This is a genomic window from Cohnella fermenti (assembly GCF_004801405.1).
GTDB classification, from domain to species: domain Bacteria; phylum Bacillota; class Bacilli; order Paenibacillales; family Paenibacillaceae; genus Cohnella; species Cohnella fermenti.
Window position 1 is genome coordinate 1 of sequence record NZ_SSOB01000062.1, and the last position, 45,421, is coordinate 45,421.

A 45,421-nucleotide genomic window follows, 5' to 3' on the forward strand; every position below is an offset into this window, starting at 1 on the left:
TCTTGTTCCTGCTGCTCGGTCAGTTTTTTGGGTCCGCCGGGAGAATGCCCCATATCGAGAGCGGACAACCCGTTTTCTTCGTAGCACTTGCAGTAGCTGCTAATCGATTGGTAGGTTCTTCCGAGAACCTCCGCGATCTCGGTGTAGGTTCGTCCCTCTAAACGAAGTCGAACGGCCAAGTACCGCTCGTACTGACGTTTGTTTTTCGTCTGCTTCATCGCTTCCGTTACTTGCTGAATTTGTTCTGCTGTCGTCATGTGCTTCCCGCCCTTCGGTCGTCTTTCTCTCTTTTACCCGAATTGGGGGGTCAGGCGATTTGTTGGAATCATGAGTTCAATTTATATAACAAGAAAAGGGCAAGCCCTCAAGGAGCTCGCCCTTTTCTGTTTATCAGATGGTTCCAATTAGAAAGTTGCAGTAACTTGACCGTCAGTAGCTGTGTTACCTACAGTGTCAGCGATCGCAGAACCAACAGCCTTAACAACGATCGTTTGGCTAGTAGCGAATACGCTCGAATCGTAGGTAATCGTCAGCGTCTTAGTGCCAGAGCCAGTAACGTTAGCGTTGGTCGATACCAGAGTACCGTTCACGTATACTTCCAGATCTGTGTCACCAGTAGCAGCAGTGACGATTTCGTTGAACGTTACCGTCAGAATCGTGTCGCTCGTTACCTTAGCGGATACAAGCTTCGGACCAGCCGTTTCCGTCAGGTACACGGATACGGACGGGCTGCTAACCAGCGAGTTACCGCTCGTATCAACCAGGTTGGCCAGCGAGATCGTACGAGTACCAGATGCCGTGATTGAACCAGCCGGCAGTTCAGCGATTACCGTCTTCGTGTTGCCGCTGAAGTAGAAGACTGTTCCAGACGGGAATGCGGATCCGTTGATCTTGAAGTTGGCCGCAACCAGTTGAGCTTGAGTAATCGAAGCATTCAGATAGATAGTCAAAACACTACCGCTTTGTACCACTTCAGCACCAGCGTGACCAACTACATCAAAGTTCAACGTGCCGCTCGTAGAACCGGATACCGTGAATGTCAAAGTCGTCTTAGCCGACTTATTCTCGTTAGCGGACGTATCCTGAGCGAAAGCAGTCGGCAGAACTACTCGGTAAGAGCTAGCAGACAGACCGCTCGTGTGCAGAACGATGTACTGATTCTCACCGGAATCATCGGTGTCGTCATCGTTATTTGCATCGTAACCATCGTCAGAGGTTGCAACCGTTACGTCGTTCCATACAATACCGTCGGAATCCGTACGGTAGATAGTAACATCGCTCAGAAGAACTGCAGTATTACGTTCAACAGCTTCGCTGAACTTCAGAACGATGTCATCGCCGTCAATAGTAACACTTTGGTATACCGGCGATGTAGAATCATTCGACAGAGTTACAGTCTTAGAAGTCGTAGAACCTGCATTGTTGCTGGTGTCGTAGTATCCAGAGATCGACAGGGTTTCCGTCAGGAAGCTAGCGCCAGTGGCAACAAGGTCAGCCTTGAGGTTTACAGTTACTTGATTGTTGTCGGAGTCGAAGCTGGTAACAGCAATCGCACCTGCACCACCTGCAGTCGGCGACGTAACCGTTACGTAAGTGCCGCTAACACTCTTCAGCGCTTCGCTGAACGTAATTGTCACGTTAGCGCCATTAACAGATGCAGAAGTAACCGTAGGAGCCGTCGTATCATTAGGAACCGTTACCGTCGTAGTGTAGTCCGGCAGGTAGTTACCCGCCAGGTCCTTCGCGCCGACGATTTCGATCGTGTGCGTGGAGCCCTTCGTCCATTCGGACGAATCAACATCACCTGCGATACTGATCGAAGCAACCGAAGTACCTTCGTCATCTCTATTCAGTTGGTAGTCAACGTCAGAGCTCAGTCCAGCAGAAGCAACCACATCAATCGTAGTTCCGTCAACCGTAACTTGAGCACCTGTGCCAGTTACACCAGTGAATGCAGTGTCATCCAGCGATTCGCTGAAGGAAACCTTAGCTACCGTTCCGCTGAAGCTAACACCAGATACCGACGGAGCCGTCGTGTCGTTGATGTACAGCGGTTCCTTGTAGTAGGCAACAGCCGTTCCGCCAGCAGACAGAAGTCCCGTTTGCACTTCAAATTGTGCATACACGTCAGCACTAATAGCTGGATCATACGTGAGAGTAACAACCGTCGCATCATCGCTGATGTCGATATCAGCAACAGGAACAACAACGCCAGATTTTGTCAACGTATAGTTAGCATCGTCGTTAGCCGTCGCAATGCGAACAGCCTTGCTGAACGTCACTGCAATTTCCTTAGCGTTCTTCAGAACTACGCTCGTCACTTTGAAAGTGTCGATAGTAGCGGACACTTCGGCGGAATCCACCTTAGCTTCGCCAGCGTAAGCCGTAACTGTCAGCGTGTAAGAACCAACAGCTTGCTTAGCCGTCGTGTACGTGAACGTACCGTCTTCCTTCAGCGAAGCGGAAGCAGCTTCAGCCGTGCCGATAGCAACCTTAACGCCATCAACAGAACCAGCCGTTACGCCAGTCACCGTGATCGTGTCGTCAGAGTTTACCGTAGCCTTAACATCAGACAACGGATCTACTTGCAGAGCTTGGAACACGGTGTAAGCCAGTTCTACCGTTTGACCGCGCGTAGCAGCATCCGTGTAGTTCGATGCGATCGGCAGACCAGCATCGATAGCTGCTTGGATGTAAGGACCAGCCCAGTCAGCTGCGCCTTCAACCGTTGCGCCTTCAACCGGAGTCAAGCCAGCGATCGTAACAGCGATCTTGATTACTTCTTGAACCGTTACGTCGGACTTCGGCGTGAACTTGCCGTTGCCAGTTCCGTTAACCAGACCAGCTTGAGCAGCAGCCTCGATCGCGCCGTACCACCATTCAGTGGACTTAACGTCAGAGAAAGAAGAAGTAGTGCCCGTTGCAGGAGTCAAACCAGCGATCGCAACAGCGATCGTAGCGAATTGAGCGCGAGTCAGGTTGTCTTCCAGTTGCGGAAGCCCGCTTGTCGTGCCCTTAAGTACACCAGAGTCGACCAACTGCTGATACTTTTGCTCAGTAGTCAGGTCGGAGTCAGCCGCAGAAGCCATGGAGGCAAACATGCCGAATACCATAGCCAGCGCCAGAAGAAGAGACAAACTTTTCTTCATAACCTTTTTTTCTCCTCCTTGAAAAGGAATCTGTAGTGTTGTTTGTTTAGAAGATTTGTAGCTCGAATCTCTCATCGGCGTTTCACCCCCTTTCCGGAGTTGAGCATTGTCTATAATTGATGTCTACGGTCATGTTCCATGGTAGAAGCATGTCGCAGAAACTAGTAAACGCGCGCAAATAAGCTAGGAAATGAATGCCACTTCACCTATTATACATTGACGATAATCGAGCGTAAAGAGATTTCTTGGCGCCAGAGCTAGAGTTTGAGTCTCAAGTCCCTCTGTTTACGCAGCATGTAATTAGACGCAGGTTCCTGTGAAAAGTTGCGGCTCCCGCCGATTTTTTCACATTTTTTTTCGCACTAACGCTTGCCGTTCCCCTCTTCTGTATATGTATCGTCTAACACTTCATCAGTATAGCCGATGGGACAAACTCCGTCATTGCCAAAGTTCTTCCATACTCTCCATTCTCGTCTAAAAAGAAAAAGACGAGGAGGAGCACCATTCGGCGTCCTCCTGCCTCATCGCAATCCCATTCCATCCTACAACTTCTTCATCTTCACCATGATCCGGTTGGCGATGAGCGCCGCATCGGCCCTGGACAGATTCGAGAGCGGCTCGAACCGATATGTCGCCTTGCTGCCCGCCGTTACCGTATTCGCAATCCCCGTGATATAACCGGCTTTGTTGATCGCGAGGATCGAGCTGATCGCGTAATAATCGACCGAGGAAGCATCCGTGAAGATCTTCTGCAGGGACACCAGATCCTTGTCCGTATCCGCATTGCTGCTCACCAGATTGAGCGCTCTGGCAATGATCACCGCCGCTTCCGCTCTCGTCAACGGATCGTTCGGGAAGAATAACCGTGGCGACTTCCCTCGGATATAGCCAACCTTCACGGCCGTCTCTACATATTTATAGTTCCAATACGGCTGATCCGGGAAGTCGTACGGCAACACATCGTCGAACGTCATGTTATTCGCGTCGTACTGGAGCGGCACCCCCATGATCTTCACAACCATCTGCGCGAATTCGCCTCGAGTGATGTTCTCGTAGACCCCGAATGAGTTTGCATCCTTGTTGTTCATGATGCCATGAGCGAACATCGACTCCAGTGCATTCTTCGCGTATGAGTGACCGATGATATCGCTCATGCTGTAGCGAAGACCCATAACCACGTAGTACCCGAAGCCATCGAACGGAGCCGTGACGGTCTTGCTGCTCGTATTAACGACACCGCCAACGTTTGTCCAGCCGGCATTCGTATATCTCCAGACGCTCAGATTCTTGGCGTAGACATCGGCTATGTTCGAATCGTATTTAATCGTAATCTCCCCGCGTTGCGAGGGCTCCAGCCACTTCTCCGGATAGTAAACGCGCGCATAGAACATGTCCGTACCGCTGGAATACGGCAGCATCGCATTCACCATCGTAAATTCTCCGGTCGTCGCGCTCGTCGTGCTGTCAAAGTAGCCCGCATCGATCCAGTACACACTGGAGGAGTAGCTGAAATTCGTTATCGGAACGAGACGGTCGGTTGCATAGGTGTCCGCCGCGACGTCCTTAATCGTTCCATCAAGATAATTGCCGTTCGAATCCGTCTCTCCAACCTGGTTATACTTCTTCACCGTGCGCCCGTCCGTGCGATCGGCTACACCGAAATACAAGGTCTGGCTGTTGAACAGATCCGTCGTCTTGATATCTTGCCCCGGAGTTCCATTCGCTTGGCGCAGATACGTATTCTTCGGGAACGACAGCGCCAGATCTCCCTTGAAGATCGAGATTTTGCCTGAGCTGGCCAAGGACGACTTATACTGTGCTCCGACAGAATTATCCGCCGCATAAGTCACGTCGAACGAGCCGTTCAGCTTTGTCGTTCCCGTTACGACAGTGAATTTAACCGTGTTCTTTCCCGACTTCAGTCCGCCGAGCTCATACCGAAAAATATCGCCCTCACCCTTCGTCATCGCGACCTTGCCGATCAGAACCTGATCGGCCCCCTCCGCCTTAATGCTCACCTTCAAGAAGTTGGCATTAATAACAGCCTCGTCCGGAAGCTTCGGCGACAAGACGATGTATGGCGAGAGATCGCGAATGACGGTAATCGTCTGGCTTACCGTCGACGTCCCCTTGTGCAGAATAATCGTGTAGGTCGTCGAGCCTGATGTCGGAAGCTCGGAACCTGACAGACGCAACAAATATTCCGTCTCTCCGGCGGCCAGCGTGTAAGTCTTGCCAATCGTGCCTTGGCTTGTATTCTCGATATAGAGATCATTGCTGCCCGTGACATCGAGATAGTTGACAGAAGCATTAGTCTGAATAGTGCCCTTGCCCGCCGAAACTCCGTTCACCTGCACCTCGAGATCGTCGAAGTCCATGACCTTGAACAGCAAGTCAAGCTTCTTCTCGGTTGTCGTATACGTGTTGGTGTCCGTAATCGCGAACTTAACTGCTGAATCCGAGAACTTGCGCTCCGTGCTCGACGGCTCAATGTACGGGACCGGGAATATGCTTGTTATGGCCGGCTGATCGCTCGAGAACAGATAGAGAGTCAATGTCGTCGTGATCGGAATGCCGCTGGCCGTTCCGGAGAACACGATCGTATTCGCGCCCGCGACGAGCGTTAATCCCGTTCCTGTCACGTCGAAGGAGAAGATTCCAGTCTCGCTGTTGATATTGGAAGTAGTCGTACTGCTTCCGGTTTGCTGCAGCGAGACGCTGACTCCATTCAGGCTTACCTTCAGCGAAGCCAACTCCGTAGCGCTCGTCAGATTGAAGTTGAGCAGCTTGCCCATGATGCTCATCGTAGCAAAATCGGAGACACTCGTGAATTGCTGGCCTGAATAGAGATTGTCGATCTGAATAGCCGGGGCCGGGTAATAGGTAATGTTGCGAACGACACTGTTCGAGTTGCCGCTATCGGTAATTGTAAACGTAAGCTTCAACTGCCCCGCAGGCAGATTGCTAATCAGGTAAGCCGGCTTGCCATCCGACGTCTTCGTCGCCGCAACGACAGCGCTGCTTGTCACGTCGGTTCCGTTCTGCATAATCGTCAGGCTGTTCGTACCGCCTGTGCTGAAGTTCTCCGCATCAAGCACGATCCAGATCGGAAGCTTGGTCAGAGTCGTGCCTTCCGCAAAGTTAGCGGATGATGTATAAGTGATATCCGTCGTTCCAGTAACATTATAAGCTTGTTTGACCCCTGTTATGTAAGGGGACCCGTCGGATAAGTAAGTAAAAGGAAGCGTGTCCGCAGACATTACGCTCGCATGCGCGATTCGCACAACGTAATCCCCGTTCGTGCTAACCGTGAACAAATTGCCCGTCGTAAAACTGTATACGCCGTAACTGGCAGCGCTGCTTGCCAACGTACCAGTAACGGTCGTCGTCGCTTCAGGACTTCCGCTGCCGGAGTTCAGTATTTCGCTCTCCCATAATTGAACGGTAAATGTCTCCGTCGAGGCGGGAGAGGCGCCAGGCAGAACGATGGAGCCGGATACGGCTGCGCCGGACAGCACAGCACTAATCGTCGGATCTCCGTCCAGAGAATAACCGCCCAGCTTCACGTCATAGGCTGTCAACGATCCATTGTAATAAATAAGGTAACGGGTCAGCTCATACGTCTTCGTCGCGTTGCGGGCGATGATCGTCAGCTTGTTGAGTCCATGCGACATTGCAATGCCAGACAAGACGAAGGAGGAACCGGAGCCGCCGAACATCTGGGTTCCGTTGATCGTCACCTCGGTGGCATTGGGAGCCTTGAGCGTAAGCGTCTCGGTCGGATTCGCAGTTACGACGGACTCGCCCTCAACCAAGGCCGTACCGTTAATAAGCTTAACCTCGGAGATTACGGGGACGTTGGTGAAATTTACGAATGCCTGAGCATTAACGATATTGCCCGAATTGTTCGTTCCGGAGATCGTGATTCGATTCAGACCGTCATAGATCGTGACGCCGGAGAACATAAATGAACTCGTTCCGGAGATAATAGGCCTAGAGGACCCGACGGTCGATTCCGCAGCTTTGTACTCGGATGTAGCAGAATCGTAGGCCAACTTCTCTATCTTATACGCGATGGAGGACGACGCCACGTTGCTGAACGTGCCCGCAACATCGATTATATTGCTGTTGACCTCGGTGGGAGATGAGATCTCGGTACTGAAGTCGTTAAATTGGAAGTAAGCGCTGGCCGCGGCATTGGATGAAGCCGGGATCTGCGGCAGCAGAGCGACCACGAGTGCGACAATGAGCATCCACGAGATAGAGTGTTGACGGTATCGTCTCAAGGGATAAATCCTCCTTATGCGGGTTCTTATTTATGTGAGGTCGCAGCTCCGGAACCTGAACTGCCGAACGACGAGAGGCATGTGCCGGCATCCGCTCTGAGGGGATAGCTCCCCCCTCCGGATCAATTTGCTCCGGCTCTCCTTTATATCGGATACCCACACGCAAATGTTTAGCCATTTCATGTTAAATCCGCCAGTCCGCCCAAAGTTTTCTCTGCGCTCCGATCGCAATCTCCCCCGCCGCCGCACGAAGAAACCCCGCAGCTTCTCGGTCTGCGGGGTGATGATTTTCCAACAAATTATTTCGATCTTGTGTTCGCCTGCTGCCTCAGAAACATCCCTCTCAGGAAGTTGATGACCGGGCGCCTCGTCTTGTCGACGATGCCGATAACCTCGGCTCCGATCTGCAATAGGAAGATCAGTACGCAGATGACGATAAACGTAACCCAGTTGCCCATTCCCGCACTCGTCGCGATCGAGAGAATGACGGCGCAAGCGCCGAAGAAGGCAGCGATGCCATAGATGATAAGGACAGTCTTGCGATGGCTGAAGCCAAGCTGCTGCAAGCGATGATGCAGATGGCCCTTGTCCGGGGCGAAAATCGGCTTCTTGTTAACGAGGCGACGGATGATGGCGAAGAACGTATCCGAAAGCGGAACTCCGATGATCAGGATCGGAACCACGAAGGAGACGATCGTAATCTGCTTGAATCCGAGCATGGACAGGTTCGCAAGCGCGAAGCCCAGGAACAGCGACCCGGAATCCCCCATGAAGATCTTCGCCGGGTGGAAGTTGTAATGCAGGAAGCCGACAATGCCGCCCAGCAGCACCGCCGAGAGCAGAATAACGGAGCCTTGCCCCATGATCGCGGCCATCACGAGAATCGTTGCGATCGCGATGCCGGACACCCCGGCAGCCAGCCCGTCCAGGCCGTCGATCAGATTGATTGCGTTCGTCACCCCGACGATCCAGAAGATCGTGAGCGGAATGCCGATCCAGTCGGCCATCGGCTGCATCGCCGAGCCGAACGGTATATTTACAAGGTTGATCTTGATGTCATATCCGAAAACAACGATGCAAGCCGCAGCGATCTGAACCAGGAACTTCAGCTTCGCGTTCAGTTGGAAGCGGTCGTCCATCGCCCCGAGGAGCACGATAACCGTTCCGCCGACGAGCATGCCCATGATCAGGTTCTTGTCATAGCTGCTCAGCATGCTGTCCGGAAGCCAGGGCAGGAACAACAGAATCGTCACGGTGAATGCGGCGTAAATCGCGAGCCCGCCCATGCGGGGCATAATTTGCGTGTGAACCTTGCGGTGGTCCGGCACGTCCATGGCGCCAACCTTAACGGCAAACTTCTTGACGAGCGGCGTCAGCGCCAGCGCAATACCCATCGCCAGTGCAAACCCTGCAGCTCCGATTCCAATCAACCAGCCTATCGGCATCTCTATAACTCCCCTTTGTGTGATCACCGGAATGAATTATACTCCGGCGCCACCGGATTCAACAAGGCAGTTTTTCGGCCATATTCCGGCGAATTTCCTCGTATCGTTCATTTTCATGATTTTTTCATCGTGATCATCTTGTTTTGAGAACCTTATCTCCGTCTCTTACGACCTTAAGCGCGAATTGAGGCAATACCAGCATTCTCTTGTAACGCTTCGGCTCCTGAAGCAGCCGGTAGAACCATTCCAGACCGGATTTGCGGAAAAACGCGGGAGCGCGTTTAAGCTTCCCCGAGATGACGTCGAAGCTCCCTCCGACACCCATCATGACCGGCACGCCGAGCTCCTTCTCATACTTCGCGATCCAGGGCTCCTGGTTCGCGACGGAGCGAGCCACGAACAGCAGGTCGGGCTGCGCGGCCCGGATCTGGGCGACTACCTCGGCGTCTTCTTCATCCTTGAAATAACCGTTCCGGGTTCCGACGAAACGAATTCCGGGATACTGACGCGCCAGATTGGCATGAGCCGCATCGAGAATGTCCTGCGACGTTCCGAGCAGGAAGACGCCCCAGCCGCGCTTGTCCCCTTCGCGCATGAGCTCGTGCAGCAGATCGAACCCGGCTACGCGTTCGGCAACCGGCTGCTTCACGTGCCTGGCCGCCCAGACAACGCCCGCGCCGTCGGGAACGACGAGATCCGCCGTCTCGAGAATCCGCTGATACTCTTCGCTCTCGGCGGCCGCCATCAACATAATGGGGTTGCCGGTCACGACTCGATGAGGCTTCCTCTCTTCGACAGCCTTCGTTAAATACTTCACGGTGTCGCCCATATCCATCTTGGAGAACGGCACGCCATATAATGTGACGAATGGATAGGGCCTTAGGTTGCTACTTCCTGTCAATTAACGTCACCTTCTATCTGGTTACTTCCAATTCCTTCGCACTGTCGACTTGAAGCAGAGTTTGGACAATTCGCTGCGCGGGCTTGGCCGCCTGCTCCCGGAGGCGCCAGATCGCGCCGTGCGCCTTCTGGCGCCAGCCCTGCGGGTCATCCAGCATGCGGGCGGCCGCTTCGGCGAACCGCCCGGCATCGAGCGATTCGGTCGTGCCGATCGCCTTCATCCCGAGACGTGCCAGGAACTGGTCGATCTTCGGATCGTAGGAGAGGCCGAGCAGCGGCACCTCCCGGTTCGCGGCATAGATCAGCGAATGCAGCCTCATGCCGACGAGCAGCGAGCAGCGATCCGCCTCACGCAGCATGTCCTGCGGCGCCTCGTGCGCCGGAGCGATCTCCGCCTCCTCCGCGAAGCGCCCGAGCCGTTCCATCACGTACAGCGACGCATCCTCGTCGGAGCCGCGATGGAACGGCAAGAAGCGCAGCCTCACGCTTCGCCGTTCGGCCAGCGCTTGCAGCGCTCCCGCCGCGCGGTCCAGGTCCGCGCGGTCGGAGCGCCAGAACCGCACGGACACGCCGACAACCGGCTTGTCCGCGCCTTCGCCGCCGCCGGCGGCCGCGCTCGCGCCGTTCCCGGCGCGCGAGGCCGCGCCCTCCGGCAGCGGCAACCCCATAACCGGATCGGGCACCACCTCGATCCGGTCCCTGGCGACGCCGAACTCGGCCAGCAAGCCGGCCGATTCGTCGTCGCGAACGCTCACGTACGCCGCCTTGCGGAACGCGCGCGCGATGAAGGGCCGGAACATCGGGCGGTTCACCGGCCCGATGCCTTGCGCGTACACGAATGTCGGCTTGCCGCACATTCGGGCGATCTCCATCACTCCGAGGTAATACGGAATGGAGCCAAGTCCCGTTGCATCCTGCAGCAAGCTGCCGCCGCCGCTGATAAGCCCATCGCTCGTCTTGAGCGCCTTGCGGACCTCTCCGAGCTTCATGCGCGGCACCGCCCGGACGCCGTATTGCTTCTCGGTCCATGCCGGATCGCCGGACAGCACGATCGGCTCGACCTCGACTCCCGCCGCCTTCGCTTCCTTCTCCAGCGCGGTGAGGATGCTCAGCAGCACAGCCTCATCCCCGCTGTTGCGGAATCCGTAGTACCCGGACAGGACGAGGCGGAGCTTGCCGCCATGGTTTGCCTTCATCAGTTCACGCACCGCCTGTTCTTACCTTAAATTTCCTCAACAAGCCCCATCGCAACCCGTTCAAACCAATAAACTCGAAATTTCAAGTTTATTTTCCTCGTTAGCCCCCATTTGGGCCAATGTACTCGAAATTCCGATCCTATTCGCCTCCGAATCGGCAAACTCGGTGAATAAGCTCGAAATTTCATGCTTATTTCGCTTTTTGGCCCGAATGGCCGAAATTCAACACTAAATTTCAAGTTTATTGCCTCAAAGTTACCCAACATCTGGCGGAATACAATACTTTTAAGTGTATTGTGGCGCCTACGCTGTCCCTAGTTCAATGCCGGCACACTCCAAGTTCCCTCATAGCTCACTCATAATTCGCTAATGAGCCATTGTCGAAGGTAGTTGGTCCGTTATCGTTCAAGCGGCGGCAGCAAGATTAGGTTTTCAGGTTTTCAGGTTTTCAGGTTTTCAGGTTTTCAGGTTTTCAGGTTTTCAGGTTTTCAGGTTTTCCGGTTTTCAGGTTTTCCGGTTTTCCGGTTTTCCGGTTTTCCGGTTTTCCGGTTTTCCCGTTTCCGGTTTTCCGGTTTTCCGGTTTCCCAGTATTCCAGTTCGCCGATTCCCTCGAGCCCTCGCCCCCGCATCGCCCTTAAGCCGTGTGCACCGCTACCTTACCCTACCTTCCCCTACCTTACCAGCCGCCCCCGGCTCCGCCACAGCTTCTCGAGCAGCTGCCACACCGCGATGGCGATCAGGCCGAGCACGAGGCCGAGGCCGAGACCGAGCAGATCGCGGGTTGCGGACAGGAAGATCGGCGTGTGCAGATGGGCGAACGTGTCCACCATCGACAATTGGCCGAGCGTCGCGGCGATGAGGAACACGATGCCCCAGCGGTAGCGCAGCGACAGGAACAGGCCGAGAATGAGCAGCGGATGGCCGAGCAGGAACTCCTTGGTCCGCGGACGAACGCCGAAGGTCCCTTCCAGGAAGGAGCGGAATTGCAGCTCCAGCCCCGAGGCTTGGCCGCTGTTGCCGGTCCGCGACAGGTAGTACATCCCCAGCGCCCCGACGATTGCGATCAGCACCACCCACAGCACCGTAATCGGCTGCTTCATTAAATGAAGGAAGTTGCTGCGCACTGTTCCGCCGTAGCCGTACAGCACCGCATAGAGAGCGACGAGCGCAATCGGCGCCAGATGAAGCAGGCTCACTCCGCGGAACTGCTCGAGCACAAGATTGTACGTAATGTTGTTCAGAATCGCGATAACGAACGGAACCGCCACAAGGGACAGCACCGCCGTCCGCACGAACAGCACAAGCGATGCGCCAACCCGGCCCCAAGCCGAGGAAGGCAAACCTCCAGCAAAACCGCTCTCGCTTTTGCTCCCAAGGCCGCTTGTCCGTCCGCTCTCGCCCTTGCCCCCAAGGCCGCTTGTCCGTCCGCTCTCGCTATCGCCTCCGCGGCCGCTTCCGCGACCGGTCTCGCGCCCTTCCTTCCGTTCGCTCGCCTTCCGATCGTGCTTGGCCCGCAGCCACTTGATCAACAGCACAAGCGAAGCCGTCGGCGCCGCAATCGCAGTCACCAGCGCAAGTGCCTGGTTAAGCAGCGACGAGTCCAGCACGAGCACGCCCGCTCCGCCGATCGCCCCGATAACCGTCACCAGCGCCAGCAGCGAAGGCAAGTACAAGCCGATGGCCGCCGCAATCAGCGCAACGGAGCCGAACACCGCGAATGCCTTCCACAGCACCGCCGCCGCCGGACGGTGAATGTCGAACGAATGAGCCTCGCCCACCTCGAAGCCGAAGTCCTCGATCAGCTCGATTGCGCCCTTGACATCCTCTTCTTCGTCCCCGGCGACCGTCTTCACGATCGTCTCAATCGAATTCGTAATCTGTCCCTTGGCCGCTTCCTTCGACGCGCTGGCGTTCAGGAAGATCAGGCGCAGATTGCGGTCCTTGACCGCGAGCAGAATCCGATCCGACAGCGTCTGCGGCTTGCCGACGTTCATCTCCCCTTCGGAGATCGAGTGCACCCGCATCACGTTGTAGTCGAGCAGCTTGGCCAGCGTTCCGAGACCGCTCTGAGGAATCTTGAGATTCTCGATCGCCCCGATGCCGATGCCCGCTTCGTTCAGACGGACCGCAAGCTTGTCCAGGCTCTCCTCGTCCTCTTGGTCGGCGAACCCCGTCACGGCATCCCCGTCGAAAATAATCGAGCTAACGCCCAGAGCCTTGAACTCGTCGATCAAGCCTCCCACATACTCGTCATCGTACGGCAGCCGGTCGGACAGCCGCGGCACGATCAGGAAGCCTTCGTCCTTCAGCTTCTGCAGCGTGATCGGATTCGGAGGCAGCGTGCGCATATATGCATCGTCCGGACCGATGCCGAGCAGCAGGCCTTCGCGCCCTCCCGCCGACCAGGACGACACCGACACGCCGATCTTCGCGAACGCCTGCTCGATGATCGGGCGAAGCACTGCGGCGTGCTCCGGATTCGCGAACAGAAGGTAGGTACGGTTGTCGCCGTATTCCGGCAGCTTGCCTTCGAGCAGCGCGGCATTCTGCGCATTGTAGAGCGTCACGTCCTTCTCCCAGCTAAGCTCCTCCAGACTGCTCTCGTAGACGGCCATCGCGTTCACACCGGCGTCCTTCAGCTCCTGCAGCTTCTCCTCGACGAACCGCTTCGGATCGGCCTGCGTCTGGGATACCTGAACGATGTCCCGGTAATCCATCACGAATTCCACTTTCTTCGAGGACGCTTCCGTCTGAATTCGCGTATAAGCGAACGGCAGCGACCCGAGCAGCCCGATCAGGACCGCCCACCACAACCCTTTCGCCAGGCGGCGATTGCTTTTCTCCAACCATTGGGGCACGTCGTCCACTCCTCTTGTCGATCCAACCCAATATTCGTTAGTGTGCCATTCTCATAAATTCCCATGTACAACACAATCAATCGTCAATTCCCGCGTGGAAAAAGACACGATTCGAGCTCAAACGAACGCGGCAAACCGTCAACCTGTTCGGGATGACGGTTTTGCTGCCGGGCTATAGTCAGCTTAAGGAGTCGACGCGAGCCATCACGGCCGCCGCCAGCTCGGCGATCGCGGCCGAGGCATCCGGCAGGCTGCCCTTCCGCACCGCGAAGTACACCTTGATCTTCGGCTCCGTGCCGGACGGCCGCAAGCAGAACCAGGAGCCGTCCTCCAGCAGGAACTTGAGCACATTCTCGGGAGGGAAGCCGTCCAGGCCGCCCGAATAGTCGAGCACCTTGGATACGCTCACTCCGGCGACCTCGGCCGGAGGATTCTCTCTCCAGTCGCTCATGATCGATACGATTTTCTCCACGCCGTCCTTGCCCTTCAGCGTCCGCGATTCGAGCTTCTCGAGGTAAGTGCCGTACTTCGCGTACAGCTCAAGCAGCACGTCGTACAGCGTCTTGCCCTGCGCCTTGTAGTAGGCGGCCGCCTCGCTGATGAGCAGGGAAGCGACGATTGCGTCCTTGTCCCGGGCGTACGTGCCCGTGAGATAGCCATAGCTCTCCTCGTAGCCGAAGAGGAAGCGGTGGCTGCCCGTCTTCTCGAACTCCGTCATCTTCTCGCCGATATACTTGAAGCCCGTCAGCGTGTTCATGACCTCGCAGCCGTAAGAACGGGCGATGTCCGCCCCCATCTCGCTCGTCACGATCGTCTTGACGACCGCGCCGTTCGCCGGCAGCTTGCCCTTCTCCTTCAAGCTCGACAGCAGGTAGTACACCATGATGGCGCCGGACTGGTTGCCCGACAGCACCACATACTTGCCTTCGTCGTTCTTCACCACGGCGCCCATCCGGTCGGCGTCCGGGTCGGTGCCGACAATAATGTCCGCGCCGACCTTGTCGGCGAGAGCCATCGCCAGCGTGAACGCCTCGTGCTCCTCCGGGTTCGGCGACTTCACCGTCGGGAACATGCCGTCCGGCTTCTCCTGCTCCGGAACGATGTGCACCTGCGTGAAGCCGGCCTTCTCCAGCACCCGGCGAACCGGCAGGTTGCCCGTGCCGTGCAGCGGCGTATAGACGATGCTGATCGCCTCGCCGGCCCCGGCGCGCAGCGCCTCCGGATTCACCGTCTGGGCGGCGACCGCGTCCACGAACTTCTCGTCGGCTTCCTCGTCCAGCCAGACGAGCAGCCCCTTCGCTTCCGCCTCCTCCGGCGTCAAGCGCTTCACGTCATCGAACGACGCCACCGCGCGGATCGACGCGATGACCTTCTCCGCATCGTCCGGAATCAGTTGGCCGCCGTCGGCTCCGTACACCTTGTACCCGTTGTATTCCGGCGGGTTGTGGCTCGCCGTAATGACGATGCCGCCGGCCGCCTTCAGGTCGCGAACGGCGAACGACAACTGCGGCGTCGGGCGCAGCGAACGGAACAGGTACGTCTTGATCCCGTTCGCCGCCAGCACGCAAGCCGACTCCAAGGCGAAGACGTCCGAATTGCGCCGCGAATCGTGCGCGATCACCGCGGCCGGAGCAGCGGAGCCGACGCGAAGCAGGAACTCCGCGAAGCCCTGCGTCGCCTTCCCGATCACGTAACGGTTCATCCGGTTCGTTCCTGCGCCCATAACGCCGCGCAAGCCCCCCGTGCCGAATTCAAGCTCCCGGTAGAAGCGATCCTCGATCTCCTTCGGCTGATCCGCAATTGCGCGAAGCTCGTCCTTCGTTCCTCCGTCAATATTGGGATCGTTCAGCCATGCTTGATACACCTCATAGGAAGTCTCGTTCGCCATTCGCTCTCATCCTCTCTCTTCTTATCCTTGGGTCCTTCCGGACGATATTCCTCAGTCTTTGGACGGGTCTGTCAGGGCGAACATCAACTGTCCTTCGGCCACGACCTTGTCCCCGACCTTCGCCGTGGCTTGTCCCTTGCCGACCGGTCCCTTCAAGCGGACGATCTCGACTTCAAGGGTAAGCGTGTCTCCCGGCACGACTTGTCCGCGCCAGCGGAACTCGTCCACGCCGGCGAACAGGCCGATCTTGCCCTTGTTCGCTTCAACCGCCAGAATGGCGGTCGCCCCGACCTGGGCCAGCGCTTCCAGAATAAGCACGCCCGGCATAACCGGGAAGCCCGGGAAGTGGCCGACGAAGTGCGGCTCGTTCATCGTTACATTCTTGAGGCCGACCGCCCGCTTGCCCGGCTCGAGCTCGAGAATCCGGTCGATCAGCAGGAATGGCGGACGGTGGGGAATAATTTGTTGAATTTGCTCTACGTTCAACATGGAAGATCTCCTCTCCAAATTAGGAAGACGGCGTCCGGATCGCATAATGACGCCGCAACGTGCCCATACTGATAATAGTCCTTAGGCGAAACTGCAGTCGCCGAGGTTAAGATAAGAAGGCCTGTCGCCGCGCCCTCGCCATGGCCGCGGCCGGCGGCGGGCTCTTACCTTCCTTGCCCGCACCCCCGCTCTCCTCAAGCTCCTCCTAGGATGCCCGATTAAGGCGACGGAATGTCATGAAGTACACGCCGGTCGTCACGAACGACAGCGCGACCGCGAGCCAGAGAATCTCGACTCCCCCCTCAATATCCAGGAACAGGAACAAGATAGCGACGTAATAGACGAAGGTCGTCAGCTTGCCGTATACGTTGGCCGGCACCGTCCTCTTGCCGCGGAAGTGGAAGATCGCCGAGCTGACGATCATCCCGACTTCGCGGAACGCCATGGCGGCTGCGGCCAACCAAGGAATCTCTCCGCCAATGAGCAAGGCGGCGATGACCGACATCATCATCAGCTTGTCCGCCAGCGGATCGAGCATCGTTCCCGTCAACGTGATCTGCCCGCTCCGGCGGGCAATATAGCCGTCGAGCAGATCGGTCAACCCCGCAAGCAGAACGACAAGCAAGGCGTACACTGCATGATCGTAGAAGTAAAGCGCCAGGAACAAAGGGATCATCGCGAACCGGGACATGGTCAACATATTAGGTACGTTCATTGCCCGACTCCCCCTCTTTCTCTCCACATCATTATACCGTTCGCGCCCTCCCCCGGCAAAAAGAAAGCTCCCCCATGATGCCGGAGAGCCCGAAGATTGCCAAGCTTAACGGCAACTAGGCGTGTGTGCGCTTCTTAGTTGCCGTCTGTGAAGACAAGGTCGTACATATGCTTCCACGTATTCATATCGAACACGTCGGCGAGTTCCCCGTCCCCGAGCACCACGTAGCCGATCGCAAGTCCGACGACAAGCGCGACGACGCAGAGGACGGGAATAATCAATATTTTAACGGTCGTCCCCACGATCTGTCCGAAGAGGCTCCATACCGATCTCCTCTTCTTGGCTGCGGGACGATTAGACGCCGTCACGGCGCTCCCCCCTGTCATCCGCGCAAGTCGGTCGCCATCTGCATCATCTGGTCGGCCGACGACAAGGCCCGCGCGTTCAATTGGTATGCCCTCTGAACCGTGATAAGGTCCGCCATCTCCTCCGACAGATTTACGTTCGATTGCTCGAGAGAGCCTTGGCGAATCGCAATGCCGTTCGTCTCGTCCGGAGAAGCCGCAACCTCCCGCACGACGTCGTCGACGTTCACGTCGATCGGCACGCCGTACATGTTGTCCGATACCGCCTGCAACAGCTCCGGCTTCAGCACTTCGACCAGCTTCAGAGAACCGAGCTGCTGCTGGTCCATATTGTCCGCGCTGACGGCCGTGATCGTGCCGTCGTCCGCGATCCGAAGGCTGTAGCCTTCCGGCACATTCACGAACGACTCCTCTCCGTCGTTCAGAGCGACGACGGGATAACCGGAATTCGTCACCAGAAGACGGCTGCCGTCTTCCTGCGGCGTCAATTGGAAGGCGCCCTGGCGGGTGAACGCCCGCGAGCTGTCCAGCGTCATGCCGGAACGCACCTCGAAGAGAGCGTTGCCCTCGATCGCCACATCGGTCTCCAGGCCCGTCGCCTTCAGCGGTCCCTGGGACAAGTCGAGCGTCTGGGCGGCGAGGCGCGCGCCCCACCCTTGCGTGAAGCCGAGCGGCGTGCGGCGGCCGTCGAGCTCGAAGCTGTCCTCTTGCGGCTGAATATTGGTCAGAATATCTTCGAAGATCGCGTTCTTGCGCTTATACCCGTCAGTATTGACATTGGCGATATTATCGGCCAGAATATCGAGCTTCTTCTGCATCGCGCCCATGGATGCCGCGGCGCTGATCATGGAGTTGTTCATGCTTCGCACTCCCTATTCGCTAAGATGAGGAACCTTCGCCTATACCTTGCCGACTTCGTTGACCGCCTTCTGCAAGCTGGAGTCGTAGTATTTGACGACCTGCTGGTTGGCCGCATAGGCGCGCAACGCCGCCATCAAGTCGACCGCGGATTGGGCCGAATCGACGTTGGAGCGTTCCAGGAAGCCTTGCTGAATCGACACGCGGTCTCCGGCCTGCACCTGCTCGATGCCGTTCGGCTGTCCTTCGTAACGGAACAAGCCGTCCCCTTCGCGGATGAGCTGGTTCGGATTGGCTACCTTCGTCAGGTAGAGCTGTTGGCCGAGCGGCTCGTTCGTGGAGCTATCGTACAGCGTGCCGTCCGATGCGACCGTCACATTGTCCCAGCTCCCCTGAACGTTGATCGGCTGCCCGTTCGTGCCGAGCACCGCCAGCCCTTCGGAAGAGACAAGCGTGCCGTCCGCCGTCGTCTGGAAGCTGCCGTTGCGGGTATAGCGAAGCTCCCCGTCCGCCGACTGCAGCGTGAAGAACGCCTGCGGCTGATAGGTCACATTGCCCTGAGCGTCGACGTACTTGCCCGAATCGTCGAAGGCGGCGCCGTCGACGAGAATGTCGGAGATCAGCGCCATGTCCTGGGAGCGGTCCGTCTCCATCATATCTCCCTGGAGCAATCCGATCAAACTCTCTTCGGCGAACACGCCCGTGTTCAGCTTGCCGATCGTCCCGGAAGCCGAGGAATCCTGCCCCCCCATTGCGGCGATAAGCATCTCGGGAAAAGCCCGGTTCACGGAGCTCGTCCCCTTGTAGCCCGGGGTATTGAGGTTGGCGATGTTATTCGTCACCGTATCGTGGCGGCGCTGCTGCGCAATCATTCCCGATGTGGCCGTATACAGTCCCCTTAGCATAATTCCCCTCCTAGCTCATTTTCCTCGTCATCTTGTCCAGGTGGTCGAGCATAATCCCGGTTCCCTTCACGACGCAATGCATCGGATCTTCCGCGATCAGCACCGGCACCTTCAGCTCGTCCGCCAGCAGCGCGTCCAGGCCGTCGAGCAGAGCTCCGCCCCCGGTCAAGATAACGCCTCTATCGATAATATCGGCAGAGAGCTCCGGAGGAGTTCGTTCCAACACGGACTTGGCCGAGGACACGATGGAAGACACCGGCTCCCACAACGCCTCCCGAATCTCGTCGGAATAGATCGTTACGGTAAGCGGCAACCCCGACACCATGTCTCGGCCGCGAATGTCCATCTCCTCGCGCCTTCCGCCATTGTAGACGGTTCCGATCTTGATCTTGATGTCCTCGCTCGTTCTCTCGCCGATAAGCAGCTTATACTTGTTCTTTATGTACTTCATGATCGCCGCGTCGAACTTGTCCCCCGCGACCTTAAGAGAAGAGGCGGTTACGACGTCGCCCATCGACAATACGGCAACATCCGTCGTACCTCCGCCAATATCGACAACCATATTCCCGCTGGGCTGGAAGATATCCATGCCCGCTCCGATCGCGGCCGCCTTCGGCTCCTCCTCAAGGAAAACTTCCTTGGCGCCGCTTCTCTCCGCCGCTTCGCGGATCGCCTTCTGCTCGACGGACGTAATATTGGTCGGCGCGCAGATCAGAATGCGCGGACGGCCGTACCACGTCCGGCCGCCAATTCGGCTGATGAACGCCTTAAGCATCATATCCGTCACTTCGAAATCAGCGATGACCCCGTCCCTCAGCGGACGAATCGCAACGATATTGCCCGGGGTACGCCCCACCATGCGGCGAGCTTCCTCGCCAACCGCCAGAACCCGACGAGCGTCGCTCTCGATCGCAACGACGGAAGGCTCGTCAAGCACGACTCCTTTGCCTTTCACATGAATGGACACATTGGCGGTGCCCAGATCGATTCCGATGTCTTTGCTGAACATGTTCGAAGAATCCTCCACGGCGCTGTAATATCGTAATAGTATCAGATTCGCCGCAAGAACAGAAAATCCTCTTTTTGTCGAATAGAAACTTGGGCACCTACGCCTTCCCCGCCGTCAACACTTCGCGTTTCTTGACGGTTGTCTTCTTGTACTTGATTTTGGTCGCTTCTCCTCCCCTCAGATGACGGATCGATTTATGGTACTCGAGAATGTGTTTGACCTGATCCGCCAGATCCGGATTGATCTCCGGCAATCTCTCTGTCAGGTCTTTATGCACCGTGCTCTTGGAGACGCCGAATTCCTTGGCGATCGTCCGAACCGTGTTGCGAGTCTCCACGATGCAACGGCCGATCTTGATGGTGCGTTCTTTGATGTAATCGTGCACGCTCCCGCCTCCCTGCTCGATTAGATTGGTACAGTATATGAGGGGCGCGGTCACTTATTCTTTGTTCCGCAGGCTGACAAGCCCGGAAAGTCCATATCTGTCGCGAACAGTGGGTCTTCCGGCCGGAGGGAGGTGCCGAAGGGCCCATGGCTAACGGCAAAAAGGGCCTTCCTGAAGTCCTCGGACTTCAGGATGGCCCTCTTCTTATTCCAGAACTCAGAGTCCCCGGATCAGGCGGCGAATCACCAATTGGCGGTTCTCGTTCAGGTCGACCGTGTACGTCTTGGCGATCGGTTCCCCGTTCGCCTCCTGGATAATTCGGATGACCGGCCGATGCGCAAGCCGATTGGCAGTCTGCTCGACGATTCCGACCTGCCCATTGCTGAGCTCGACGAGCGAGGACACCGGGTAGACGACGACATGCTTCAGGAACGACTGGACGACGTCCATCCCGAAGTCGTAATTGCCCGCCGCGAACAAGTATTCCATCGCCTCGTTGCTCGGATAAGAATCGCGGTAATGCCGCTGCGAGAGCAACGCGTCATAAATATCCGCGAGGCCGACCAACTGGGCCAGCTCCGGGATGTCCTTGCCCCGGAACGAGAACGGATACCCGTGCCCGTCGAACCTCTCGTGGTGCAGGAGCGCCGCCCGCGCCGCCTGCTGGGGAATCGACTTGATCTCGGACAGCACCTTGTAGCCGATGCGGGTATGCTGCCGAACCGTCTCCCGCTCCTCGTCGGTCAGCTTGCGGTTCGCCTTGACGATGTTCTCGGGAAGACGGGTCATGCCGACATCGAACAGGAGCGAGCCCAGTGTCAGTTCCTCCATTCGGGACTTGTCGAAGCCCCTGACATCGCCGAGCACGTTCGAGAGGAGCGACACGTGGAGCGAATGGCGGAACAGTTGCGGATCGCTCTGCAGCATGACGTTCATCTCGTCGGCGATCGGCTTCTCGGCAAGCGCCGAGAGCACCCGCTCCCGGAAGTCGCGGCGGAACTTGACCGTCTCAAGGAAGGGCAGCGACAGCCGCGAGAACGTATGCTCCGACTCGACGAAGAGGCGGATGCTCTCTTGGGTCTTGGCCAGCGACTCTGCGTTGCTCTTCATCCCCGCGACGGCTTCGGTGATGCCCTCGTCCCGGAACACTTCCGGCCCCCGCTTCTTCGCTTTGGCGGCAGAGTCCGCCATGATCGTCCGTTCGCCCGGTTCCTTCACGCTCACTCGCTTGAAGCCGAGCGTGCGCAGCCGATGGATATAATATTCCGTAAGCACCGTGCCCGCCTCAAGCATGACCATCCCCCCTTTGGAGAGAAGGGTCTTGTTCACGACGTCCCCCGGGCGCAAGTCTTCTACGTGCAGCTCTCTCATGCAAGAATCTCCCCTCTGTCAGACAACCCGCAACCAATCCATTCTAGTGGTTCTATCGTACCATAATCTCACAGATAATGGGTTAATTAAATATCAAACAGTATACCAAAACCCAATTTATTCTAAACCATATATCAACTCGGTAAAATAACGGTAAAATCGAGATTCGAAGCGACGCCCTCTCCCTCCCCTCTCTTCCCCGCTCCCTCTCTCTTCCTCCCAATCTCCTTCCTCTTGATCTCCTTCCTCTTTCCTTCGATCCTTCTCTCTCTTCCTCTCGCCCTCTTGTTCTCTTGAACTCTTGTTCCCTTGCGCTCTCCCTCTCGCTCCTGTCTTCCCGGTGCGCTCCCCCGCAAGCCCCCCACCTTGGTCCCGGACTTTTGCGATTTTATATGATTTTTCACATTCATCGGCTTCGATTCCGGCGGATCGAGGCGTTTTATGTGATTTTTGGCATACATCCAGCATTTCGGACCGGAATTGCCGCCACGAATGTGATTTTTCGCATATAATCGCCCAAACAGCCGGCCATCGAGCAGCACTAATGTGATTTTTCACATATAAATCGGCAATCGGCAGCATCGGACGCTTCACTCGCTTTATCGCAGTCCCGCATCCCCCTTTATCCATAGAAAAAAAGCCCTGGGCCGTTAGCCCGGGGCTTTCTCTCTTGCCGCCTCTTACTGTTCCTTGACGAGCGAATGGGGATCGACCGGCTGGCCGTTGTTCAGCACCTCGAAGTGCAGATGAATGCCTTCGCTCGCTTCCATCTCGCTCCGATCCGCCATCGCGATCGTGTCGCCTTGCTTCACTTCATCGCCGACTTGCACCTTCAGATCGGCCAGGCTCTGATAGACGGTCTTCAGTCCGCCGGCATGCTCGATCTGAATCTCGTAGCCGTTGATCGGGCTCTTCTCCGCCACCGTCACCTTGCCGCTGAGCGCCGCGAGAACCTCGAAGCTCTTGCCGTCTGCCTGCGCGAAGTCAATGCCCGTATGCGGGGTGAACTTGTTGTCGTACTCGACGAGCGCGGCTTCGCGCTCTTCGGCAGAGCCGCTGGCGTTGTAGTAAGGCAGCGACACGGCCATGTCGGCCTTCTCGTCGTACGGCATGCGCAGCGATTCTGCCGGTACGGCCGCTTCGAGCGCTTCCTGACTGCCGGATGGGGTTGCTGCCGCCTCTTCGCTCTCGACGCTCGCTGTGCCGGCTACCGGTTCATTCGGAGTTTTCTCTCCGCCGGAGCCATTCAGCCAGAGAATCGTTACGATAATTGCGGCGGCGGCCATGTAGACGGCTGGGAAAACCCAACGCTTGCTGAACAATCTCTTGAGCCCCGTCGGCTTGACTTGCGAAGCCCCTGCGATTGGCTTGGAGGCCTCTTCGATCTTGCGAGTGTTTTTGTTTTGGTCACTCATTAGTTTATCACCTCAGTAAGCAAGTGTTGCCAGGCGATAGACTTTTATACGTGCGAGTTGCAAGATTTCTATTCTTATAGCGGTAGTTTCGCCATCCAGTCGGCCGCCCCGGCGAGCCCGACTCCTTTATAGTAGTATTCGACGATCTGTTCCGCCTTCATTCCTTGCTCGGCCATGCCCTCGGCTCCCCACTGGCTCATGCCCACTCCGTGCCCGTTCCCGTACGTCGTGATGCGGACTCCCTTCTTGTCCAGCTTAAGCGAGAACGCCGCCGAACGCAGGCCCAGCTTCTCCCGCACTTCAGCTCCGGGAATCCGTTCGTCCCCGACGAGCAGCTCCTTCACCCGCCCGCCCGCTGTCAGATCCAGAATCCGAACCTGCGCTTTGTTCCCTCCCGCCGCCGCTCCTATGGATTCCACCCCGATTTTCCGATAGAATTCGGTCAGGCCGAACGCGCTCTCTTCCTTCCAATCCGTCGCCACGGTCCGATCCCACGGGCTGTCTACCGACCTGAGATAGGGAACCTTGGCGGGAAAAACATCCTCCGAGTTCTCCGTGCGACCGTTGCTGGAAGCGAAGTAGAGCGCCTGGATCGGTTCTCCCTCGTAGACGATCACCTCTCCCTTGGTTCGTTCGACTGCGCGATCGATCTTGCTCCAGCCCTCCGCATCGGACTCCTTCAGCTTCTGCATCGCCTTCAGCGATTTATACACCTGGTGGCTCACCGTATCGGTCACATCCGCTTCGCTCGCCGTCCCCGTCTCCGGCAGCCCGCTCCGGTCCTCGAGAAGCAGCCGCCGCACGATATACGTCCGCGCCGCAAGCGCCTGTGCCGCCATCGCCTCCGGCTCGAAGGCAAGCGGCAGCTCGGCCGCGACGACTCCGCGCACGTACTGCTCCAGGCTCACCGACTCGACCCGCTTCTCCTCGCTCAGATACACCTTGATCTTCAAGCGATCGAGCGCCTGGATCGCCTTCGCTTCGGCAGCCTCCTTCGCCGCCGTTGCCGCCTTGCCTTCCGCTGCGGCCCCGGTCTTCGTTCCGGCTTCGGCGTTGCCCGCATTCCCTTCGGACGCCGAAGCGCCGCCGCCCGTATTCTCCTTGGTCGCCGCAACGCTGCCGTTCACCGTCGACACGGCGCCAGGCGCGCCGTCGCTCACAACCGCTTCCGCCGCCATTCGGTAGCTATTCTCATGAACGAACAGCCAGACGACGAGCCCGACCGCGATCCCTATGACGCAACCAATCCAATCGATCCTCAGCTTCCCGTTCATAGACTCTCCCTTCTCTTTCTCCTTCGTTGCTCCAAGTCTATGTAAGTTGAACGGGTGCTAGAACGAACGAGAGCCAACTTCCGCCTATCGCCGCAGCCCCCTCGCCCAGGAAGATAGTCCGACAGCCGCGAAAACAACCCCCTCAGTCCGCCCGCTTGCGCTCCGCCCCCTCTCCGCCCGACGATTTTATGTGTTTTTTCACATTCGTTCGGCGTTTGGTGTTCAAAGAAAATAAACGCTCCTGGTGCTTCCGGAATCGGAATTATTCTATTGAATCATAATGTGTGGTAAGATGAAGTAAAGAATGTAAAGAATATAAGGAAGGTTGTGTGGAAACATGGAAGTTTCAAGAATCAGCTCCAAAGGACAAGTCACCATTCCGAAGAGCATCCGCGATGCATTGAATTTAAGCGAAGGAGACCGGGTGGCCTTTATTCAGGATGATGGAAAGGTTGTCATTACAAAGGCAAGCTTATTGGCCCTCCGAGAGCTTCAAGATGCATTAAGCAAAGATGCAAAAGAGCAAGGCGTTTCTGAACAGGATGTGTTTGATGAACTGAAGCAGGTCCGGGAGGAACTTTGGAATGAGCGACAAAGAAAATAAAGGGTTAAGAGTATTCATTGATACCAATATTCTCATTTCTGCCGTCCTGTCCGAAACTTCTCTAAGCGCCAAGCTTCTGCGATATGTTATTGAAGAACATGAACTGGTTATTTGTAGCTATACACTAACCGAGGCTTCGAAGGTAATTGAACGGAAATTCCCGCAGCGCCTTTCTCTGTGGGACAAGTTTCTTACTTCGTTGGAATTCGAACTGACCTATACGCCTTCAGACCTTTCTTTGGTGCATGCTCCACCTATACGCGACAAAGCCGATCTTCCAATCCTAATTTCCGCCATAGTTGCGCAGCCTGATTTTCTGGTCACCGGCGATTATGATTTTCATACTCCGGATATTCGAGAATACTTCACTATCCTTACGCCTGCTGACTTTTTAAGAAGTTTTGGTCAAGAAATGAATCACTAACTTTAAGGAATAAAAAGGATTTTCATTAAACGTCTCGAACTCCAGAATGTCCGCGGCGAAGCCGGGCTTCACGTTCGGCGTGCCGGCGTAACGCGGTTAGGCGCAAAGCTTCATCTCATGCGGAGATGTACGCAACGGCTTCCGGATCGAGTGGCGCCGCTGCCTGTGACGGATGCGTGCTCGAGCAGTTGCAGGGTGGGGCCGGCGGGCATTCGATACGATGCGAGCCGAGCCGTTCCGCCCGGCGCCACAAGCGCGAACAAAAAACGGCCCTCCCGAAGAAGAGCCGCTCAGCGGTGTTCCTTCCAGGGAGAACCGTTCCGTTATCGCTTAATGAGTCGAGATGAATAAGGTCGAAGCCAAATTCGCACGTGGCGCACGAGACGTTACGCGAGCGTCGGCTGGATGCGAATGCGGGCCAGATCGGCCGGAGCCGCGGCGTGGCCTTTGATCTCTTCCAGAATCTTGGACGGATGGCGCGAAGCGCGCTCGGCTTCCGCCAGCAGCTCCTCTTCGGATGGAGCGCGGTAGACGTCGGCGCCGAGGCCCGCCAGCTTGCCGACGATATCCATGTAGCCGCGGTCGATGTGGTGCACGCCGGATACCTCCGTCGTGCCGTCCGCCGCCAAGGCCGAGCAGATCAGCGCCGCCCCCGCGCGAAGATCGGTCGCGCATACCTGCGCGCCCACGAGCCGGGCGTTGCCGGTCACGATGGCGGTGCGTCCGTCCACCTTGATCTGGGCGCCCATCTTGATCAGTTCGTCAACATGCATGAAGCGGTTCTCGAACACCGTCTCCGTCACGATGCTCGTGCCTTCGGCACGCAGCAGCAGCGCCATCATCTGCGCCTGCATATCGGTCGGGAAGCCCGGATACGGCAGCGTCTTCAGGTCAACCGCGCGCAGCGGATACTGCGCTCTCACGCGGATGCCGTTCTCGTCGCTGTCCACGACGACGCCCATCTCTTCGAGCTTGGCGACGACCGGACCGAGATGGTCGCGGATCGCGCCTTCAATGTAGACATCGCCGCCGGTCATTGCCGCAGCGACCATGTACGTGCCGGCTTCCACCCGGTCGGGGATGACGACGTGCTCAACCCCCGAGAGGCGCTCGACGCCCTCGATGCGGATAATGCCCGTTCCGGCGCCGCGAACCCTCGCGCCCATGGCGTTCAGGAAGTTCGCCAGATCGACGATCTCCGGCTCCTTGGCGGCGTTCTCGATCGTCGTTGTTCCTTCGGCGGTAGCAGCCGCCATCATAATATTCTCGGTTGCGCCGACGCTCGCGATATCCAGATAGATCCGCGCGCCGCGCAGCTTGCCTTCTACCCGCGCTTCGATGGAGCCTTGGCCGAAGCCGATCTCGGCTCCCATCGCTTCGAATCCCTTCAGGTGCTGGTCGATCGGACGAGTGCCGATGGCGCAGCCGCCCGGAAGAGAGATGCGCACCTTGCCAAGGCGGGCCAAGAGCGGTCCCATAACCAGGAAGGACGCCCTCATCTTGCGGACAAGCTCGTATGGAGCGTCGAAGGAGGTCAATTCGGAAGCGTTGAGCCGAACGCGGCCCTCTTCCTGAATGGCTCCTACTCCCAATGCCGACAGCACCTGTATAATGTTATGAACATCGTCCAGGGCGGGAACGTCATGAATGACGCACGATCCCTGTTCCGCCAATAGAGCAGCGGCAAGGATGGGCAGGACTGAATTTTTGGCGCCGTGTACGCGGACAGTCCCTTTAAGGGGCCGGCCGCCGCGGACGATGATTTTGCTCATGGGTGGTTCCCTCCGCGGGTATATAATCATTCCGAAGCCGCTCGACGCGAGAGGAACTTCAGAAAACCCAAACTCCATCATATCACCGTCTCGGCATCGCGCACAAGTAGCAAAAAATGTCGTTTTCACAGGGTTTTCGGAAAGCGCCTTCGCCCGGCGGACGCAGCTACGCCATATTATCCAGTGTTATCTTTACGCACTTACGTTATGCGGCCGCCGCTCAATTCGAACCGAACAGCCACTTCAGGGACGAAGTCCAGTTCCAATAATCAAGCAGGAACGCCGCCAATTGATGGCCGATCGCAACGGCCAGCAGGAGCTTCAGGATCTGGGCGCCGGGACCGAGCGGATGCTTCACCAGCTTCTCCCAGCGAACCTCCCGCAGCGCGACCCACGCGACCACGACGAGTCCCAGCGTGACGAACATCGAGAACAGCCCGTTCCAGCCGACCGATTGATACAGTTGCTCTTCATTCATTGGACGAATTTATCTCCCATCGCTATCGCTATATCGTCACCATCGTCTGCATCGCCATTTTCGCCATATCGCCATATCGCCCAGCCTGTCAGCGCTGCTTCGCCAGCTTAGCCAGCACCGCGGCCCATTCCGCCCTCGTGATCCCTTGATCCGGTCGGAAGTTCCCGTTCCCGTAGCCGGACATCCAGCCCTTGCGCACCACCGCATCGATGGCGGCCGCCGCTTGATGGGACGTCGGAACGTCCAGGAAGCGCAGCTTCGGAAGTCCCGTCTGAACGAGTCCTGCCGCATTCGCCACGAGCTGCGCCGCCTCCCCTCTCGTAATCGGTTGATCGGGCATCAGGCTAAGACCGGCGAAGCCCGAGAGCCAGCCTTCCGCTTCCGCCCGCAGAATGGAATCGTACGCCCAACGCACCGAGGATGCGTCGCGGTAGCTCGAACGAACCGCCTTGCGGGCAGGCTCGAACACGCGAACCGCAATGACGATCGCCTCCGCGCGGGTCATCTGCTTGTCGGGCATGAACTTCCCTTCGCCGTAGCCGCTCATCCATCCCTCCTTGACGACGGCCGCAATCGCGCCTTCCGCCCAGTGGCCGGACACGTCCTTGAAGGATTGCACCGCAGGCACCCCGTCAACCGTCAGGCTGTAATAGGAGTCTTGAATCGGCCGGTCGGCCTGCACCGAGACGTAGTACGTCCCCGGCTGCAGCAGGCGGTCGACTCCGAGCTTGGAGCTTCCCGCCGCATTGCTCCATTCCCCGAGCTGGACAGCCCCCTTGTCGTAAAGCTTAAGCGAAGCCTGAGCCGGAACGGGCACGCCGCTCAGCCGGAAGCCGAGCTGCATCGGCTCGTCGATCGTGAAGCGGTAGTAGTCCTTGTCGGAGTCGGACGAGATCAAGCCTTGGATCGCCGCTGTCGAGTTCACCCGGATCGCAGTCGCTTGCAGCGGCGAGTCGTTGGGCTCGTGAGCATCCACGTATGGAGTAATATATTCGAGCAGCACGTTGTAGGTCCCGATGACCGGGTCCGGATCGTCCGATACGGCATTGCGCACTTGTATGTAGTATTTGCCTGGAGCTGCGCTCGTTAGCACAAGCTGCTCGCTGCGGCCGCTTCCGTAGGTATCCTTCGTCCAGGTCGACTCTCCGCCGGCGCGCTCCACATAGATAGCCGGGTCGATCCGGGTTGTGCTCGGCTCCACCGTGATTCGCAGCTTGCCGGTCTTCGGCAGCGTGATCTGCACCCAATCGAGATCGCCTTGACGATCGAAGTTGCCCGTCCAGCTCTGCGTTCGCGGCGACAGGGAGAACGCCTGCAGCGGCGTGCCGTTCGGCTCCATGGCGTCGGCCGCCATCTTGAAGCTCGACACAAGCCGGTAAGCGAGAGCGCGGTTCGCTTCCCCTTTGCCCTTGTTCGTCTTCAGGTAATAACGACCGGAACGGACCGCCCAGGTGCGAAGGTTATCCCCAACAAGAAGCGGGGCGATCTCCTCCGACGAATTCGACGACTGCAGCAGCAGATTCGGGGCGGAGTCTCCCCCTTCCGGCAGGTTCCATCGCACGCTCAGCTCGCCGTCATAGGGAACGTCAAGCTTATACGTATCCCAATCCGATTCCGTCGTCCAGGTCCCGAGAACCTCGGAGCCAAGCGGGAAGGCGGACGCCGTCCCGCGGCTGTCGTTCGGCTCCCGCCAATCGACGCTGCCCTCTTCGGCAACCGCCAGGTCGGCCCGTACGATCCCGTAGCCTGTCTGCGGGTCCCAGCCCGGAGATGCGGCGTCCTGGGCGGTCCGGCGCAGCATCTCGCGCACCTGCGCCGGCGAATAGTCCGGCTTCGCCGCCATGAGGAGTGCGGCCGCTCCGGCAACCTGAGGCGCGCCCATCGAGGTGCCCTCGACGGACACCGTCCCTCCGTCGAGCTTGTAGGTGCTCACGGTCCACGGAGCCGCCAGGTCGACTTCGCTGCCCGGCGTCGACTCCGCCCGCGGCGTTAATCCGTCGCTGCCGCCGACGGCCAGCACCGTCGGGTAGGCGGCCGGATACTGGATCGCCGCCTTCTTCCCGAACTCGGCCGCATCGTTGCCTCCCGCCGCAATCAGCAGCACGCCTGCCTGCTCCGCCTGCTCCACTACCTTCCGCATCTCCGGAGCGTCCCTCCGGAGCCCAAGCGACAGAACGACGATGTCCGCCCGCTTCTCGATCGCATACTGAATGCCGCGAACGAGGCTGGCCTCGCTGCCTTCTCCGTTGCTGTCCAGCGCCTTGATCGGCATGATTTTCATTTTCCAAGCTGCACCTGCCGTACCTGCCGCCTCCGCGATCTGCGCGATGACGCCGGCGACCGCCGTTCCGTGGCCGTTGTCGTCCTCGGGAGACTTCTTGCTGTCCAGGAGATTGGCCCCATCCGTTAAATACTTCGCAAGCCCGGGATAATTTAAGTCCACCCCCGTGTCAACAATCGCAATCGTCCCCGTCACGTCTTCCTTCAGGGAACGCCAGGCCGCCGGAATTCCGATCGCCTGGAGGAAGTCTGCCGGCTTCGCGGGCGAGCCGGCGCCGGCTTGCGCATACGTCCATTCCGCCGCCCGGACGGCCGCGTTCCCCCTCTCCGTCATATAAGCCTCGTTCGGACCGGCAGAAGCCGCAGGTTCCGCCCCCGCGCAAGGAACGGCTCCCAGAACCGCAGCCCATAGAAGGATATGCGCCGCCGAACGCTTCATGTCGATCACACCTTTGCACGAACTCTCTTCCTGTTGATTAAACGCCGTGTGGAATGTTGAATCGCACGCGGCCGATTCCGATCGATCGAATGGCCCCATTCGGCGAATCGCCAGGTTCTCCTTTTCTAATTCGATTTTCGACGCGTTCTTCCCTTCTACAGGTGGGAAAAAGAGGACTTTCGTCGCACAGACGATTACGGAGGAGGAAAAAGTAGAGCGATGGGAGCAGTTGCCCTGCTGCGGCGCGGGGACGCAGACACGGAACGGGCGGCATCGGGGCGATCCGGGCGGAGCCGCACGAGCAGGTGCTGCGATGCTCCTGAACGAAGGGGAGAAGAGGCATAAGGTTCGGTCTGCCGCTGCCGGCAAAGGACTGCAAAGAACAGCAGGCCCGACGGCAGAACTGCCGGATCGGGCCTGCGGGCAGGAGCAGAAGCGGTTATCTCGAGAAGAAATCCGTCGTTAAGGAGAAGAGGCCGTCCACCCATTCCAGGATCGGCTTCGGCAGGAACCCCATGGCGACGGTGGCCGCGGCACAGATCCAGATGACGAGTCCGGTCGGGACCGGCACCGTCACCGGCAGCTCGCTCTCTCCTCCGCGCAGATACATCTGGCGGATGAAGGAGAAGTAGACGTAGTAAGAGATGACCGTTGAAGCCAGCAGAACCGCCGCCAGCCAATACTCCTTCGTCTGGACCGTGCCGAACAGGATGAACAGCTTGCCGAAGAAGCCGCCCGTCACCGGCAGACCGGCCAGGGAGCAGACCAGGACGGTCATCGCGGCGGCTGTCCAAGGCGCCCGGTGGTACAAGCCCGCGAAGCCCGACAGCTCCTCGCTCTTCGCCCCGCGGGCGACCACCGCGACAACGGCGAACGCTCCCGCGTTCATAAGGACGTACGCCAGCAAGTAGTAGATGAACTCCGAGAACAACGACGCGTGGAAGTTCGTCACGTCCAGCGCCAGCGGGATCAGCAGAATGCCCGCGTTCGCCACCCCGGACAGCGCCAGCAGCCGCTTCGCGTTCTGCTGCCGCAGCGCCCCCGCGACGCCGACGAGCATCGCGGCCGCCGCCAGCACCTTCAGCGCCAGGTACAGATCGTCGCGCAGTTGCGTGTTGTCGGCATATGCGTACAAGGCGGTGTTCACGAAGATGCGATACAGCATCGCGAACGCCGCCCCCTTGGCGACAACGCCGAGGAACGAGGTGACCGGCGTCGGAGCTCCCTGGTAAACGTCGGGCGCCCAGGCATGGAAGGGAGCGAGCGCCAGCTTCAGCGCGAAGCCGACAATCAGCAGGAAGAAGGCGACGTACACCATCGCCGGGGATTCCGCAACGGCATTGCCGATCGCATCCCCGATCCCGCTAAGCCTCGTCGACCCGGTCATGCCGTACAGGAAGGACATCCCGTACAGCACGAACGCCGACGCCGTTCCGCCCGTGACCACGTACTTGAACGCGGCCTCGCCGGATATTCCCGCGCTCTTGCGGGCGGCGACGAGAACGTACGAGGTGATGCCGAGCAGCTCCATGCCGATGAACAGCGTGATCAAGTCGCCGGAGGACGCCATGACCATCGCCCCCAGGACGGCAGGAAGAACAAGGTAGTAGAACTCCCCCTTGATCGGAATCTCGTCCGTCCTCGTTGTTCCCAGCGAGGCCAGAACGATCAGCGCCGTCGCTCCGAGGAACACGAGCTTGAGCAGGTTGCCGAAGTCGTCTACCCGGTAGCTGCCGTCCAGCAGATTGCGGAACGGCTCCTTGCCCGCTTCCTCCCAGGTCGAGAGATCGTGAATATGCCAGCCGACGAAGACGCCGGCCGCAATAAGCCCAAGAAGCGCGCCCCAGCCGATAATATTCCTGCCGATTCGCTTCGGCAGCGCCAGATCCAGAATCGCCAGCACGATCGTGAACGCGGCGAGGACGATCTCCGGGGCCAGATACCATGTGTCGTGCCAAGTCAAGGTCTGCACCACTGTCTGCATCTTCTCACCTCCCGGCCGCAGACTGAAGGAGTTTAAGCGCGCCGTCGAAGCCGTGCGCCATCGCGTCCGTCAGGAGCGACGGATACACGCCGAGCAGCACGATCAGCGCCGTCAGCGCAATCATCGGCAGCGCCTCGACGAAGCGGACGTCCCGCAGACCCGCGAAGCGGTCCGGCAACGCCCCGTACGTCATGCCGAGCACGCCGCGAAGGACGTAGACCGCCGAGAACAGCAGCCCGAGAACGCCGACTGCGACCAGCCACGGATACGAGTCGAACAGCCCGAGGAAGCTCAGGAACTCTCCGACGAACCCGGACAGGCCCGGAAGCCCGAGCGAGGCGAGCCCCGCCGTCAGCAGAATGCCCGACGTGAACGGCAGCGCGCTCGCGAGCCCGCCGAGCTCGTCGATTCGGGTCGTCCCGGTTCGCTCGTACAAAGTCCCGACGATCAGGAACAGCAGCGCGGAGATCAGGCCGTGCGAGACGCTCTGGTAGATCGCCCCCTCGAAGCCCGTCTCGTTCAGCGCGGCGATCCCGAGCAGCACGATGCCCATATGGCTGATGCTCGAGTAGGCGAGCATCAGCTTGAATTCCTTCTGGACGCAGGCGAGCACGGCTCCGTACACGATATTGACGACGCCCAGCGCGGCCAGCGCCGGCGCCCATGCCCGAAGCTGGTCGGGCAGCAGGAACGCCCCGAAGCGGAGCAGCCCGTACGCCCCCATCTTGAGCAGGATGCCGGAATGGATCATAACGACCGGAGGCGCCGCCTCGGTGTGGACCTTCAGCATCCACGTGTGGAACGGGAAGAGCGGAAGCTTGATGCCGAAGGCGACGACAAGCAGAGCGAAGGCCGCCCCCTTCAGCGAATCCGACAGGAACATGGAGCCGTTCAGGTTCGCCGCCGCGTTCGGGTCCGCCAGATTCGCCGCCAGCACGTCATAGCTTCCGCTGAAGCTCAGCGCCGCGCCGGAAGCCGTCTGCTCGATGCTGAAGCCCGCCGTCGCGATCAGCATCAGGAACGCCAGCAGCATAACCGCCGAGCCGAGCCCGTTGTAGACAAGGAACCGCTTGGCGGCATTCTCCCGGCTGAAGTAGCCCCAGATTCCGATGAGGAAGAACATCGGAATCAGCGTCATCTCGAAGAAGATAAAGAATACGGTCAGGTCCCGCGCGAGGAACACCCCGTACATGCCCGTCTGCAGCAGCAGGAACAGGACGTAATACAGCTTCCATCGCTTGCGGATCTGAACGGAGGCGAGCGCAGCCATCGAAGCGACGACTCCCGTCAGCAGCACAAGCGGGAGCGAGATGCCGTCGACGCCCATCCGGTAATCGAAGAGCAGCCGGTAGGAGGTTGCCCCATTGGCGGAGAGCCCCGCTTCCATGTTCAGAGGAACGGACAGCCAGGTCAGCTTCTCCGCGAACGCTTCTCCGCCGAGCAGCGGCTCATAGGCGATGTACAGCGCCACTGCGGCGAGCAGCGGAGCGAAGGTGAACGCAAGCGCCATCCCGCGAATCAGCCGAGCCCGCCCCTGAGGGACAAGCAGCAGGACAAGCGCCCCGACGAGCGGCAGGAAAGCAATCATCGATAAGATCGGAAGATCGTCCAGCATCACCAGAACCTCCTTCCGGCGATGGCCACAATCAGAATGACGGCGCCTGCCAGCGCGGCCAGGCCATAGGTTTGCAATTGACCGCTCAGCAGCCTCGTGTTCAGCTTGCCCGCTGCCTGAACGGAGCGGCCGACAAGGCGCACGGCCCCGTCCACGACCACCTCGTCGAAGACGTGAAGAGCGCGGCCCAGCACGGCAAGCGGACGTACGAACGCGATGTCGTACAGCTCGTCGATATAGAACTTGCGCTCAAGGATTCGGACCAGCCCCGGCGCCTTCGCCGCGGCCGCCGACACAGCCGCTCCCTTCCTGCCGTAGACCAGCCAGCCCAGCAGCAGACCCAGCAGCGAAGCGGCCACCGAAGCGGCGACGACAACGCCGTTCCAGCCTCCCGCCCCCGCTTCCTCCTCACCCGCTCCCGAACCTGCAAGCCAGCCCGGCAGCCATTCGTTCCACGGCGTCCAGACGAAGCCGGCGGCGACGGTCAGGACGGCCAGAATAACGAGCGGCACGGTCATCGCCGCCGGCGACTCCTTCGCGTGGACATAGACGACCGCCTCGCCCCGCGACGAGCCCGTGAAGACGAGGAAGAACAGCCTCGCCATGTAGAGCGCCGTGAACAAAGCCGTGACGACCGCGACGGCGAACAGCCATGGGCTCTTCTCCAGCGCGGCGGCGAGCACCGCGTCCTTCGACCAGAAGCCGGACAGCGGCGGCACGCCCGAGAGCGCAAGCGCCCCGATGCCGAACGTCCAGGCCGTCAGCTTCATTCGACGGCCGAGGCCGCCCATCTCGCGGATGTCTTGCGTATGTACGGCATGAATGACGCTGCCCGCCGCCAGGAACAGGAGCGCCTTGAAGAACGCGTGCGTGAACAGGTGGAACATCGCCGCAGCCGCCGCTCCGGAGCCGAGCGCCAGCATCATGTAGCCGAGCTGGCTGACCGTCGAGTACGCCAGCACCCGCTTGATGTCGTTCTGCGCGAGGCCGATCGCTGCGGCGAAGATCGCCGTGAACGCCCCGACGAGCGCGACGACCGTCAGCGCATTCGGCGAAGCCTCGAAGACGTCGAACGTCCGCGCCACCAGATAGACGCCGGCCGCCACCATCGTCGCCGCGTGGATCAGGGCGCTGATCGGCGTCGGCCCCTCCATCGCGTCTGGCAGCCAGACGTGCAGCGGGAATTGGCCCGACTTGCCGACGGCGCCGAGGAAGATAAGCAGCGCGATCAGCGTCGTAAGCGAGTCCGAGAGCGCTTCGCTCTGCGAGTGGAAGACATTGTACAAGCTCGTATAATCGAGCGCGTGGTTCGGCATGTTCCAGTAGAGCAGCAGAATCGCGATAAGCAGGCCGAGGTCGCCGATCCGCGTCACGACGAACGCCTTCTTCGCGGCCGCCCGCGCCTCCGGCTTGCGGAACCAGAAGCCGATAAGCAGGAACGAGCACACCCCGACGAGCTCCCAGCAGACGTACAGCGTGAGCAGGTTGTCGGCCAGCACCAGCCCGAGCATCGAGGCGGTGAACAGCGCGACGTAGGCGAAGAAGACGGAGATTCTCTCGTCGTCCTTCATGTAGGAGAGCGAATAGACGTTCACGAGCAGCGCAACGAGCGTGACGATCACGAGCATAAGCGCCGTCAGGTTCGTCACCTCGTACCCCGCGTGCAGCACGACGCCTCCCGCTCTGAGCCACTCGATCCTTCCGGTGTAATCCTCCGCCGAATCTCCGAGTCTCTCGGCGGCGATCAATAGAGCGAGCACGAACGAGAGCAGCGATGCCGCCGTCGCGACGATTGCGCCGGCCTTGCCGAGTCCCCGGCCCATCGCGGTCAGGACGGCGAACGCCGTGAGCGGGAACAGCGGGGCAAGCCAGGCAACCTGCGAGAAAACAATGTCCATACCGCTACCTCCTCAGCTCGTTGAACTCGTCGACATTCACCGTCGCCCGGCGGCGGTACAGAGAGATAAGCACGGCGATGCCGACGGCGGCTTCCGCGGCCGCGACCGTCATCGTGAAGAGCGAGAACACCTGGCCGCGCAACGACGCATTGATCCCGTACTTGGCGAAGGCGACCAGGTTCAGGTTGACGGCGCTGAGCATCAGCTCGATGGAGAGCAGCACGATAATCGCGTTCCGCTTCGTGAGCACACCGTACAAGCCAAGGCAGAAGAGCACGGCGGCCAGCGTCAGATACGACCCAAGCATCGTCATGGCGTCTTCCCCTCCTCTCCGGACAGGGGTGCAGGTTTATTTTCCGCAGCAGGTTCGGCCCCTTCGCCATTCCCGCCTTCCGGCTCCCGCTTCGCCAGCGCCACCGCGCCGATGAAGGCGACGGTCAGCAGCACGGACACCAGCTCGAACGGGATCGCGTACGACGAGTAGAGAAGCTTGCCGATCGCCATCGTGTTGTCCGCCGGAAGCTCGCCCGTCGGCACGGGGAACGAGGCGCTGCGGATCGCGTAGAACAGAATGCCGAACAGGCACAGGCAGCCGATGGCGGCCAGCGTCTCGAGCAGCGGTCTTCCCGTCTCGCTCCCTTCGCTCTGATGCTTCGTCATCATGATGCCGAAGATCATCAGAATCGTGACCGCCCCGACGTAGAGCAGCACCTGCACGAATGCGACGAACTCGGCCTGCAGCAGCACGTACAAGCCGGCCAGCGAGACGAACGTGAACGCCAGCGAGACCGCCATATGGACAACCTTCGCGAAGTTGATCGCCAGCACGGCGCCGACGATCGCGCACACGGCCAGCAGGAAGAAGGCGAAGAATTCCCCGGTGAACTCGATGTTAACGTTGTTGAACACGGCTTATTTGGCGCCCCCTCTCTGGGGAGCTCCGATGTTGTTGTTGTCCTCGCGAATATTCCGGTTGTTCTCGTACAGCCAGTCGCGGTCCTTGAACAGATCGTCCCGGCTGTAGGCGGCCAGCTCGAAGTTGTTCGTCATGACGATCGCCTCGGTCGGGCACACCTCCGTGCACAGGTCGCACAGGATGCAGATCTCGAAGTTCAGGTCGAACGTGTCGATGACCTTGCCCTTCTTCTCCGGGTCCGGATTCGGCTTGCCCGTCAGCGTGATGCAGTCGGTCGGGCAGATGCGGGCGCACTGGTTGCACACGATGCACTTGTCCGGCTCGAAGTATTGCACCCCGCGGAACCGGTCCGGCATCGTTATCGGCACGTCGGGATACTTCATCGTGACCTTCTTCGCCCCGAGCGTCCGCAGCGTCACCTTCAGCCCCTTGACAATCCCCGTTCCTCTTATCGCCATACGCTCATCCGCCTCCTTTGCCCCACCATTCAATGCCAACCGCCGTCAGGAAAATATTCAGGATCGCCAGAGGAAGAAGCACCTTCCACGCCAGCCCCATCAGTTGGTCGATGCGGAGACGGGGGAGGGTTGCGCGAATCCAGAACAGGAAGAACACGATACAGGCGAACTTGAGCGCGAACCAGACAAGGCCGGGAATGAAGTCGAGCTGCGGTGCCGGAGCATTCCACCCGCCGAGGAACAGAATCGTCGCCAGGCAGGCGATCGCGTACACGTAGATGTATTCGGTCAGCATGAAGAACGCGAAGCGGAAGCCGCTGTACTCGACGTGGTAGCCCGCGACCAGTTCCGATTCCGCTTCCGGCAGGTCGAACGGGGTCCGGTTCAGCTCGGAGATCGCGGCCACGACGAACACGGCGAAGCCGACGATCTGCGGCAGGAAGTTCCAATGCCAGAACCAGCCTTCCTGATAGATGACAATCTCCCTCAGATTCAGGCTCTCCGTCATCATCGCGATGCCGACGACCGACATGACGAGCGGCACCTCGTAGCTGATCATCTGCGCAGCCGACCTCATGCCCCCGAGAAGCGCGTATTTGTTGTTGGAGGACCATCCCCCGAGCACGATCGCAATCGTCGTAATTCCGGACAGCGCCACGTAATAGAGGAAGCCGACGTTCAGGTCGGCGAATTGCAGGTTAAGCCCGTAAGGGATAATGGCCAGCACGAGAAAAGACGGCACAAACGCAAGCACGGGAGCGAGAATAAACAGCGCCTTGTCCGCCTTGGCCGGAATCGTGTCCTCCTTCATCAGCAGCTTCGCGACGTCCGCTACCGTCTGCAGCAGGCCGAGCGGCCCGGTCCGGTTCGGCCCCCGGCGGTATTGCATCCAGCCGATGACCTTGCGCTCGAAGTAGATCGCGTAGGTAACGAAGACGATGACGACCGCGAGCACGGCGATCGCGCCGAGCAGATAGAGGCCGGCATGGCCCCAGGTGACGGGATCGTTCCAGAACTTCTGCATCAGCAGTCCACCTCCCCGAGCACGATGTCGATGCCCCCGAGAATGGTGACGAGGTTCGTCATGCTCTCCCCGACGAGCAGCTTCGGAAGAATCTGCAGGTTCACGAAGCTCGGCCGGCGGAACTTCAGGCGGAACGGCTCGGCCTTGCCCTTGGACACGATGTAGCAGCCGATCTCGCCCCGCGGGGACTCGATCCGCACGTAGATCTCGCCGACCGGAGGCCGGATGACGCGCGGCACCTTGCCCATCGTCTCGCCGCCTTCCGGGAACTGCTCCAGCGCTTGCTCCAGAATGCGCAGGCTCTGCCTCATCTCCTCCATCCGGACGAGATAGCGGTCGTAGCAGTCGCCGTTCTTGCCGACCGGCACGTCGAACTCGAAGCGGCTGTACAGGCTGTACGGCTCGTTCTTGCGCAGGTCCCACTTCACGCCCGTCGAGCGCAGGTTCGCCCCGGACAAGCCGTAGTCGATCGCCGTCTGCGCATCGTACGTGCCGACTCCCTTAATCCGCGACAGGAGGATCTCGTTGCCGCTCGCCAGATCGTCGTACTCCAGCAGCTTCGTCTTCATGTCGCGAACGAATTGCTTCACGCGGTCGATCCAGCCCTCCGGCGCGTCCCACTTCACGCCGCCGACGCGCATGTAGTTGTACGTGAGGCGCGCGCCGCACAGCTCGTTGAACAACTGGAGAATCCGCTCCCGGTCGCTGAAGGCGTAGAGGAACGGGCTGAGCGCCCCGATGTCGAGCAGGTACGTCCCCCACCACACCATATGGCTCGCCACCCGCTGCAGCTCCATCACGATCAGGCGGAGGAATTCGGCCCTCTCGGGCACCTCCAGCCCCATCATTTTCTCGACGGCATGTACGAGCACGTAATTGTTCGTCATCGCGGACACGTAGTCCATGCGATCGGTGTAAGGAATAATCTGGGTGAAGTTCAGGTTCTCGGCGAGCTTCTCGGTGCCGCGGTGCAGATACCCCATGACCGGGGTTGCCTCGGTGATGATCTCTCCGTCCAGCTTGACGATGATGCGGAAGACGCCATGGGTGCTCGGATGCTGGGGGCCTACGTTCAGAAGCAGTTCCTCGGTCCGAATCACGGATTGCTACACCTCCGAATCCAAGGGCGCGTAATCTTTGCGAAGCGGGTGTCCGACCCAGTCGTCCGGCATCATGATGCGTCTCAAGTCGGGGTGCCCGGGAAAATCAATCCCAAGAAGATCGTAAATCTCGCGCTCATTCCAGTTGGCGGTCTGCCAGACGGGAGTGGCGGAAGCGACTTGCGGCGTGTCCCGGTCGGTTCGCACCTTGAGCGCATAGCCGTGGCCGCTGTCCAGGCTCAGCAGGTGGTAGACCACCTCCATATGCGTCTCGTGGTCGACGCCGGACACATTGCGCAGGTAGTTCGTGTTCAGCTCCGGGTGGCTGCGGAACAGCCGCGCCGCCTCCGACCACCGCTCGTTCTTCACGACGATCGTCGGCAGATGGTCGTTCGGCTCGTTGATCTCCGCCTCCTCGACGGCGTCCTCCGCGACCAGCTCGCGCAGCAGTTGGACGGCGCGGTCGAGCCGCGGCCGGTTCGGCGACGGCGGAGGAGGCGGGGGCGCGGCATCGGCGGCGACGCCGGGGCGCGAAGAGCCGGGGGCGGCGCCTGCGGCAGCGCCGGGCGATGCGGCGCCGGGCGCACCGGGCGGTGCTTGGCCGTCCGCGGAGGCGGCGCCGGGGGCGGCCGAATGGGCGGCGGCAGGCGCCGATGCCGCGGCATTGGCTGCCTCTTTAGCCGCCTGGGCGGCGGCCATCGCTGCCGCGGCCTTCGCCGCTTCCCGCGCCTCGAACGCGGCCTTGCGGCGCGCCGCCTTCTCCTCGTCCGTCTCCTTGCGGCGGACGGGGGCCTCGGCTTCCGCCGGGCTCCCCTCCGTCTGCTTCTTCTCCTCCGCCTTCGGCCGCGCTCCCTCCGCTCTCACACCTTCCGGTTGCGCTCCCTCCGCTCTCACACCTTCCGGCTGCGCTCCCTCTGCTCTCGCACCTTCCGGCCGCGCTCCTTCTTGCTTCTCTTCCTCGCTCATCAGCCCGTCACCCGCTTCCCGGTCTTCGCCTCATAGCGGATTTTCTCCTGGAGCTTGTTGATGCCATAGATCAGCGCCGCCGGGTTCGGCGGGCAGCCGGGAATATACACGTCGACGGGAACGACCTGGTCGACTCCCTTGACGACGGAGTACGACTTCACATACGGCCCGCCGGCCGTCGCGCAGGAGCCCATCGCAATCACCCACTTCGGCTCCGGCATCTGGTCATACAGCCGCCGCAGCAGCGGCGCCATCTTCTTCGTGACCGTGCCGGACACGATCATGACGTCGGCCTGGCGCGGCGACGTGCGGAACATGACCCCGAACCGGTCGAGATCGTAATGCGGCGCTCCCGCCGCCATCATCTCAATCGCGCAGCAGGCCAGCCCGAACGTAAGCGGCCACAGCGAATTGCTGCGCACCCACCCCTTCAGCGTCTCGATGCTGCCGACGAACACATTCCGCTCCAGCTCCTGCACGTCCTCCGGCGAGATTCTCGCTAGATCGAATTCCATTGGAACACCTTCTTCCTCCAGGCGTAGAGAAGACCGACAAGAAGCAAGCCGACGAACACAACCATCTCGAACAACGCAAATAGGCCGAGTTGCTTATACGCAACGGCCCAGGGATACAGGAACACAGTCTCCACATCGAACACGACGAACATCAATGCATACAGGTAGTATCTGACGTTAAAACGAATCTGGCTGTCTCCGACCGGCTCGTTGCCGCTCTCATAGGTGGTTTCCTTCTCGGCGTTCGGCTTGCTCGGCCTGAGCAGCTTGCCAATCTGCAGCACGACAATCGGGAACGCGATGCCGAGCACCAGGAAGACGGTGACAATCACATACTGATTCGCATACTTCTCCACATCATCGCCTCCGGCGAATTGGAATGAAGAGACTGCAGATACGGGTGCTTTTGCCTCCACAAATTATACCAAACGGTCCAAGTGCCGTCCACGAAAAATAAAGCGTTTACAAACTTCGACAATATGCGTGCAGATAAGACAACCTCTCCATTCTCCGATGACGCGTTCTCCGCTTCTCGGCGATGAGACGGCCTCTCCGTTTCCATTCGGGACTCCTTTCTTCTCAACCAGGCTACTTGTCTCTCCCGACTCGACGACTCGTGCGATTTTATGTGGTTTTTCACATTCGCAGGCTTTAATTCGGAAGAATCGAGGCGTTTTATATGATTTTTCGCATACATACGGATCGTTCGAGGCAGAACGGCCCCTATGAATGTGATTTTTCGCATAAAATCGTTCAATCCCCCCGTTATCGCGCCGCTCCAATATGAATTTTCACATAAAACCCGGTAGTCATCGGCTTTAACGTCACCACCGGCTTCACATGGAGAAAAACCGCTTGTCAACCAGGAGAATCCCGGTATGACAAGCGGCTGCTCAAATCGTTAGGCAGTAGCGCTGAAATTCAGCGTAATGTAGTATTCCTCAAGAGGACTATACGCATAAGAGAATTGGACCTTTAGGGTAATGGAGTCGCCGCTCCCGAACGAGCTGAGGTCCAGCGTGTACGTACCGCCCGATTCGTCGGTAATTACATTCGAATCGCTTGCGTCGACAAGAGTGGCATAGACCGTATAATAGCTGACGTCCGTTGCATTAAGACTAAGATGGTATTCACCCTGTACGTTGGACGGATCGAGCGTAGCTGTCCAGGAACGGGTACCCGGATCGTACGACGACAGTTGAATGCCTTCACCTTGACCGAATTGCGGACTCACCAGTTGATACATCTTATAGAAAAACGTAATGAACGGAGACATGTATCTTCCGGCTGCATCGGACATGTACAAAGTGTACCTGTTAATGTTGCGATCAAGCTGGAGCGAATATGAGTTCTCGCTGGCAGGAGTTACCGTCTGATAGTCAAAATCGTCATACAGTTCTTCCAAGTACACCCGGCCCGTGTCGAAGTTCGTTGCTGTGAGAACGATGGTATCGTCCGTTGCGTCCGGCAGTGCTCTCCAATACATATACGTGTTGGTGTCAATGTCCGACGAATCCGGTCCCTCGTCTGTGCTGTAGCTGGCCACCAGATCGGGAACGGTGCTGCCGACGATGGCATACAGATAATACTCTTCCGTGTACTCGCTTGGTGCGGTTACGTACAGAATATACTCGTTGTATCCGGGCTGCAGTCCCAGCGTGTAGCTGCCATCTTGGTTCGCATCCAGATAACCGGCTGTCTCCGAAGCGAGCGATACCGTGTAGCCTTCTTCCAGGTCCAATGCGAAGGTCAAGGAAGTCGTATCCGAACTAAGCTCGGAATAGTAGGCTCCGTTCCAGGACTGTGCCCACGAAGCGATCAATTCGTCATCCCCCGTCAACGACCACGACGAGATTCCGTCCGGAAGCCCGTTATAGGGCTCCTCGGACTGCGAATAGGAGAAGTTGACGTAGATCGGATAAACGTATTGATTGCCTTGCGAATCCTGAGTTACCAGATTGAAAATTTGTTGAATATTTTCGCTCATCGGCTCGGAGTCTAGAGTCAGCACATAGCTGTCGATGCCCTCTGCAACAAGCTTGCCATTGTTATCGTACAGCTTGGAGGTCGAACCGCTGCTCAGGTTAAATGTCAACGTTGCTTGATCCGTACCCTGAGGCACATTGTAGAAGTACCAAGATTCTCCCCAATAATAGCTCGTTCCGTAGCTGCCGCTAGCAACTTGACCGTTTCCATAGCTTAGAGTCAGATCAGTTGCCTCCACATTGGCGAACCACTGGCCTTTACGGATAAGGTGGAACGTATACGTAGCCGAATGCGCGCCATCCGAGACGGTGACCGTATATTGATTGTCTCCGACAGGCACCTCGCCTTCCGCAGCGAAGTTGTATGGCTCCCCGGGCAGGCTCCCATTGACCGACACTTCATAGCCGTCCCACGGGTACATCAGATTGACGTTCGATGCGGATGAACCATCTATCCACACATCGAAGAAATTAGCTCCCACTTGATAAGGATATGTTCCGGTGTAGGATCCTTCGTCTCCATAGCGAAGCGTCAAATAAGCGTACTGCTGTTGAAGACTCATTTGATACGATACGGAATGCCCGCTCGAATCTTTTACCACGACGTAGAAAGTTACATAATACGCATCAAGCGGAATCCGGTAGGTTCCATCTCCTGCAGCCTCCGCCGCAAGAAGCTCTCCATTCCCGCTCTCGTACAGCACCTCGACCGTCGATTGCTCGTCTTCGAGCTGAGGAGCAAATGTCAGTTCATCCGCCGCATATGCCGCAATCCATCCGGTCCAATTCAGCGGATACCCTTGTTCATTGACGAACGAAACGTCAATTGTTCCTTCGTTCGTCGTGTACGAAGCCTGAATTCCGCTTAAGCTCAGACTTTCCGGAATGCCAAGGCCGACATACACCTGAAGCTCGACCGTCCGGATCACATTCCCGGTGATCGGATTCAGCAGCTCGAACTCAATCGTGTTCCACTCGGCTTCGAGTGGAACGAGATAGGCGCTTCCCGGACGCTCAACCTGAACTCCGTTGGCAAACACGTTTAAGTAAGTGTTGTCGCTATCTCCGAAGGACGACTCTGCATTTACCGCAAGGTAGTCGCCGGCGACGGTGTATGCAATTGCGGTATAGACATCCTCCGACACCTTGGCCGGCCCTGCAACAGTTCCCTGGCCGTCTAACATGAGGTTATTGAACTCAATACTCGGTGGGCCGATGTAGATGGTCAAGTACACATCGACATAATAACCGTCCGAGAGCTCGTAGTAGACATAGGCCTCATTAGTCCCTACATGAAGTTCCTCGCTTGTGAAGATAGTTGGCTCCCCGTCCAGAATATCCAATTCATAATTCAATTCTGCCGATTCAACAAGGGAAGTGTCGAAGTCCAGATCGATCTCCAATTCGGCTGGCAACGACTCCAAGTACAAGGAATAATACTTCTCCTCATAATACCCGCCCGAGTAGCTATTGCTTAGAGCCCAACTCTGCACAATTCCGTCCGCCTTCGTCGTCCATCCAAGAACTCCTGTAGGCAATTTGGAGACAGCGATCGTGTAAACGGTCGGTTCTCCTCCGCTCTGCGCCGCAACCTCGATCTGGATTACGGTGTCCCCTTCCGCGTTAAGAGGAACCTCGTTGCCCTGAACAGTATCGCCGCCTGCGAACATGCTCACACTTGCAGTCGCTGCCGCCGCATAAATGACGGTTACGGATTCCTCATTGCTCGGGACGTGTAGCACATATTCCGTGATGGATGGGCTGAACGCCGGGCTCAGAGTATAACCATCGACACTTAGCTCGTGCAAAGTCGAATCCTGGTCCGCCGCTTGCCTCGTTACCGTAATTCGATAAGTTGCTTGAGTAGTTCCGTTAGCAGCCGTGACCAAGATCTCGACTACATTATCGTCGCCAACGTGGAATCCTGACGCTCCCGATACATAGACGGATGCAGAGGGGTCCTCCTTAATCCCGAGAACCTCGAGCCCACTCGTTGTGTACGGCACCGTGAGGTAATATTGATTCTCATCGGTATCGAACCCTTCCAGGCTGACCCCATTAATCTGAATATCGCTCAATGCCGTGTTGCTGGACAGAGTAATTTGAATGCTCACTGTGACCGTATCCGAATAATCAATTCCGTCGAATACTCGGAATGTGAAGCTATCCCAGCCAGAGATTCCATCAGCCGCCGTGTATAAATAAGAAGCTGCTTCTCCCTGTATCGGAACCAGAGTTCCACTTCCCGGTTCTTCAACGATCTCATAGGCGAGCTCGTCACCGTCCTCGTCCGAAGCCGTCAAGTTGATGATGATGCTCTCGCCCTCAACCGCATTCACTTCAGCCCCAACCGCTACCGGTGCGTTGTTGGCCGGCGGCGCAATCTGAATGCTCACCGTCGCCTCGTTCGAATAGTCCGTTCCATCGAACGCCGTGAACGTGAAGCTATCCGTTC

General features: G+C 58.6%; 36 protein-coding genes. 2 read left to right on the forward strand and 34 right to left on the reverse strand.

Annotated features, from left to right (window positions below; translation table 11 throughout):
• The 19 genes from E6C55_RS30430 to spoIID form a co-directional block, all read right to left on the reverse strand.
• On the reverse strand, nucleotides 1-257 hold a 257-nt coding region (locus E6C55_RS30430; RefSeq protein WP_136373609.1), incomplete at its 3' end, for a helix-turn-helix domain-containing protein.
• Between the two features lie 147 nt (nucleotides 258-404).
• Complete coding sequence (locus E6C55_RS30435) at nucleotides 405-3,224, reverse strand: S-layer homology domain-containing protein (protein ID WP_136373610.1); 2,820 nt, start codon at nucleotides 3,222-3,224, stop codon at nucleotides 405-407.
• Nucleotides 3,225-3,691: 467 nt separating this feature from the next.
• Entirely contained in the window at nucleotides 3,692-7,435 is a 3,744-nt protein-coding gene (locus E6C55_RS30440) for an S-layer homology domain-containing protein (RefSeq protein ID WP_136373611.1), read from the reverse strand.
• A gap of 299 nt (nucleotides 7,436-7,734) precedes the next feature.
• Nucleotides 7,735-8,865: a glycosyltransferase family 4 protein gene (locus tag E6C55_RS30445; RefSeq protein WP_407923777.1), complete on the reverse strand. Its 1,131-nt coding sequence runs from the start codon at nucleotides 8,863-8,865 to the stop codon at nucleotides 7,735-7,737.
• Nucleotides 8,866-9,013: 148 nt separating this feature from the next.
• Nucleotides 9,014-9,781 (reverse strand): WecB/TagA/CpsF family glycosyltransferase, encoded by a 768-nt coding sequence (locus tag E6C55_RS30450; protein ID WP_230986928.1) that lies wholly within the window; start codon nucleotides 9,779-9,781, stop codon nucleotides 9,014-9,016.
• 13 nt (nucleotides 9,782-9,794) lie between these two features.
• Nucleotides 9,795-10,976, reverse strand: a complete 1,182-nt coding sequence (gene csaB, locus E6C55_RS30455) for a polysaccharide pyruvyl transferase CsaB (RefSeq protein WP_136373613.1) — start codon at nucleotides 10,974-10,976, stop codon at nucleotides 9,795-9,797.
• Between the two features lie 671 nt (nucleotides 10,977-11,647).
• Nucleotides 11,648-13,834, reverse strand: coding sequence for a DUF5693 family protein (locus tag E6C55_RS30460; protein WP_136373614.1), 2,187 nt, complete (start codon nucleotides 13,832-13,834; stop codon nucleotides 11,648-11,650).
• Between the two features lie 178 nt (nucleotides 13,835-14,012).
• Nucleotides 14,013-15,722, reverse strand: a complete 1,710-nt coding sequence (locus tag E6C55_RS30465; RefSeq protein ID WP_136373615.1) for a phospho-sugar mutase — start codon at nucleotides 15,720-15,722, stop codon at nucleotides 14,013-14,015.
• Between the two features lie 51 nt (nucleotides 15,723-15,773).
• Complete coding sequence (fabZ, locus tag E6C55_RS30470) at nucleotides 15,774-16,211, reverse strand: 3-hydroxyacyl-ACP dehydratase FabZ (RefSeq protein WP_136373616.1); 438 nt, start codon at nucleotides 16,209-16,211, stop codon at nucleotides 15,774-15,776.
• Between the two features lie 205 nt (nucleotides 16,212-16,416).
• Nucleotides 16,417-16,926, reverse strand: a complete 510-nt coding sequence (locus E6C55_RS30475; RefSeq protein WP_136373617.1) for a CDP-alcohol phosphatidyltransferase family protein — start codon at nucleotides 16,924-16,926, stop codon at nucleotides 16,417-16,419.
• 134 nt (nucleotides 16,927-17,060) lie between these two features.
• The gene (locus tag E6C55_RS30480) at nucleotides 17,061-17,294 is read right to left on the reverse strand and encodes a DNA-directed RNA polymerase subunit beta (RefSeq protein ID WP_230986929.1); all 234 of its coding nucleotides are present in this window, start codon (nucleotides 17,292-17,294) and stop codon (nucleotides 17,061-17,063) included.
• Nucleotides 17,295-17,308: 14 nt separating this feature from the next.
• Complete coding sequence (locus E6C55_RS30485; RefSeq protein WP_136373619.1) at nucleotides 17,309-18,151, reverse strand: flagellar hook-basal body protein; 843 nt, start codon at nucleotides 18,149-18,151, stop codon at nucleotides 17,309-17,311.
• Nucleotides 18,152-18,190: 39 nt separating this feature from the next.
• Complete coding sequence (locus E6C55_RS30490) at nucleotides 18,191-19,054, reverse strand: flagellar hook-basal body protein (RefSeq protein ID WP_136373620.1); 864 nt, start codon at nucleotides 19,052-19,054, stop codon at nucleotides 18,191-18,193.
• Between the two features lie 10 nt (nucleotides 19,055-19,064).
• Nucleotides 19,065-20,063, reverse strand: a complete 999-nt coding sequence (gene mreB, locus E6C55_RS30495; protein WP_136373621.1) for a rod shape-determining protein MreB — start codon at nucleotides 20,061-20,063, stop codon at nucleotides 19,065-19,067.
• Between the two features lie 97 nt (nucleotides 20,064-20,160).
• Entirely contained in the window at nucleotides 20,161-20,448 is a 288-nt protein-coding gene (spoIIID, locus tag E6C55_RS30500; protein ID WP_027094289.1) for a sporulation transcriptional regulator SpoIIID, read from the reverse strand.
• A gap of 216 nt (nucleotides 20,449-20,664) precedes the next feature.
• On the reverse strand, nucleotides 20,665-21,819 hold the full coding sequence (locus tag E6C55_RS30505) for an HD-GYP domain-containing protein (RefSeq protein WP_136373622.1): 1,155 nt from the start codon (nucleotides 21,817-21,819) through the stop codon (nucleotides 20,665-20,667).
• 134 nt (nucleotides 21,820-21,953) lie between these two features.
• Nucleotides 21,954-22,229, reverse strand: coding sequence for a hypothetical protein (locus E6C55_RS30510; RefSeq protein WP_136373623.1), 276 nt, complete (start codon nucleotides 22,227-22,229; stop codon nucleotides 21,954-21,956).
• A 270-nt stretch (nucleotides 22,230-22,499) separates the two neighbouring features.
• Entirely contained in the window at nucleotides 22,500-23,234 is a 735-nt protein-coding gene (locus E6C55_RS30515) for a M23 family metallopeptidase (RefSeq protein WP_136373624.1), read from the reverse strand.
• Between the two features lie 74 nt (nucleotides 23,235-23,308).
• Nucleotides 23,309-24,508 carry a stage II sporulation protein D gene (gene spoIID, locus E6C55_RS30520; protein WP_136373625.1) on the reverse strand — a complete coding sequence of 400 codons (1,200 nt, stop codon included), beginning with the start codon at nucleotides 24,506-24,508 and terminating at the stop codon, nucleotides 23,309-23,311.
• Between the two features lie 337 nt (nucleotides 24,509-24,845).
• Between spoIID and E6C55_RS30525 the strand changes: the two genes are divergently transcribed.
• Together E6C55_RS30525 and E6C55_RS30530 are read left to right on the forward strand one after the other, a co-directional pair.
• Nucleotides 24,846-25,112, forward strand: a complete 267-nt coding sequence (locus E6C55_RS30525) for an AbrB/MazE/SpoVT family DNA-binding domain-containing protein (protein ID WP_136373626.1) — start codon at nucleotides 24,846-24,848, stop codon at nucleotides 25,110-25,112.
• On the forward strand, nucleotides 25,093-25,536 hold the full coding sequence (locus tag E6C55_RS30530; protein ID WP_136373627.1) for a putative toxin-antitoxin system toxin component, PIN family: 444 nt from the start codon (nucleotides 25,093-25,095) through the stop codon (nucleotides 25,534-25,536). Before E6C55_RS30525 ends, E6C55_RS30530 begins: the two co-directional genes overlap by 20 nt.
• 386 nt (nucleotides 25,537-25,922) lie before the next feature.
• Here the strand turns inward: E6C55_RS30530 and murA are convergent, their stop codons facing one another.
• From murA to E6C55_RS30605, 15 genes are all read right to left on the reverse strand, one after another.
• Nucleotides 25,923-27,308: a UDP-N-acetylglucosamine 1-carboxyvinyltransferase gene (gene murA / locus E6C55_RS30535; protein WP_136373628.1), complete on the reverse strand. Its 1,386-nt coding sequence runs from the start codon at nucleotides 27,306-27,308 to the stop codon at nucleotides 25,923-25,925.
• 220 nt (nucleotides 27,309-27,528) lie between these two features.
• Entirely contained in the window at nucleotides 27,529-27,786 is a 258-nt protein-coding gene (locus tag E6C55_RS30540; protein ID WP_136373629.1) for a DUF1146 family protein, read from the reverse strand.
• A gap of 88 nt (nucleotides 27,787-27,874) precedes the next feature.
• A complete protein-coding gene (locus E6C55_RS30545; RefSeq protein WP_168735964.1) occupies nucleotides 27,875-30,505 on the reverse strand; it encodes a S8 family serine peptidase in 2,631 nt (876 codons plus the stop codon).
• Nucleotides 30,506-30,944: 439 nt separating this feature from the next.
• Entirely contained in the window at nucleotides 30,945-32,489 is a 1,545-nt protein-coding gene (locus E6C55_RS30550) for an NADH-quinone oxidoreductase subunit N (RefSeq protein WP_136373631.1), read from the reverse strand.
• A gap of 4 nt (nucleotides 32,490-32,493) precedes the next feature.
• A complete protein-coding gene (locus E6C55_RS30555) occupies nucleotides 32,494-34,104 on the reverse strand; it encodes a complex I subunit 4 family protein (RefSeq protein ID WP_136373632.1) in 1,611 nt (536 codons plus the stop codon).
• The gene (gene nuoL / locus E6C55_RS30560; protein ID WP_136373633.1) at nucleotides 34,104-36,002 is read right to left on the reverse strand and encodes an NADH-quinone oxidoreductase subunit L; all 1,899 of its coding nucleotides are present in this window, start codon (nucleotides 36,000-36,002) and stop codon (nucleotides 34,104-34,106) included. Before nuoL ends, E6C55_RS30555 begins: the two co-directional genes overlap by 1 nt.
• Nucleotides 36,003-36,006: 4 nt before the next feature.
• Nucleotides 36,007-36,315, reverse strand: coding sequence for an NADH-quinone oxidoreductase subunit NuoK (gene nuoK, locus E6C55_RS30565; RefSeq protein ID WP_136373634.1), 309 nt, complete (start codon nucleotides 36,313-36,315; stop codon nucleotides 36,007-36,009).
• Nucleotides 36,312-36,911 (reverse strand): NADH-quinone oxidoreductase subunit J, encoded by a 600-nt coding sequence (locus E6C55_RS30570; RefSeq protein WP_136373635.1) that lies wholly within the window; start codon nucleotides 36,909-36,911, stop codon nucleotides 36,312-36,314. Before E6C55_RS30570 ends, nuoK begins: the two co-directional genes overlap by 4 nt.
• Nucleotides 36,912-36,914: 3 nt before the next feature.
• Nucleotides 36,915-37,376: an NADH-quinone oxidoreductase subunit NuoI gene (gene nuoI / locus E6C55_RS30575; protein ID WP_136373636.1), complete on the reverse strand. Its 462-nt coding sequence runs from the start codon at nucleotides 37,374-37,376 to the stop codon at nucleotides 36,915-36,917.
• A gap of 4 nt (nucleotides 37,377-37,380) precedes the next feature.
• Nucleotides 37,381-38,400 carry an NADH-quinone oxidoreductase subunit NuoH gene (nuoH, locus tag E6C55_RS30580; RefSeq protein ID WP_136373637.1) on the reverse strand — a complete coding sequence of 340 codons (1,020 nt, stop codon included), beginning with the start codon at nucleotides 38,398-38,400 and terminating at the stop codon, nucleotides 37,381-37,383.
• A complete protein-coding gene (locus E6C55_RS30585) occupies nucleotides 38,400-39,500 on the reverse strand; it encodes an NADH-quinone oxidoreductase subunit D (RefSeq protein WP_136373638.1) in 1,101 nt (366 codons plus the stop codon). Before E6C55_RS30585 ends, nuoH begins: the two co-directional genes overlap by 1 nt.
• Before the next feature lie 6 nt (nucleotides 39,501-39,506).
• The gene (locus E6C55_RS30590; protein ID WP_136373639.1) at nucleotides 39,507-40,466 is read right to left on the reverse strand and encodes an NADH-quinone oxidoreductase subunit C; all 960 of its coding nucleotides are present in this window, start codon (nucleotides 40,464-40,466) and stop codon (nucleotides 39,507-39,509) included.
• Entirely contained in the window at nucleotides 40,466-40,981 is a 516-nt protein-coding gene (locus tag E6C55_RS30595; protein WP_136373640.1) for a NuoB/complex I 20 kDa subunit family protein, read from the reverse strand. Before E6C55_RS30595 ends, E6C55_RS30590 begins: the two co-directional genes overlap by 1 nt.
• Nucleotides 40,966-41,337 carry an NADH-quinone oxidoreductase subunit A gene (locus E6C55_RS30600; RefSeq protein WP_136373641.1) on the reverse strand — a complete coding sequence of 124 codons (372 nt, stop codon included), beginning with the start codon at nucleotides 41,335-41,337 and terminating at the stop codon, nucleotides 40,966-40,968. Before E6C55_RS30600 ends, E6C55_RS30595 begins: the two co-directional genes overlap by 16 nt.
• 545 nt (nucleotides 41,338-41,882) lie before the next feature.
• Nucleotides 41,883-45,421 (reverse strand): cadherin-like beta sandwich domain-containing protein (locus E6C55_RS30605; protein WP_211093680.1); only part of this gene is annotated, 3,539 nt, incomplete at its 5' end.

Bases quoted from the DNA above. Each gene is read 5' to 3' on its own strand.
- E6C55_RS30435 (WP_136373610.1), bottom strand. From the start codon at position 3,224: ATGAGAGATTCGAGCTACAAATCTTCTAAACAAACAACACTACAGATT.
- csaB (WP_136373613.1), bottom strand. From the start codon at position 10,976: ATGAAGGCAAACCATGGCGGCAAGCTCCGCCTCGTCCTGTCCGGGTAC.
- E6C55_RS30465 (WP_136373615.1), bottom strand. From the start codon at position 15,722: ATGGCGAACGAGACTTCCTATGAGGTGTATCAAGCATGGCTGAACGAT.
- fabZ (WP_136373616.1), bottom strand. From the start codon at position 16,211: ATGTTGAACGTAGAGCAAATTCAACAAATTATTCCCCACCGTCCGCCA.
- E6C55_RS30475 (WP_136373617.1), bottom strand. From the start codon at position 16,926: ATGAACGTACCTAATATGTTGACCATGTCCCGGTTCGCGATGATCCCT.
- E6C55_RS30485 (WP_136373619.1), bottom strand. From the start codon at position 18,151: ATGAACAACTCCATGATCAGCGCCGCGGCATCCATGGGCGCGATGCAG.
- E6C55_RS30490 (WP_136373620.1), bottom strand. From the start codon at position 19,054: ATGCTAAGGGGACTGTATACGGCCACATCGGGAATGATTGCGCAGCAG.
- mreB (WP_136373621.1), bottom strand. From the start codon at position 20,063: ATGTTCAGCAAAGACATCGGAATCGATCTGGGCACCGCCAATGTGTCC.
- E6C55_RS30505 (WP_136373622.1), bottom strand. From the start codon at position 21,819: ATGAGAGAGCTGCACGTAGAAGACTTGCGCCCGGGGGACGTCGTGAAC.
- E6C55_RS30510 (WP_136373623.1), bottom strand. From the start codon at position 22,229: ATGAATGTGAAAAATCATATAAAATCGCAAAAGTCCGGGACCAAGGTG.
- E6C55_RS30515 (WP_136373624.1), bottom strand. From the start codon at position 23,234: ATGAGTGACCAAAACAAAAACACTCGCAAGATCGAAGAGGCCTCCAAG.
- spoIID (WP_136373625.1), bottom strand. From the start codon at position 24,508: ATGAACGGGAAGCTGAGGATCGATTGGATTGGTTGCGTCATAGGGATC.
- E6C55_RS30525 (WP_136373626.1), top strand. From the start codon at position 24,846: ATGGAAGTTTCAAGAATCAGCTCCAAAGGACAAGTCACCATTCCGAAG.
- E6C55_RS30530 (WP_136373627.1), top strand. From the start codon at position 25,093: ATGAGCGACAAAGAAAATAAAGGGTTAAGAGTATTCATTGATACCAAT.
- murA (WP_136373628.1), bottom strand. From the start codon at position 27,308: ATGAGCAAAATCATCGTCCGCGGCGGCCGGCCCCTTAAAGGGACTGTC.
- E6C55_RS30540 (WP_136373629.1), bottom strand. From the start codon at position 27,786: ATGAATGAAGAGCAACTGTATCAATCGGTCGGCTGGAACGGGCTGTTC.
- E6C55_RS30545 (WP_168735964.1), bottom strand. From the start codon at position 30,505: ATGAAGCGTTCGGCGGCGCATATCCTTCTATGGGCTGCGGTTCTGGGA.
- E6C55_RS30550 (WP_136373631.1), bottom strand. From the start codon at position 32,489: ATGCAGACAGTGGTGCAGACCTTGACTTGGCACGACACATGGTATCTG.
- E6C55_RS30555 (WP_136373632.1), bottom strand. From the start codon at position 34,104: ATGCTGGACGATCTTCCGATCTTATCGATGATTGCTTTCCTGCCGCTC.
- nuoL (WP_136373633.1), bottom strand. From the start codon at position 36,002: ATGGACATTGTTTTCTCGCAGGTTGCCTGGCTTGCCCCGCTGTTCCCG.
- nuoK (WP_136373634.1), bottom strand. From the start codon at position 36,315: ATGACGATGCTTGGGTCGTATCTGACGCTGGCCGCCGTGCTCTTCTGC.
- nuoI (WP_136373636.1), bottom strand. From the start codon at position 37,376: ATGGCGATAAGAGGAACGGGGATTGTCAAGGGGCTGAAGGTGACGCTG.
- nuoH (WP_136373637.1), bottom strand. From the start codon at position 38,400: ATGCAGAAGTTCTGGAACGATCCCGTCACCTGGGGCCATGCCGGCCTC.
- E6C55_RS30590 (WP_136373639.1), bottom strand. From the start codon at position 40,466: ATGAGCGAGGAAGAGAAGCAAGAAGGAGCGCGGCCGGAAGGTGCGAGA.
- E6C55_RS30595 (WP_136373640.1), bottom strand. From the start codon at position 40,981: ATGGAATTCGATCTAGCGAGAATCTCGCCGGAGGACGTGCAGGAGCTG.